This is a genomic window from Allorhodopirellula solitaria, from assembly GCF_007859855.1.
Lineage (GTDB): Bacteria > Planctomycetota > Planctomycetia > Pirellulales > Pirellulaceae > Rhodopirellula > Rhodopirellula solitaria.
The window spans coordinates 230686-288356 of record NZ_SJPK01000004.1 but is presented as its reverse complement, the minus strand read 5'-3'; the positions used below and the strand labels follow the sequence as shown (position 1 = coordinate 288356).

33 protein-coding genes and 1 tRNA gene (1 of these 34 running past the window's edge) are annotated in these 57671 nt (G+C 59.7%); 15 read left to right on the top strand and 19 right to left on the bottom strand.

Going from position 1 to position 57671, the window contains the following annotated elements; translation table 11 throughout:
- A protein-coding gene (locus CA85_RS09840) for a hypothetical protein (protein WP_146391168.1) crosses the window boundary here: on the top strand, positions 1 to 95 show its end. Its footprint begins 529 nt before the window's first position; the window shows 95 of its 624 coding nt (coding positions 530-624); the start codon falls outside the window, past its left edge; its stop codon occupies positions 93 to 95.
- Positions 96 to 179: 84 nt separating this feature from the next.
- Here the strand turns inward: CA85_RS09840 and CA85_RS09835 are convergent, their stop codons facing one another.
- The 6 genes from CA85_RS09835 to CA85_RS09810 form a co-directional block, all read right to left on the bottom strand.
- Complete coding sequence (locus CA85_RS09835) at positions 180 to 1025, bottom strand: Lpg1974 family pore-forming outer membrane protein (RefSeq protein ID WP_186774846.1); 846 nt, start codon at positions 1023 to 1025, stop codon at positions 180 to 182.
- A gap of 579 nt (positions 1026 to 1604) precedes the next feature.
- Positions 1605 to 2627, bottom strand: coding sequence for an AAA family ATPase (locus CA85_RS09830; protein WP_146391166.1), 1023 nt, complete (start codon positions 2625 to 2627; stop codon positions 1605 to 1607).
- 53 nt (positions 2628 to 2680) lie between these two features.
- Positions 2681 to 3490: an SDR family NAD(P)-dependent oxidoreductase gene (locus CA85_RS09825; RefSeq protein WP_146391165.1), complete on the bottom strand. Its 810-nt coding sequence runs from the start codon at positions 3488 to 3490 to the stop codon at positions 2681 to 2683.
- A gap of 407 nt (positions 3491 to 3897) precedes the next feature.
- Entirely contained in the window at positions 3898 to 4929 is a 1032-nt protein-coding gene (gene bioB, locus CA85_RS09820; protein ID WP_146391164.1) for a biotin synthase BioB, read from the bottom strand.
- Positions 4930 to 5547: 618 nt separating this feature from the next.
- Positions 5548 to 7584, bottom strand: a complete 2037-nt coding sequence (locus CA85_RS24830) for a protocadherin (RefSeq protein ID WP_186774845.1) — start codon at positions 7582 to 7584, stop codon at positions 5548 to 5550.
- A 62-nt stretch (positions 7585 to 7646) separates the two neighbouring features.
- Positions 7647 to 8633 (bottom strand): YybH family protein, encoded by a 987-nt coding sequence (locus CA85_RS09810; protein WP_146391163.1) that lies wholly within the window; start codon positions 8631 to 8633, stop codon positions 7647 to 7649.
- A gap of 251 nt (positions 8634 to 8884) precedes the next feature.
- On the opposite strand from CA85_RS09810, the gene CA85_RS09805 reads away from it, so the two are divergent.
- The gene (locus CA85_RS09805) at positions 8885 to 11143 is read left to right on the top strand and encodes a serine/threonine protein kinase (protein ID WP_146391440.1); all 2259 of its coding nucleotides are present in this window, start codon (positions 8885 to 8887) and stop codon (positions 11141 to 11143) included.
- A 72-nt stretch (positions 11144 to 11215) separates the two neighbouring features.
- On the opposite strand, the gene CA85_RS09800 is transcribed toward CA85_RS09805, so the two are convergent.
- Positions 11216 to 14041: an ATP-binding protein gene (locus CA85_RS09800; protein WP_146391162.1), complete on the bottom strand. Its 2826-nt coding sequence runs from the start codon at positions 14039 to 14041 to the stop codon at positions 11216 to 11218.
- 18 nt (positions 14042 to 14059) lie between these two features.
- Positions 14060 to 17188, bottom strand: a complete 3129-nt coding sequence (locus tag CA85_RS09795; protein ID WP_146391161.1) for a RecQ family ATP-dependent DNA helicase — start codon at positions 17186 to 17188, stop codon at positions 14060 to 14062.
- Between the two features lie 282 nt (positions 17189 to 17470).
- Here CA85_RS09795 and CA85_RS09790 point away from each other — a divergent pair, with 282 nt between their 5' ends.
- The 4 genes from CA85_RS09790 (at position 17471) to CA85_RS09775 (ending at position 24401) form a co-directional block, all read left to right on the top strand.
- The gene (locus CA85_RS09790; RefSeq protein WP_146391160.1) at positions 17471 to 19903 is read left to right on the top strand and encodes a DUF1592 domain-containing protein; all 2433 of its coding nucleotides are present in this window, start codon (positions 17471 to 17473) and stop codon (positions 19901 to 19903) included.
- Positions 19904 to 19908: 5 nt separating this feature from the next.
- The gene (locus CA85_RS09785) at positions 19909 to 21246 is read left to right on the top strand and encodes a DUF1552 domain-containing protein (RefSeq protein ID WP_146391159.1); all 1338 of its coding nucleotides are present in this window, start codon (positions 19909 to 19911) and stop codon (positions 21244 to 21246) included.
- A gap of 19 nt (positions 21247 to 21265) precedes the next feature.
- Positions 21266 to 22714 (top strand): ankyrin repeat domain-containing protein, encoded by a 1449-nt coding sequence (locus CA85_RS09780; protein WP_246112655.1) that lies wholly within the window; start codon positions 21266 to 21268, stop codon positions 22712 to 22714.
- 247 nt (positions 22715 to 22961) lie between these two features.
- Positions 22962 to 24401 (top strand): sulfatase, encoded by a 1440-nt coding sequence (locus CA85_RS09775; protein WP_146391157.1) that lies wholly within the window; start codon positions 22962 to 22964, stop codon positions 24399 to 24401.
- On the opposite strand, the gene CA85_RS09770 is transcribed toward CA85_RS09775, so the two are convergent.
- Entirely contained in the window at positions 24387 to 25907 is a 1521-nt protein-coding gene (locus CA85_RS09770) for a hypothetical protein (RefSeq protein WP_146391156.1), read from the bottom strand. The two genes, CA85_RS09775 and CA85_RS09770, sit on opposite strands and share 15 nt — an antisense overlap.
- Positions 25908 to 26148: 241 nt before the next feature.
- Here CA85_RS09770 and CA85_RS09765 point away from each other — a divergent pair, with 241 nt between their 5' ends.
- The 3 genes from CA85_RS09765 to CA85_RS09755 all read left to right on the top strand — a co-directional run bounded on the left by CA85_RS09765 (position 26149) and on the right by CA85_RS09755 (position 28815).
- Entirely contained in the window at positions 26149 to 27183 is a 1035-nt protein-coding gene (locus CA85_RS09765; protein WP_146391155.1) for a ferredoxin--NADP reductase, read from the top strand.
- 27 nt (positions 27184 to 27210) lie between these two features.
- Complete coding sequence (locus tag CA85_RS09760) at positions 27211 to 28494, top strand: glucose-1-phosphate adenylyltransferase (protein WP_146391154.1); 1284 nt, start codon at positions 27211 to 27213, stop codon at positions 28492 to 28494.
- A gap of 234 nt (positions 28495 to 28728) precedes the next feature.
- Positions 28729 to 28815 (top strand) — tRNA-Ser (locus CA85_RS09755).
- Positions 28816 to 29002: 187 nt separating this feature from the next.
- On the opposite strand, the gene CA85_RS09750 is transcribed toward CA85_RS09755, so the two are convergent.
- Entirely contained in the window at positions 29003 to 31723 is a 2721-nt protein-coding gene (locus CA85_RS09750; RefSeq protein ID WP_146391153.1) for a prolipoprotein diacylglyceryl transferase, read from the bottom strand.
- 358 nt (positions 31724 to 32081) lie between these two features.
- Between CA85_RS09750 and CA85_RS09745 the strand changes: the two genes are divergently transcribed.
- Positions 32082 to 33176: a glycoside hydrolase family protein gene (locus CA85_RS09745; RefSeq protein WP_146391152.1), complete on the top strand. Its 1095-nt coding sequence runs from the start codon at positions 32082 to 32084 to the stop codon at positions 33174 to 33176.
- Here CA85_RS09745 and CA85_RS24825 read toward each other — a convergent pair.
- The 8 genes from CA85_RS24825 to CA85_RS09710 form a co-directional block, all read right to left on the bottom strand.
- Positions 33150 to 33320 carry a hypothetical protein gene (locus CA85_RS24825; RefSeq protein WP_186774844.1) on the bottom strand — a complete coding sequence of 57 codons (171 nt, stop codon included), beginning with the start codon at positions 33318 to 33320 and terminating at the stop codon, positions 33150 to 33152. The two genes, CA85_RS09745 and CA85_RS24825, sit on opposite strands and share 27 nt — an antisense overlap.
- Before the next feature lie 1161 nt (positions 33321 to 34481).
- Positions 34482 to 36992, bottom strand: coding sequence for a YidC/Oxa1 family insertase periplasmic-domain containing protein (locus CA85_RS09740; protein WP_146391151.1), 2511 nt, complete (start codon positions 36990 to 36992; stop codon positions 34482 to 34484).
- Positions 36993 to 37030: 38 nt separating this feature from the next.
- Positions 37031 to 37387 (bottom strand): hypothetical protein, encoded by a 357-nt coding sequence (locus CA85_RS09735; RefSeq protein WP_146391150.1) that lies wholly within the window; start codon positions 37385 to 37387, stop codon positions 37031 to 37033.
- Between the two features lie 35 nt (positions 37388 to 37422).
- The gene (locus tag CA85_RS09730) at positions 37423 to 38685 is read right to left on the bottom strand and encodes a molybdopterin molybdotransferase MoeA (RefSeq protein ID WP_146391149.1); all 1263 of its coding nucleotides are present in this window, start codon (positions 38683 to 38685) and stop codon (positions 37423 to 37425) included.
- Positions 38682 to 39272, bottom strand: a complete 591-nt coding sequence (gene mobA, locus CA85_RS09725; protein WP_146391148.1) for a molybdenum cofactor guanylyltransferase — start codon at positions 39270 to 39272, stop codon at positions 38682 to 38684. The genes CA85_RS09730 and mobA overlap by 4 nt, the downstream gene beginning before the upstream one ends.
- A 433-nt stretch (positions 39273 to 39705) precedes the next feature.
- Positions 39706 to 42795, bottom strand: a complete 3090-nt coding sequence (locus CA85_RS09720; protein ID WP_146391147.1) for a valine--tRNA ligase — start codon at positions 42793 to 42795, stop codon at positions 39706 to 39708.
- 44 nt (positions 42796 to 42839) lie between these two features.
- Positions 42840 to 44462, bottom strand: a complete 1623-nt coding sequence (gene cimA, locus CA85_RS09715; RefSeq protein ID WP_146391146.1) for a citramalate synthase — start codon at positions 44460 to 44462, stop codon at positions 42840 to 42842.
- The gene (locus tag CA85_RS09710; RefSeq protein ID WP_146391145.1) at positions 44459 to 45007 is read right to left on the bottom strand and encodes a hypothetical protein; all 549 of its coding nucleotides are present in this window, start codon (positions 45005 to 45007) and stop codon (positions 44459 to 44461) included. Before CA85_RS09710 ends, cimA begins: the two co-directional genes overlap by 4 nt.
- 424 nt (positions 45008 to 45431) lie before the next feature.
- On the opposite strand from CA85_RS09710, the gene CA85_RS09705 reads away from it, so the two are divergent.
- Together CA85_RS09705 and CA85_RS09700 are read left to right on the top strand one after the other, a co-directional pair.
- Positions 45432 to 46883 carry a trypsin-like peptidase domain-containing protein gene (locus CA85_RS09705; protein WP_146391439.1) on the top strand — a complete coding sequence of 484 codons (1452 nt, stop codon included), beginning with the start codon at positions 45432 to 45434 and terminating at the stop codon, positions 46881 to 46883.
- Positions 46884 to 47678: 795 nt separating this feature from the next.
- Positions 47679 to 50072 (top strand): carboxypeptidase-like regulatory domain-containing protein, encoded by a 2394-nt coding sequence (locus tag CA85_RS09700; protein WP_146391144.1) that lies wholly within the window; start codon positions 47679 to 47681, stop codon positions 50070 to 50072.
- Here CA85_RS09700 and CA85_RS09695 read toward each other — a convergent pair.
- Complete coding sequence (locus tag CA85_RS09695; RefSeq protein WP_246112652.1) at positions 50069 to 51070, bottom strand: hypothetical protein; 1002 nt, start codon at positions 51068 to 51070, stop codon at positions 50069 to 50071. The two genes, CA85_RS09700 and CA85_RS09695, sit on opposite strands and share 4 nt — an antisense overlap.
- 322 nt (positions 51071 to 51392) lie before the next feature.
- On the opposite strand from CA85_RS09695, the gene CA85_RS09690 reads away from it, so the two are divergent.
- The 3 genes from CA85_RS09690 (at position 51393) to CA85_RS09680 (ending at position 57626) form a co-directional block, all read left to right on the top strand.
- Positions 51393 to 52586: a phosphoglycerate kinase gene (locus tag CA85_RS09690; protein WP_146391143.1), complete on the top strand. Its 1194-nt coding sequence runs from the start codon at positions 51393 to 51395 to the stop codon at positions 52584 to 52586.
- A 126-nt stretch (positions 52587 to 52712) separates the two neighbouring features.
- Positions 52713 to 56105, top strand: a complete 3393-nt coding sequence (locus tag CA85_RS09685; RefSeq protein WP_186774843.1) for a DUF1553 domain-containing protein — start codon at positions 52713 to 52715, stop codon at positions 56103 to 56105.
- A gap of 72 nt (positions 56106 to 56177) precedes the next feature.
- Positions 56178 to 57626 (top strand): DUF1501 domain-containing protein, encoded by a 1449-nt coding sequence (locus CA85_RS09680; protein ID WP_146391141.1) that lies wholly within the window; start codon positions 56178 to 56180, stop codon positions 57624 to 57626.
- Positions 57627 to 57671: the final 45 nt, after the last annotated feature.

Below are 57671 nucleotides of genomic sequence, written 5' to 3'. Positions count from 1 at the left end.
GTACCGCCCCCAACGAAGTCATCTACGGCCGCACCGCATTGATCCGCTGCAACGACCAGCCCGCTATCGAATTGGTCGAGATCGTCCGAGAGTAACCAAGTCTCGTCGTTGAATTAACCAAGGACGTTTCCGGTGGTATTCGCTTGCAATCAATCCACCGGGTGTTTTCCGTCAGGCGACTAGAATCGCATTTCAGCACGGGCATTGAAGCCGTCGAAGGTGATCGCTTGGCTCATGTCGGCGAAGTGATTGTTGTCGTCACGAACGCCGTCGATCCAGTCCGCGGTCGTGACGCTGTTGAACCAACCACTGACGGAGTATCCAGCTGAGAGGCGACAGTTCTCCGTCGCCTGCCAGCCAGCCCCAACCTCCAGATCGAGAATCGTTACTAAGCGTGCGGCATTGAAGTCCGAGGACGACACATAGGCACCGTCGCGAGTATTCAAGTAGCTCGCGTCAAACTCACCGGCGAGGAAGCTGGCGTTAGCTTTTCCGTAGCCGTACAGACCATGCCCGACGTGATGTTCAGCATCGAGTCCCAGGCGAAGGCCAGCCCCGTCGAAATCGATATCGGACGATACAGCGTCAACGATTCCAACGGGCTGATAGATCGCACCAATCTCTTGTTCCATGTGTGCGTAGCGGGCTCCAATGAGCATGTTGATGGCACTGCAATCACCGCCACGCAGTAGGAAGCGGTAATCGAGGTCGAAGACATGGAAATCCAGTGCCGTATTCCCCGATGCTGTCAGGGCGTCCGACGCCGCATTGAACGCGCCGGGGTGAATCAATAATTTGCTCAAGGCCGTCCCCGAGACCTGGTCATCGTTCTCACTGATGAATCCCGTGTAAGTCGCGACAATGCTGTGACAACTATCGAAGGCTTTTGTCAAACCGATACGGTAGCCAAAATCAAATTCGCTATGGAGCGTGCCGACGCTGCCGGCCGGTACCGTTCCATTGACGGGAGCTGCGTAGGCGGTATCGGTATTGCGAGCACGCCATAGCAGAACCTCGCCGAACACTCCCGACCGATGCACCCACGGCGGAGGGCAACAATTGGCGTCTGGTGTCGAACAGGATGTGCCCGCTCCTATGGTCACGTTATCCTGCGATGGAAACTGGTCACTCACCAACGCAACCCGGCCAGTCGATTTGTCCGATGGGAAGAAGGAGAATTGGGGAGGCGCGGCGGTGTTCGAACTAACAGTGGATCCAGGCTGAAGATCGGTAACCGGCCCCCGACTGGAAGCCGATGAAACAGGAGACGCAGTGAGGCTCTGGTTAGACGACGCGTTCGTTGGATCGTCGGCAAAGGCGGATGGACCGAAGATCAATAGAGCGCTGGCAGAGAGCCAGCGACGAAGGCAAAGAGACATCATTCCATCCTTACGATGTGGGCTGGGTAGACGATCCACCGTTGGACCCGTGCTACTTCATTTTCGACGCGTTTGGGGGGGACGCGCCAGCAAACCTTAAGGCATCAGAATGGCTATCAATACCCACAAGGTTTAACAGGCAGTTGATCGGCCCTCAGATCAACCGAGCAGTCTCAACACCAATGCCAAACGCGATGTCGTAGCGTCTTGGAGAGTCGCGGCGGTTCAGGAGCGAGGGACTTCGATACCACGCATCATGGCCCGTAGTTCTTCGTCGACTTCCTTGCCTTCGATCTCCGCTTCCGCCGTCAACTGAACGCGGTGACGGAGGACTGGCAGGGCGATGCGGGTAACGTCGTCGGGGACGGCGAAGTCGCGGGCTGAAAATGCCGCCAGCGTTCGGGCGGCTTGCATCAGCGAAATGCCCGCTCGCGGCGAGGCACCGATATGGAAACCGGGCCAGTCGCGGGTCGCTCGAACCAGTGTGCTGATGTAGGTCACCAGGCTATCTTCGATCCGCACCCGACCGCATGTTTGGATGGTTTGATTCACCATGTCCGGATCCGTGACACGGTTGACCTCTTCTTCCAACCGCTTGTTGAAATCCACTTGCTGCGAATGCAGTTTTAGGATTTCGGTCTCCTCCTCCGCGGTTGGATAGTCGACGTTCAATTTGAACATGAACCGATCCAACTGAGCTTCGGGCAAGTTATAGGTGCCTTCGCTCTCGAGCGGGTTCTGGGTGGCCAGGACCAGGAATGGGCGAGGGACGGCATGCGTCACACCATCGATCGTGACGCTGTATTCTTGCATGATCTCCAACAACGCCGCATGCGTCTTCGCTGGCGAACGGTTGATCTCATCGGCCAACAACAACTGCGTGAAGACGGGACCAGGGCGAAAGCGAAACTCGCTTTTTTGCATGTCAAAGACAGGTGCTCCTGTGATATCCGAGGGCATCAAGTCAGCCGTGAACTGAACGCGTCCGAACTCGCAGCCTAAAATTCGCCCGAGCGTGCGGACGAACAACGTTTTGCCGAGCCCCGGTACCGATTCGATCAAGACATGCCCGCCCGCGAAGAGGGCCGTTAATGTCCCGAGCACGAGTTCATCTTGGCCGACATAGAGTTTCGCGACCTCCGCTTGGATTCGCTCAAACAGTTCTCCAACGGCAGCGAATTCGGGGTCGACCACGGGGCCCTCGCCGGGTGCGGGCGGCAAGACGGGCGGCAGGGACGAATCACTCAACGGTACAACTCAGACAAGCGGAAAGTTCAACAGGCAGCAAAAATGATAACCGATCACCCCGTGTTGCGTCCGACTTGGAGATCATCGGGAGCGAAAATTTGCCGTCCGCCGTCGACGGGGAGGCAGACGCCGGTAATGAAGGTGCTCTGACAGAGAAACGCGACTGCCGTGGCGACATCGGCGGGCTCTCCAATTCTCCCCGCCAAGGTGCTGGCGACCAGTCGCTGGCGGGTTTCCTCATCGACGTCGTCCGCTAACATCACGGGCCCCGGCTGTACGCAGTTCACCCGCACACCGCCATGGCGACTGCCCAGCTCCACAGCGAGCGAACGGGTCATCGTCTCGATCGCCCCTTTGCTAGGGAAATACGCCGCGTGATCCGCATAGGGACGCTGCGTCGCCCAATCGCCCATATTGACAATCGAACCACCGCGTGGCTGCGTCAACATGATCCGCCCAGCAGCACGAGCGCACAGCAGCGAGGCGACTGAGTTGACTTGGAAGTATCGTCGGATCTCATCACCGGTGATCGCGTCGAGCGAAGTCGGTGCCCAGATCGCAGCGCTATTGACGAGAATATCTAAGCGGCCGAAGTGCTGCGCGGTTTCTTCCACAATGCGGTCACAGGTTTCGTCCTGCTCGAGTGAGCCGGCGACAACGATCGCATCCCTTTGGAATTGTCTCGGCCAGTGGCGAGCCGCCTCGGTTGCCTCGGCTGAACTGGAGTTTGCATGCAACGCGACATGGCATCCCAATCGCGACAACTCTTCGGCGATGGCCCGGCCGACACGCGGTGCACCGCTGCCGGTGACAAGTGCCACCGGGGCATCGCAATCGAACGTCAGCTGCAGAGGTGTCGTCATGATCTCTCCCAACATGGATCAAAGTAGCCAGACGGCTCCGCCCGTCAGAGCTCAAACCAACCTACTCTTCTCGCGACGGTCGGAGCCGTCGGTCGACAAAGTAGCCAGACGGCTCCGCCCGTCTGAGCTCAAGCCAACCTACCTTTCTCGCGACGGTCGGAGCCGTCGGTCGACAAAGTAGCCAGACGGCTCCGCCCGTCTGAGCTCGAACCAACCTACCCATCTCGCGACGGTCGGAGCCGTCGGTCGACAAAGTAGCCAGACGGCTCCGCCCGTCTGAGCTCAAACCAACCTACCCATCTCGCGACGGTCGGTGCCATCGGTCGACAAAGTAGCCAGACTGCTCCGCCCGTCTGAGCTCGAACCAACCTACCCATCTCGCGACGGTCGGAGCCGTCGGTCGACTATCATCCGCTGACTTCTTCACACGACCCGGTGATTTCAAATCCGAGGTCGGTGATCATGTCATAGTCGGCTTGGGGAGCCTGACCCTGGGTCGTCAAGTAATCGCCAACGAACAAGCTATTGGCGACGTACAATCCCATCGGCTGGAGCGAACGCAGGTGCAGTTCCCGCCCGCCGGCGATACGCAGTTCTTTGTCGGGCGCGACGAAGCGGAACATCGCCAGCGCCTTCAGAGCGTCTTGGGGTGACAGTGAGTCGGTGCCTTCGAGCGGTGTGCCATCGATCGCATTGAGAATATTGACGGGAATCGATTCCACTTCCAACTCAGCGAGGTCAAAGGCCATCGAGACGATATCCGCTCGCGATTCGCCCATACCGATGATCCCGCCGCTGCACATCTCCATCCCGGCGTCACGGACGTTGCGAAGCGTTTGAACGCGGTCAGCGTAGGTGTGCGTGGTGCAAATTTTCGCGTAATGCATCTCGCTCGAATTTAGGTTGTGGTTGACTCGGTCGACCCCGCAGGCCTTGAGTCGCTGGGCCTGATCAGCAGTCAACAACCCCAGGCACGCACAGATATCCAGGTCGTACTTTTGCTTGATCTCCGGCACGATCGTTTCGACCGCAACCATCTCACGCTCGTTAGGACCTCGTGCGCTGATGACGAGACAATAGGTCTTCGCCCCCCGCTCGGCAGCCACACCGGCGGCGGCCATCAGGTCATCCCGCTTGAGGATGTTGTACTTGGGCACAGGGGCCTCGGAGACCTTCGACTGACTGCAATAATGGCAATCCTCTGGGCACAATCCGCTCTTGGCGTTCATCAGAAAGTAGAGCTGGACCGAGTTGGCAAAGTAGTGGTGGCGGATGCGGTATCCAGCGGCCAGGATCGCAGGCAGATCGAGATCGGACGCCTCGACGATCGACAGCGCCTGTTCACGCGAGATCGGCCGCCCCTCGAGCACTTGGGATGCCATCGCGTCGAAGGTGCCTGCAGGCGAGAATGAAGTTGGAGCAGCAGTGGCGACACTCATCGGTTTTGCCCCTCAGGGAACACGCGAACGGAATAGCAAAATCTGGCAAAATCGAAGCGATCAAGCCAGCTCAAAACGGTCGCATATCGTGGCCTTTTGCGGCCCGATCGGCAAGAGGGGCCAACGCCGACCGACGGCTTGCTCCGTCACGTGACCGTTGGGGTCAATCGGAGTCCAGTTAAAACGGAGCACCAGTTTAAACAGAGCCAACCCGGAAGGGGCGTGATTCACAACGGGGCAAAGCCCCAAAGATTGTGCGAACGTTAAGTTGCTTACTGGCAAGCGTCCACAGGACTTCACCCGCCCCCAACAAAGGAGGCTGCTGAAATAGTCGGTGCCCCAGGTTTCTCTCCCGCCATACAAGCCCGAAACGCTAGCGAGCGGAGTCAGGTAAACCCTCGCTTGCGCGTCGGGGGTTGATTCAGCAGTCTCCGAAGTTCGGGGAGGGGGGATTACGCTGGTTTGGGAGATCCCGTTGCGTTTTCGGCCCCCCCGGAAGACTCGCGAAAGGCTCGTCTTCGGACCCTCCCAGCTTCGCCGGGCGGGTGAAGAAATCGCCGGGAGGGTGAAGGAGGTCATTCATTGGCAACTGCACGGCCTCTTCGATGAGACGAGCTTCTAGCTGACATCCGCATTGGACTCTTCGTCCGTCTCGGCGTCCTCATTGTGCAGACGCACCAGAAGCCACTGTTCGGTTTTATCGGGACCGATATGTACCAGCGCGGGGGCTTCGTCCTTGGTGAGGTTGTAGAGTCCCGTTTCGATCAGGTTGGTATCTTTATCGCCGACGGTGAACGCTACTCGCTGAGTGTCCTTGTCGACGGAACCTTGCACCACCATCGTCTTTTCGGTTTTCGTATCGGTATAGTTGCCACGAATGACTCCGGATTTGTTGACGGCGAGTTGGATGGTGACATCGGAGGTCGCGTCGTCCGCATTTTCGCTGTCGACTTTGGTTAAGGCGAAAACACCCAGGGGTAACCAATCGCCGTCATCGGGTGCATCGGCTTCCACACCAACCTGCGCGAGATCGCTCGCTTGCTGATAGTATTCCTGGCAGGTTCCTACGTTGTCACCGTCAACATAGACATCGCCCTCGTTGTAGACGACGTTGTTGCCGTAGTCGTAGTAGACCGGTGTGGTCCATGCGTAGGGCAGCCAGGCGCCGACGGAGAACCAGGTCGCCGACCGCCAGATCGCCCCGGCGGTCCACCCTGCAGCAAACCAGGCCCCGGGGTGGTTTGTGTACCAACCGCGGCCGTAGACATCCCAGTGGTTGTAGTGGTTGCGGACGGCAACGGCGCTGGTGTAACGTCCCGAGGGGGTCACTCTTGCGAATCCTGCGGCGGCACCACCGGGTCCGACAGCAATACCGCGAGCTGCTGCACCGCCGGCCGGTCCACGAGCGACCCCGCCGGCAGCTGCACGTCCACCGGGTCCGACAGCCGCCCCGCGAGCAGCGGCACCACCACCGGGGCCCCGTGCGGCGCCGCCTGCAGCGACTCCGCCATTGGGGCCAACGACGGCTCCGCGGGCGGCTTCGCCACCACCGGGGCCCCGTGCGGCGCCGCCTGCGGCGACTCCGCCATTGGGACCAACGACGGCTCCGCGGGCGGTTCCACTGCCGTCTCGATCGCGATTCATCGTGCCCGCCGCAGCGCCACCATTTCTACCCACTGCCGCTCCGCTGGCCGATCCACCTCCAGCAGGTCCGCGGGAAGCGGTGCCTGCGGCCGCGCCGCCGTCGGGGCCGACGGCCGCACCTCGAGCCGAAGCGCCTCCCGCAGGTCCGCGAGACGCAGTGCCTGCGGCCATGCCTCCATCGGGACCTTTGACGGATCCCGAAGCGGTTCCTGCGCCACGCGAGCCTTCGCTGCCGCGAACGCGGGCGACCGCGCCTTCGCCACCGACGCCTACCGCAGTTCCCTTGGTATTGCCGCGGGGGCCAGTGACAGAAATCCCAGCCGCTTTGCCGCCATTATCGCCACTGATCGAGCCGTGGTTGACGTCAAAATGATCACCACTGAGCCCACCTCGATTGCGGGAGCTGCCGCCGCCTCCGAGCCCTCCCATCCCAGCATCGGAGGGAAGCCCCAAGAAACCATCGAGTTGGCTGCGACTCGGAGTGGAAAAGCGGTTGTGTGCCGCTCCGCCACTCAGGCCGCCTCCGCGTCCGCTCAACCCGCCTCCGCCGAGGTTATGACCGCCGCCGCTGAGTCCACCACCGCCCAGGTTATGGCTTCCTCCGCTCAGCCCGCCGCCGAGGTTGTGGCTTCCCCCGCTGAGTCCGCTACGGCTGAGTCCACTACCACTGAACCCGCCGCTTCCGAAGTTGTGGTTGCCACCGGACAAACCACCACCGCTGAAACTGTGACTGCCGCCGCTGAATCCGCCGCCACCAAAGTTGTGGCTGCCACCGCCGCTGAATCCACCGCCGCTAAAACCGCCGCCGCCAAAGCTATGCCCGCCGCCACTGAAACCACCGCCACTGAAACCACCGCCACCCATGCTGCGGCCTCCGCCGCCGAAGCTGCGTCCGCCTCCGCCGCCAAAACTCCGGCCACCACCGCCGAAGCCGCGGCCCCAGCAATCACTCAAAGGCAAGAAAAGAACCAAGGTAATCGCGAGAACGCTTTGAAATTTTTTGACAGGCATGAGACTGGGCCTCTGATCGTGAGATTTTTTGGAAGAGAGTGGGTAGCGTGGCGGCGAATGAATCATTTTTCGGTGGGCTTGCGTTTGATCACCACTTCATCGGTGTCCGGCACCGCGACGCCACCAACGGTCCGTTGAATCGATTGCCAAACGTAGGCGTTCTCATCGAGGCGGCTAAGCCGATTCAGGGATGTCGTCGGTGTCCCGTCTCCGGTGGCACCTCGGGTCTCGGCAATCCAGCCCGTTGCTGTGATCGACCACACCCCCATGGCATGGCCGCCATCGGGACTAAACATCCACGATTGAATGCGGTTATCCACAGGGTTCCAACCGATCAATTGCAGCCCGGAGGACTGCGATCCATCGACCTGTGTGGTTGTGTAGGTGCGGGCAACGAAATGCCCGCCAGCGACCCATCGGCAGACCGAGTGCAACTGAATGCCGTGTTCTTCGGCAACCCAATCCCCGATCAGGAATTCCAGGTCATCTGTACTTTCTCGCGTGGCTGCTGCGTCAACCCAAACATCACGGACCGAAGCCATTCGCCACTGACCATCGTCCTGCGTGTGCACGGCTGTGTACTTACTGATCCCAGCGGCACCGCCGGGCGGGGGCGAGACCAAGGCGCGGCCATCTTCAATGACCAGCCCTTCACCGACCTGCCGCAGCGAATCGATCACAACCTGAATCTTTGTTTCCGGGTGATCTGCGAAAAACTGAGCATAGGCCTGCTCGATAGCTTCGCGGCCCTGAACGGCAGTGCCCAAATGACTGATGTACTCTGCGTTCTCGGTCCACAACGCCGCGACCGCCTCGGCGTCGTGTTGATTGAAGGCCGCCACGAAGGCTTGGGACTGGGCCTGAACAGCAGACAGCTCCGGCGCCAGCGCCGCGGGCTGCTGTGTCGCTGTCTCAGCCGTTTCTGCATCAGCTACTGTTTCTGAATCAGTTACTGGGGGCTGACCCGCTTGATCTTGCCCCCAGGCAGGCGGGGGGATCAAAAGCAGGAAACTGAGCAGGGTCAAACATCGCATAGGGTGTACACTCATCGTTGTCTACGTCTCGGCTTGAATGCTTCCGTGCAATGAAAATGGGCTGGCGTTTGGAAACCGGGCACTCCCAATCGCATCCTGTTAGGCGAGATTGATTTAGGAAGGCAGATCCGGTTTCTATGCCTATCATATGCTGGCAGCTTGCTGCTGTGAACTAAAAACCGGTTCAAAATGGGGGCGTGAACTCAGGCCAGCAATTATGCTGAGCATCGACTGGGCCGTTCTCTGATTCCTCCACCGTGGCACCTATGAATCCGCTGCATCTTTTTCGCCGCTCCGGGCGAGCCAAAGCACATCCGCAAGCGCATATGACCTGGGCTTCCCGGAGCATGTCGCAAACGGTTGCCCGCACGGGGCTGTTTCTCAAGCGACAGTTGTGGATTTGGCCGATCGTGGCAGTCGTTTTACTGGCGACGATCGGGTACTTCGTGCAGCGCGCGATCGAGTCAACCATTAAAGGCAACGTGCACGCTGGACTGCTGAGCTTCGTCAATATGGAAACGGAGATGCTTCAGAAGTGGTTCGCGGTCCAGGAATCGACGGCCCAGTCGCTCGCCAATGACGAAACCGTCCGCGAGTCAGTTGCCACGATCCTGGCTCATGAGAGTCGGGATCCTCCTGCAGACGATTCGCTTCTCGTCACGCCCGTGGAAGCCCGCCGCGACCTCACCGATGAACTCTCGCCTGCCTTGGCGGCCCACCGTTATCCAGGGTTCTTATTAATTGATAAGTCCCATCGTGTGATCGCATCGTCTCACACGGCCATCGTGGGAGAAAAGGAAATCCCCGAATACGAAACCATGACAGAACGGGTGATCCAAGGGGAAGCATTCGTGTCGCCTCCGTTTCCCAGCGTGGTGATGATGAAGGACTCCGATGGCCGCTCTCGCATGGGCGTGCCCACCATGTATGCCTGCGCTCCTGTCCGCAACGAGTCCTTTCAAGTGGTCGCCGCCCTCTGTCTGCAGATACGCCCCGAGCTCGAGTTCACTCAGATCCTGGAGCTAGGCCAAGTCGCCAACTCAGGAGAGACGTATGCCTTCAATGCCGATGGGTTGATGATCAGCAACAGCCGGTTTGACGAGGCATTGATCCTGCTCGGCTTGTTGCCCGATCAACCCGGTTCACGATCGATGCTGCAACTGACGGTTCGCGATCCAGGGGGCGACATGACCACGGGATACCGTCCGGGGGTTCGCCGCGCTCAATTGCCGCTGACCGTGATGGCGTCCGATGCGATTGAAGGGAATGCGAATATCAACGTGGATGGTTACCGCAACTATCGGGGTGTTTCCGTGATCGGGGCATGGCGGTGGATGCCGAAATACCATATCGGCGTGGCGACTGAAATCGATTCGGCCCATGCCTTTCGGCCGCTGGTGATTCTGAAACGGGCATTTTGGTTCATCTATGGATTATTGATTCTCAGTGCGATCGCGATCTTCGTTTTCACGCTGGTCGTCGCCCGTTTGCAACGCCTTTCGCGCGAGGCCGTTATCGAAGCCCAACAGCTCGGGCAATACACCCTCGACGATAAGATCGGCGAGGGCGGAATGGGAGTCGTCTACAAGGGCCATCATTCGATGCTTCGACGTCCAACAGCGATCAAGTTGCTGCACGCCGAGAAAGTCAACGAGTCCTCGATTGCTCGTTTTGAACAGGAGGTTCAGATCACGTGCCAGCTCAATCATGCCAATACGATTGCCATCTATGACTACGGGCGGACACCCGAAGGCGTTTTCTACTACGCGATGGAATATCTCGATGGCATCGACCTGCAAGATCTCGTCAGCGACTATGGGCCACAATCTGAAGAGCGGGTGATTCATATCCTATTGCAGGTTTGTGGCTCGCTCTACGAAGCTCACTCGCAAGGCCTGGTTCATCGCGATATCAAACCCGCCAACGTGATGCTGAATCGTCGTGGCTGCGAACCCGACGTGGTTAAGGTTCTTGATTTTGGCTTGGTCCGAGCAGTGGATTCGTCGAGCGATCCGCAACAAAAGAAAGATAGCTCGCTCGCCGGGACGCCGCTTTATATGTCGCCGGAATCGATTCAGGCACCGAATTCGGTCGATGCCCGCTCGGACATCTATGCGGTCGGTGCCATCGGTTATTTCCTGTTGACCGGGAGCCCCGTATTCGAGGCTGATAATCTCGCCCAGCTCTGTCACAAGCACATTGATGAACTACCGGTTGCTCCGTCCCAGCGTGGTGGCTCCCAGGTCTCGAGCCAATTGGAAGACGCCCTGATGTGTTGTTTAGAGAAATCGCGGGCAAAGCGGCCACAAACTGCTCGTGATCTTTCGCTCTTGCTCGCCGCCTGCCCCGCAGCCGGAAAATGGTCTATCGCACACGGTGACCGTTGGTGGGGTCGGCACGAACGTGGGTCGCAGCCGGAGGTCTCCGATCCGCCCCCGACTGCTACCGGGGCCCCCGCCAAAGCCAGCGTCAATCTAGAGCAAACGATTGACCGAAGTGCTTTCGACCAAACGATGGATGAATAATTCGAGCATCCCGGCGTTGGATCCGGCAAGACGATCCGGCACCACGATCCGGCACCACGATCCGGCGGCCGGCTAGGTTTTCTTTGCGAATGCACGTAGCTCTTCAGCGACGTGCTCGGCGGCGGGCTCCAGTTGGGAGAACTGCTCGCGGGCCCTGGGGAAGTCATCCTCCCGGGCAGCCTCTTCGATAACGGCCAGTGGGTCGATGACGGAGGTCGCGGCAAATAAGCTTGCTGCCCCCTTGAGCGCGTGCGCCGCCCGTCCCATCGCCTCCACATTCTGATTGGCGATCGCAGTACGAATTTCCTCTGTCCGTGTGCCGCATTCCGTCGCCAGCACGGTGGCGAGTTCGGCTAACACTGTATCGGCGCAGCCGCCCATCTGTTTTCGGGCGGCCTCGATATCAATCGCCGCGTCAATGCCATGACCAGTGGACGATTCTGCAGTGTCAGACTCGCCATTCTCAGCTGTGTCCTCACTCGTCGAAACAGCGTTCAGGCTGTTAGCATCGGTGTGTCGGGCGAGAGCGGCGGCCAGCGCCTCGGGGTCGATCGGTTTGCTGACGTAATCATCCATGCCCGCCTCCATGCACTTTTCGCGGTCTCCCTTCATGGCAGCCGCCGTCATGGCGATGATCGGGATCCGCTCGCCGCTGGTTTGCTCTTCGCGGCGAATCAACTGGGTTGCCTCGGTTCCATCCATCACAGGCATCTGCCAATCCATCATGATCACGTCAAAACTGGCACCGCGCCAGGCTTCGACGGCGAGCTGCCCATTCTCGGCGATCTGAACCCGATGCCCCAGCCGTTTGAGCAATCCCGAGGCGACGCGTTGATTGATGAGATTGTCTTCGACGAGGAGAACCTGAAGTGGTCGTTGGTGACGATTGACTCGATCGCTCGGTAAGGTAGGCGTCCCATCCCATTGGCTCGACGTTCCATGACGATTCGGAAGTGGTGCGTCGGTCTTACCAAGACGCACACGGAAGTGAAACGTCGTGCCGACTCCCACCTCGCTATCGACCCAGATTTTGCCGTCCATCAACTCAACGAGCTGGGTCGAGATCGCCAGCCCCAATCCCGTCCCCCCGTACTTGCGAGTGGTGGACGCATCGACTTGTGAAAAGGACTCGAACACTTTTGCCAACTTCTCTTCCGGAATCCCAATGCCAGTGTCGCGGACGGAGAAATGCAGCCCGACGTCCTCGTCGGTTTGATCGTCCAGCTCGACCGCAATGACGACTTCCCCCTCGTCGGTGAACTTCATCGCATTGCCACATAGGTTGATGATGATCTGCCGCAGTCGTCCGGGATCACCGAGCAACCGGTAAGGAACCGCAGGGGCGATCTGGCAGGACATTTCAAGGCCTTGGTCGGCGGCACGCACACGGAGGGAACTCGCGGTGGTTTCGACACACTCCCGTAAATCGAAGGGAATGATCTCGAGCTCCATCTTGCCAGCCTCGATTTTCGAAAAATCAAGAATGTCGTTGATCAATCGCAGCAGCGAGTCGGCCGAACCACGAACCATGCCCAGGTACTCGCGTTGCTCGGGGGCCAATGTCGTATCGGCGAGTAGTTCGCTCATGCCGATGATGCCGTTCATGGGCGTGCGGATCTCATGGCTCATGTTCGCCAAGAAGGCGCTCTTGGCAGCGTTGGCCTCGCGAGCCTCATCCCGTGCGGCAACGAGTTCCGCCTGCGATTGCTGCAGCTGTTCACTCATCAGGTTGAAGTGCGTGGCGAGTGTGGTGATCTCATCGTGGCCCCGATCCACGACGCGTGTATCGAGGTCCCCGTCTGCCAGTGCCACCGTCGCCCGGGTCAGCGAGCTGATACGGTGCGAGAAAGACCACGCGATCAAGCCACCGGTAACGGCAGCCATCAATGTGGCGATCAAGGAAATCCAACGCAGCCGTGATCGCAATTCAGTGACCGCGGCAAACGCGAGTGACTCCTGAGTTTCATTGACGAGCAGCCAACCGAGCCCTCCAAAATCCCCGTAGCCTTGGCTCTTGGCAATCGCAACGAGATAGGTCTCCTGGGAGTCAGGATTGGTAAAGTAAATCGTAGCGTAGGGTGATGCGGCATGGAGCTGTTGCTCGTTGAGATAATGCACGTTGCCGCTCTCGGGGGTTATCGCATGGTTGCTGACATGGATGACACCGCCTTCCTGGTCGAGCAACAACAATCGCTCGCCCACCCCCGACCGATCGGCACGCCGGTCGATCACGCTGAATACCTCTCGGATGTTCAAGACCGATTTGACGACACCGAGCACATCGCCGGCGCTATCATCGACCCGCAAAGCGATGTCGATCGAATAGATGCCAGCACTCTCATCGAACATCACATCACTGATCGCAACACCATGTTGCATCGCATCGTTCCACCACGATTCGTCGTTTTGCCGGTAGTCCGATGTACGTCCCGTCTGTGCTGCGTTGGCGCCATATCGATTGGTGAAAAATACTTCACCGAAGACTTCGTAGGTACTGCTTTCGTTCAGTTTTCCAACGAGCGATCTCAGGTCTCGAGATAAGTGATTGTTGGTTAATGAATCCATCAAATCGTTGGATTGGTCAGCGGGCGTCTGTTGCCACAAACGATCTCGTTCGTCGATCGTCGACTGCACATCGTCGATCTCTGCAAATTCTCGATTGGACTCCGCCAGCGTTTGGTGGACCAGCTTGCTTCGATTGTAGGCGGCGCACTGCGTGGCGCGGGTTTGGACAATCCGATCGATTTCGTCCATCACCGCTTCGGCGCGGATCAAGGAGGTCTTCTCAATGGCCGCCCGTAGGCTTTCCTGTCCCACACTCGCGGCATAGTTCCCCACGCTCCAAATCAATACCGCTGGCAGGAGAGTTGCCAGTAGTAGTTTGTAGATAATTCGCACGATGGAGACCTTCGTTGTTTACCCTAGCGCCCGGCGCAGTTTCTCAATGCGTTGGGGTGACCCACCCCAATCCGCGTCCACGCTGTGACCTGCTCGCGCCGCAGCGACGAGATGGGCTAGTAATCCCTCGACACTGACCCCTCGAATCTCGCTGATCTGATCAATCGTGTAGCCGTCGCGACACAATCGCCACGTCCAATAGTCGGTTCGCCAAGAATCTTGATCGGCGGGGATCGCTTCGTCGACACGCAAAACCTGGTCGTCTACCGCGGGTTCGGGCGTCGGTGCGACTTGGTCGGCCGAATCGCTGCTGCGAGACGATTCGTGTTGCGATAGCGTCGTCGCAATCAGGTCCAACAGATCATGCCCATACGTGTCGATAAACTCGTTGCCAATCCCAGGCACCTGTTCCAGTTCCGTGGCGTTGGCGGGATGGCTCTCGGCGAGTCGTTGGATCGTGGAACCGGTGAGGATTTGGTGGGGTGCCAAGCCCAGTGCCGCAGCCCGTTTGCGGCGAAACCGCTTGATCCGGTCGGTGAGCTCTCGGGTCAAACCTTGATCGTCCTCTGCGCTCGGAGCCGTGCTGCTTGTCTTCTCATCCGACGAGCGGAGTCGTCGGTCGACTGTTTTTTCATCCGACGAGCGGAGTGGTCGGTCGACTATTTTTTCATCCGACGAGCGGAGTCGTCGGTCGACTATTTTTTCATCCGACGAACGGAGTCGTCGGTCGACATTTGTTTCGTCTGACGAGTGGGGGCGTTGGTCGGCACTTGTTTCATCCGACGAGCGGGGGCGGTGGTCGGTTGTTTTCTCATCTGACGAGTGGCTGCGTTGGTCGACTGTGTTCGGTGTCTCGTCGCCTTCGACATCTCCGGACTCGATCTTCGCGGACACCTTTGCGACCTTTTTGGCCACCCGGTGCTTTAACTGAAAAGCTGCTGGCAAGGGATCGGTACAGTTCATGATTCGCCGCCCCATGTCGGTCATGTGAACGGTGGGGCGTCGTTCGCTAATCTCCTTCTGCTCGAGCAGGCCTGCCCCAAGCAGTGAGTCCATTACGTCGGCGACATCGGTTTGGGTCAAACCTCGGAGCATTCCGTAGGTGCTCAACCGATCCAACCGCAGCTGCGTGACACGTTTGTTTTTAGACCCCACCAGCATCTGAGCGATCAAGTTCTTGCCGAGTCGACCATGCGTCCGCACGACACCCGACAGGACGACTCGGATGCCCGTGAGCAGGGAACGCTCATCGATATCGGGATGAGCGATTGCGGCCGGGACTGCGCCGCCCGCTGCGATGGCGTCGGCTGTCGTCAGACTGCCGTTCCAATCACCACTGCGAATCAGCTTGCCGCCGACTGGGTCGCATCGATCGCACCGGGTGCAATCGGCCGCGTTGGGGTCACCGAAGTAATCGAGGATCACGCGTTGACGACAGGACGCAGCTCGAGCAAACCCGATCACGGCTTCGAGCTTCTCGTATTCAGCCGCCTTTCGCCGATCGAGTTCGTCGAAATCAATGTTCAGTTCAGCAAACGGCAGATCGCGACGAGTGATGTGCACGGCGCGACCACGAAAGGGGGGGACGTAGTCAAACGCTCTCAGTTTTGTCAGCTCACGCAGCTGCGTGGCGAGTTTCGTACGGTCCATGTCGGCGAGTTTCGCCAGCGTATCGGGGCGAACATAGACGTCTTCTCCCCGCCGCCGCCCGATGACTTTCTCCACGGCCGTCATCACACGGCGTTTGATTTTCGCTTCGCGGGGTAGGAAATCGAGCATTGTCGCGGCATCGCTGTCGATTCGCACCACGGCTTGGTTGGAACCCGCGTCGAGTCGTTTGAGCACGCCCGCACGTGCCAGCAGTGTTTCGGCAGTGCTCACCGCCTCGGTCCCATCGCGGACATCGATCGCCGTACGAACTTGGTCGAGAGTCAATTCGATCGGGTCTTCATCGCAGGAGAGCAGGTACTCGTAAACTTTCTTGACCGTCGCGCGGGAAGGGTAACGGTTCTCGATAAAAAACTCTTGAATCTGCCGATCGAAATAGGCGAACAGCAAAAGACAATCACTCATCTCGCCGTCGCGGCCGGCCCGCCCTGCTTCCTGGTAGTAGGCTTCGAGCGACCCGGGCATATTGAAATGCACGACAAAGCGAATGTCAGACTTATCGATCCCCATCCCGAAGGCATTGGTGGCGACGATCGCTGAGAGATCGCCTTTCATGAACGCCTCCTGCACGCGGCGACGTTCGTCGGGGTGCAGACCCGCGTGGTAGACACCGACCTTGCGACCTGTTTTCTCAGGCAGCCATTCGGCAATCTCTTCGCAGCGTTTGCGTGTCGCGGCATAAATGATTCCCGTCCCATCGCGGCCCCGGAGGTATTTCTCGAGTGTCGCCCGTTTGGCTGCGTCGTTATTGCAAGACTCGACAGCGAAGCGGAGGTTGGTTCGAGCGAATCCGGTGACAAAAACCCGTGGCTCCTTCAGCTTCAACAGCTCGCTGATGTCATCACGCACCGTCGGCGTGGCAGTCGCGGTGAGTGCAATCGTCTGCACACCGCCGAGATAGCGATCGCGGAAACCGCCCAGACGCGAGTAATCAGGACGAAAGTCGTGCCCCCACTCGCTCACGCAGTGTGCCTCGTCTACCGCGAGCAAGGTGATGTCCGCCTTCGCGACCGCATCGAGGAAACGCCCGTTACGCAGACGCTCGGGCGCCACGTAGATCATGTCGAGTTCGCCCCGAGCCATGGCCTCCATGACCGATTCCTGCTGCCCTTGGGACAGTGAACTGTTGATCAGTTTCGCGTGGATGCCTCGCCTCACCAACGTATCGACCTGGTCTTTCATCAATGCAATCAGGGGCGAAACCACGATCGTGGTCCCCTCACGGGCGAGCGCAGGCAGTTGATAACAGAGGCTTTTCCCACCACCGGTCGGCATCACGCACAAGCAATCCTCTCCCGCCGCCAAGGCGTCGACAACGCCGCGTTGTCCAGGTCGAAACGACTGCAGACCAAAATTCGGCAATAGCGATTCAGGATCGTTTGTTTGGAGGCGTACCTTCCTCGATCGGGCTGTCGATGACACCGAATCGGCAGCCACCGGTGACGTGGAGGAGAGCGAGGAACTCGCGGGCGGTGTCATCCGGATACGCCTGAATGCGAAAAGAATAGAAACAAAAGGAGTCATCGGCGGTTTCGAACCCGCCGGGTGAGTGAGCCAATCCAGCAGCCTAGGAAATTATAGCAAATCAATGCACCCCAGCGCGAAGAAACACCGCATCTGCTCACCAAATCGTGGTATGCTGGGTGGTCTCGCCCAGTGCCTTTGCGGCGTTTCAAGACACCTTCCAGGCCTTCCATGTGCCATTCAAGACCGCTCTCTGCTTGCTCGATCGGAGCGACTTGGCTCCTGATCACGCTCGCGATGACCGCCGCAGTCGTAGCGGAACCGCCAATTCACAACAGCGCAGCGGAACACCGGAACGGCGCAGTGGAACGCATCGAGGCCTTCGTCGATCGCTACTGCATGGACTGCCATAACGCGGCCGATACGGTGTCCGATCTCGACCTGGAGACGACGCTGCTCGCGGAAGTCCGATGGGCGGAGGCTACCAAGACGCCCACTACCGACCCGCGGGCAACCTGGGAAACCGTCCTGCGGCGGATCGCCTCGCGGCAGATGCCGCCGTTGGACGCCGAGCGTCCGGATGAGTCGGAGTACCGTGCTGTGGTCCAACAGCTCGGTCACACCCTCGATCACGTCGCCAGGCAAAACCCCGTGATCCCACCAACCGATTCGCTTCGCCGTTTGACCCGAACCGAATATCAAAACAGTGTCCGCGATCTATTGGGGCTGGAACTGGATATCACGACCTGGTTACCCAAGGACGAATCGAGCGGAGGATTCGACAATATTACGGTCGGTGACCTTTCTGCTTCGCTGATGAATCGTTACTTGAGCGCGGCCGAAAAAATCAGTCGCATCGCGGTGGGCCGCTTCACCCACACCCCAATGGGGCTGAACGTGCGACTGCCAGCCGACCTGACCCAGGAAAAACATGTTGCCGGGCTGCCCCTGGGCACTCGGGGCGGCACCAATATCCATCACACCTTTGCCGAAACAGGCGAATATGAGATCGCGGTTCGATTGACCCGTGACCGCGATGAGATGATCGAAGGATTGTCGCGTCCCCATGACCTCGACGTTCTTGTTGATCGCCAAAAACAACATCGCTGGACGATCGAACCTCCCAAACGAGGCCGCGACGATACCCTGATCGATGCCAATCTGAAGGTGCGAATTCCCATCACGGCTGGCCCACACGACATCGCCGTGACCTTTGTCAGCCAGGGCGAATCGTTGCTCGAGATCAAACGGCAACCTTTCCTAGCGGCATACAATCGCCATCGCCATCCGCGACAGCAACCGGCATTGCTCGAGGTCTCGATAGTTGGCCCGTTTGCCGATGCCGATCCTGCTGCAACCGAAACCTCGACCCCTACGATCGAAACACCTAGCCGCCAACGCATCTTTACCGCCTGGCCGGAATCCTCGTCGCTGCCGGACCAACAGGTTGCGGCTCAACAGATCCTCGGCGAGATCGCCCGCGTTGCCTTCCGCCGCGACGTCACACCCGCAGATCTTGCCACGCCACTCGCGTTCGTTGACGAGGTTCTCCGTGGTGAATCTACCGACAGCTGGGAGTCGCGTTTTGAACTGGGCATTGAACGAGGGCTGGCGGCTATCCTGGTGAATCCCAATTTCTTGTTCCATGTCGAACAGCCTGTTCAATCGGATGCCAGTGAACCGGTCATCCGCATCAGCGATTGGGAACTCGCTTCGCGACTCGCTGCGTTCTTATGGAGCAGTCTGCCCGACGATGAGCTCCTCGACCTGGCGGCGGCTGATCAGCTCAGCGATCCCGCTGTCCTGCGCGGCCAGGTCACTCGGATGCTCTCGGATGAACGCTCGCAGAGTCTCGTCGATCACTTCGCCGCCCAGTGGCTTTACCTGCGAAATCTCGATGGAATCACGCCTAACCTGCGGCAATTCCCCGATTTCGACGAGAACTTGCGGATGGCCATGCGTCGTGAGACCGAGCTGCTCTTTACGCATGTGCTCCAACACGATGCGAGCGTGATGGGGCTGATCGATAGTGACTTCACCTATCTCAATGAGCGTTTGGCACGACACTACCGCATCCCCGGTGTGCTCGGTGACGAGTTTCGCCAGGTGACGCTGTCGCCGGATTGGCATCGGGGCGGTTTGCTTCGCCATGGCAGCATTTTGAGCGTTACCTCGTACTCCACACGCACCTCACCCACCGTCCGCGGGAACTGGGTGCTCGAGAACATTATCGGCAATGCGCCTCCCCCGCCGCCGCCCGACATCCCGGCACTCCAAGAAAAGTCGACATTGACGGCGACCTCACTACGAGAACGCTTGGCGATGCACCGCGAGAATGAATCCTGTGCATCCTGTCATGACTTGATCGACCCCATCGGCTTCGCGCTCGATCACTATGATGCACTGGGGCAGTATCGCGAGTATGACGGCGAGAACCCCATCGATGCCTCCGGTGTGCTGCCTGATGGGACCGAGGTCGGTGGCGTCTCGGATCTCGAGGCGAGCTTGCTCGCCCACCCCGAAATGTTCGTCGGTTGCTTAAGCGAAAAAATGATGACCTTCGCTTTGGGCCGGCTCGTGGACTACCGCGACGCACCCGCGATCCGCGAAATCGTCCGGAAAGCCAAGATCGATGACTACCGGATCTCATCGATCATCCAGGGGATCGTCGCGAGCGAACCTTTTCAGTATCGCAGTACGCAATCGTCTGCCCTTCTCACGGAGCATTAAAGGCTATGTTTATTACCAAGAAATCTTTGCCGCGCCGGACCATGCTTCGCGGTCTCGGCACTGCCATTTCATTGCCGCTACTCGATGCGATGATCCCGTCTCTGACTGCGGCTGAGGCGACGCCTGCGGCCGATGCGAATCTGCGCCGGATCGGATACATCTACACACCGATGGGATTCAATCCCGCCGAATGGACGCCGCGTGGTGATCGACTCGACAACCTGCCCTCGAGCCTCTCGCCGCTGCAATCGATGCAGGATCAACTCTGTGTGCTCTCCGGAATGGATCTACAGAATGCCTACCCTGGTTCTCACGCGACCTCCAACGCTGCCTTTCTGAGCGCCGCGCAGGCCAAGTTGACCGAGAGCAGCGACTACTACCTTGGCACGACCGCCGACCAAATCGCGGCGAAACATTTCGGGCACGAAACGCAGTTGCCATCGCTCGAGCTGGCGATGGATTTGTTGTCTACCGTGGGACAGTGTGACAATGGTTACGCGTGTGTCTACCAGAACAATCTCTCGTGGTCTTCGCCGACCACGCCGTTGCCGTCCGAGGCTCACCCACGCATCGTCTTTGAACAGCTCTTTGGTGAGGGCGGTACACCGGCACAGCGGGTCGCAGCCCTCCGCAGGCGTTCGAGTTTGCTCGACAGTGTCACTTTGGAGATCAAACGACTCCAACAGCGACTCGGCAGTAGCGATCGCAACAAGATTGATCAATATGTCGAAAGCATCCGCGAGGTCGAGCGGAGAATCGAACATGCTGTGCAGACCACGGCTGACAATCCGCTGCCCGACCTCGATCGCCCGGTCGGCGTCCCGGCAGCCTACGCCGATCACGCCCGGCTCATGTTTGACCTGCAGCTACTCGCTTTCCAAGGTGACATCACTCGGATCGTCACCTTTCAATTGGCTCGCGAGGCGAGCACACGAACCTATCCTGAGATCGGTGTCCCCGAGCCTCACCATCCCGTGACGCACCACGGCGGCAACCCTGAAAAGCTCGCCAAGATCGCCAAGATCAACCAGTTCCACGTCTCACTATTCGCCGAGTTCCTGGAGAAAATGGACTCGATCTCCGAGGGCAACGGAACGCTGCTCGATCACTCGCTGTATCTCTACGGCAGCGGCATGGGTGATTCCGATGCGCACGACCATAAAGACTTGCCGATCCTCGTCGCTGGGGGCGCGGCCGGTAACATGCGCGGCGGTCGCCACATCCGTTACGAGACGCCCGAACCGCTATCCAATTTGCACCTGACGCTGCTCAACAAAGTCGGCGTGCCGTTGGAGAAGTTTGCCGACAGCACCGGCCATGTGAACGCTCTGTTTGATGTTTAAACAACGCACGATCAATTTAATGAATCGGATTCTTTTTTTCATTGCTGTGTTCAGCGTCTCCGCGGCGACCAGCTCGATTTCCGTAGCCGCGACACCGCTGCGATTCGTCGACGCGGTCGAGAAGGCAGATTGGGATCGTGCGAGTGAGATGTTCTCGCACGCCGACAGCGAGAGACCGCCGGCAACCCAGACCCAGCCCGACGGGATGTCACCGTTGCACTGGGCTGTGTTTCACCAGAACACGGATTGGACCGAGCGTCTTTTGCAGGGCGGCGCCGATCCCAATGCCACCACACTCTACGGCGTCACGCCGCTCGCGATTGCTTGCCGAAAGGGATCGCCCGAATGTGCGGCGCAGTTGCTCGACCACGGCGCCGATGCCAACGGCCGCCTCGCGGGCAAGGTCACGCCCCTGATGCTGGCCGCGCGAGTGGGAAACCCCGAGCTTTGCCGACTGCTCCTTGAGCACGATGCCGCCGTCGAGGCGGCACAGCGCAGCGGACAGACTGCGCTGATGTTTGCTGCCGCCGAAGGAAACGTCGAGGCGATCAACACGCTGTTGGATGCCGGGGCGGATTTGCATCGATCGCTGGCCTCCGGGTTCACACCGCTGTGTTTCGCCGCCCGCCAAGGTCATATCGACGCTGTCGTTACACTGCTCGATCACGGTGCGTCGCTCAACGAAACCATGGATCCCAAGCGAACTTCCGGGCGCAACCCACGCGCCGGCATGAGCCCGCTGATGCTGGCTGTGGAGAGTGCGCACTACAAGCTCGCGATGGAACTGGTGAGACGCGGCGCTGACCCGAACGAGCAAACCAGCGGATTCACGCCGCTGCACGCGCTGAGTTGGGTCCGCCGCCCGTCCAAGGGCGATAATCCTGCAGGCGATCCGCCACCGCGACGAAGCGGTGACATGACCGCGCTGCAGTTTGTTGTCGAAATCGTCGATGCCGGGGCCGACGTGAATCTCGAGTTGCGACGCGGACGGGCAGGCAAAGGATTGATCAATCCACGCGGAGCGACGCCGTTCTTACTGGCCAGCCAAACGGTCGATCTCCCCTACATGAAACTGCTCTTGGAGCTCGGCGCTGATCCCGCCATCGCCAATGCCGATGGTTGCACGGCTCTGATGGCAGCTGCCGGTGTGGGCAACAACTTCGTCGGTGAGCACGAAGGAACCCCGGCAGAAGTCGACGAGGCCGTGCGAATGCTCGTCGAGCGGGGGCTCGATATCAACGCCGTCGCCAACAGCAAAGAAACGGCCATGCACGGGGCCGCCTATCGGTGCTTTCCCGAAACGGTCCGCTTGCTCGCCCTACTCGGTGCGAAAGCCGAACACTTCAACCACGAGAACAAATACGGTTGGACACCGCTAGACATCGCCCACGGCCACCGCCCCGGTTCGTTCAAGCCCGACCCGGCCACCATCAAGGCCATCGAAGAGCTGCTCCCCAAAAAACCATAGCCCCGCCATAGTCGACCGACGGCTCCGCCCGTCGCGAGCTCCCCACCACCAGCCACCCCCTATTAGCCACCCCACCACCAGCAACCCCCTTACCAGTCCCCATCCCCACCAGCCACACCCATCACGGGCCCTTCACCGAGCGTTCCTCCCGAATCGTCGACTCTCGTCGACTCGGACGAACCCAGCCACCGAACTACACTGTCTCTCGACAGCTCCCCCTCACCTTCTCTCCAGACATTCCCTCACCATGCACAAACTTTGCTCACTGGTTTTTCTTCTCTTGATCCAGGCGACCGCCGCGAGCGCTGAGCCCCCCAACGTGCTACTGCTTTGTGTGGACGATTTGCGGCCGGAACTGAATTGTTTTGGTAAATCCTACATCGAGTCGCCGAACATTGACCGGCTCGCCAAGAGCGGCGTCACGTTCGAGCAGCACTACGTTCAGGCGCCGACATGCGGCGCGTCACGCTACGCCATGCTGACGGGCACGTACGGTCCAGCGGGCAACCATGCCTTGTTTCAGCGGGCTGAGCGGGTAGCGAAGGATCCCGCCACGGTGCCGCCGAGCATGCCAGCTTGGTTTCGCGAGCGTGGCTACACGACGGTATCGGTGGGCAAAGTCTCCCATCATCCCGGTGGCCGTGGAGGCCGCAACTGGGACGACGAATCCATTCCCGAGATGCCCAACTCATGGGACCGACACCTAATGCCGTCTGGGCCTTGGCAGCATCCCCGGGGCATCATGCATGGTTTGGCCAATGGAGAAATTCGTGGCGATGCGAAAGCGATGGACGTCTACCAGTCGACTGCCGGTGGCGACGACATCTATCCCGATGGGCAGACGACCGAGGAAGCCTTGCGTCAGCTCGATGCGTTGGCGGCGGACGAGGAATCTCCGTTCTTTCTAGCTGTTGGCATCATCCGTCCGCACCTGCCCTTCGGCGCGCCGGCGAAGTACATGGCTCCCTATGCCGACGTGACACTGCCACCGATTGAGCATCCCGAGAAACCAAGTGGAAAAACCACCTGGCATCGTTCGGGTGAATTCATGAAGTACAACCGTGGGGGGAAAGACCCCAACACCGACAGCGAGTTTGCCACGGCCGTACGAAAGCACTACGCGGCGTGTGTTAGTTATGCAGATGCTCAGGTGGGACAGGTTCTCGACCGATTGGAACAGTCCGGGCAGGCCGACAACACCATCGTCGTGCTCTGGGGAGATCACGGTTGGCATCTCGGCGAGCACGCGATTTGGGGCAAGCATGCCTTGTTTGACGAGTCGCTCCGGTCGCCGCTCGTCATCCGATACCCTGAGATGGACGAGGCGGGAACCTCGACTGACGCCATCGTCGAGAGCATCGATATCTTCCCCACGCTCTGTCGTCTGGCCGGTCTACCGACACCAGAATTTCTCGATGGTGGGGCACTCGTTCCGGTAGGCAGCGACACCGACCGCGAAGATCACGGAGCGATCAGTTACAAATCGGATGCGAATACCATTCGCACCTCCTCATTTCGATTGATTCGCCACAAGAACGGTTTTCTCGAACTCTACGATCATCGCAGCAACCCGGATGAGACCAATAACGTCGCTGCCACTCAACAGGAGGTTGCCGAGCGATTGGTGCAAACCATGCAGTCCCGTCTCGCCAGTCCGCAGGCTGAACAAGGTTCAGGGGATCAGTGATACCAGTCCTTCGATCGAACCGACCAGTTGATCAACAGCAGCATGGAAACTCGCCTCGTCCTCTGCCGCTTCGAGGGGACGAAACATGGATCCGTAGTCACCGACCGATTGCAAGATACTGCCAACCATTGCCGGCGTGATCGCAATCGGTTCGAGCTCTTTCGCGGGAGCGCCACCGTAACGTTCCGAAGTGCCATACGATTCCGTCGAGCCATAGGAGGACATTTCAGGGGAATCGGGCGGTCCGTAGGAGGACGACGTGCTAGGGTATCCTGCCGATTCGTAGGATTCGGAGGAACTCGGTGAGCCGTATTGATCATCATACCCTTCTGAACCGGGGTAGTCTGAACCGGGGTAGTCTGAACCGGGGTAGTCTGAGCGAGTCTCGGCAGCGGGCGCGCGGGTCACGGTCGGCACCGAGACGAACTGGCCGCCCAGCCAATCAGTTAGCGTCATGCTGGCGTCATCGTATTTCTCCAGTGCAGCAGTTTGCTCTTGAACCCAACCTTCAAATCCTTCGGCCACGCCAGCAGGCAGCCAATAGCCGTCGACCTTTTGAAAGGCCACCGTTGGAATGGATGAGGCGTTGTTTTGGCCGGGATACGACGACCCGTAGGGGTCACCTGCACCCGTCGTGGATGCTCCTGCGGCCCCGGGTTCCTGTAGCAACGCGGTCTCTTCGTCGCTCTCGACAACCGCCCACTGCGATCCAGGCGAGCTGAATCCCTCCAGGAGCACGGCGGCAAAGGGCGATACGATTTCATCATTCTGGTGCAGCCAATTGCCAAATCCCATCTCTTGAATTTCGATCAAACCTGCCTGGTCGGTAACCAGTGCGGCGCGGACCAATCCAGCAGCCGGCAGCAAAAATTGCTCGACCAACTCGCCGGTCGCGTTGAGGTCAGCGTTGGCGTCGGCATCTCGGTGTAGACGCGGCTGCGAGAGGATCCAGTTCTGCCGAGTCACGATCAGATCGGCCAACCCATGGAGCTGTTCGAGAGGCGCGATGAGGGTGTTCGGGTCCAATTTCGTGAGTGTCAGTCCGACGAGATCATCGAGCTGTTTACGGTATTTTGGTGGCAGTGCATCGTAGATCACCACCAGGTGCCCATTCTGGAACTGTTCACGAACCGATTCCAGAACCTGATCAGGCGACATCCCGGGGGCGGGGGCCTGGTAGGCTGGTGCTGCAGGCGGGACGGGCAATGGATCCGGGGCCGCTGCGGCCGCTTGTGCCGCGGCCGCTTTGATCTCGTCGGTCAGCCGGGTGCGGTCTTCCTTCAGTTGTTCAGCAATTTTTCCCGCCTGGATTCGACTGGCCGCGATCAGCTTATCCATCGGCACATTGACGCTGCGACCATCGGCGAGCTGCAGGACGACCTGATTGTTCCACATACCAATCATCTTCGCTTGGATCGATCGATCCCCGCCGAGGTTGGTCCACGTCTCGGCGCAGCTTTCCTTCGTATCGGCCGAGAGCAAGAGCACCACGATCAAGCAAGCCATGGTACGGATCGAGGGAATCGAACCTCCGAAGCGTTCGCTTCGATGGCAGCATACTCGCAGGCAAGAGAGGGTAAACATGGGCAAACCGTTGGGAAAAAAATGATTGCAGCGGTGAAGTCGGAGCGATCGGCAGGTTTCGCTAAGGAAGCGGAAATCGTCGCTGGCGACACACCATGGGGGAGTCATAGTTCATTATAGTAACTCTATCGAGACTCTGTCCGCGGCAAGCATCGCAAAAGGAATGATCTTCGTGAGCGCCTCCATCCCTTCCAAGAAAAGCCCTGCGTCGCCCCAGTCAGAATCGCCCTCAGGCCAGGCCGCGCTGCTATCGCCGCCCGGAGCCGAGGAACAGCAGCAACTCCGCGACCAGTACTACAATGCGACCATTGTCGAGCGAATCGACCTGACGGAGGATTTAGCGAAGTTTCGCATCCGGCCCGATGAGCCACTGCCACCCTTCGAACCGGGCCAATATCTCGCCATCGGGTTGGGAAACTGGGAAAAACGTCTCAGCGGCACGCAGGAAGAAGAACTTCCGATTAAGAAAGCGAGAAAGATTGTCCGCCGCGCCTATTCGATCTCGTGTCCACTGCTGCACGCCGATGGGACGCTCGCCACCCAGGACAGTGTCGACTATCTCGAGTTCTACATCACCCTGGTTCGTCACGGAGAGAACGCCGCCAGCAAAGCGCCGGCACTCACGCCTCGATTGTTTGGCAAGAACGCGGGCGATCGAGTGGTGATGGAAAGAAAGGTCACCGGAAAGTACCTGCTCGGTAGCTACGATCCCGACGACACCATGTTGTTCCTGGGTACCGGCACCGGCGAGGCACCTCACAACGCGATGGCTGCGAAGCTACTGGCTACCGGTCATCGAGGACGCATCATCATAGCGACCAGTGTGCGGTATCGACGTGATTGTGCCTATCGCAATGAACACGAAGTACTGATGCAGCAGTACGATAATTATGTGTACCTCGCGTTAACAACGCGTGAGGAAGAGAACATCCGTACCGATCATCCAAACTTTGTGGGCAAACAGTACCTGCAGGCACTGTTCACCAGTGGAAGACTCGCTGAACTCGCCGGCGATCCGCTGGCACCGATGAACACGCATGTTTTCCTGTGTGGCAATCCAGCGATGATTGGATATGTTCCACCGGGCGCCGACGCACCTGAGAATCCTGGTATGCTACCCTTGTTACGAGCTGCTGGTTTTCACGATGATGTGCAGGAGCATCACGCGGGAACGGTCCGCTTTGAAAAGTACTGGTGAGCATCCTTTTGATTGAGGCGAAACAACATGGACCTGAGTAATACAATTGCGTTGATCCTCGGTGGCGGACGCGGCACGCGACTGTTTCCTCTGACGAAGATCCGTGCCAAACCAGCTGTGCCATTGGCGGCGAAGTACCGCTTGATCGATATCCCGATCAGCAACTGCATCAATAGCGGTTTGAATCGCGCTTATGTGTTGACCCAGTTTCTCTCTGAAAGCCTGCACCGTCACCTGCGGCAAACCTACACCTTTGACCATTTCAACGGCGGGTTCGTCGAACTCCTCGCCGCCCAGCAGACGGTGGATTCGGAGACCGATTGGTACCAAGGTACCGCCGACGCTGTACGCAAAAATCTCGTGCACCTGCGGGAGAGTTGGATCAAACACGTTTTGATTCTCTCGGGCGATCAACTCTACCGGATGGATTTTCGCGAGATGATGAAAACCCACATCGAATCGGGAGCCGCTGCTACGATCGCGGGCATCCCCGTCACACGCAAGGATGCCTCCTCGCTCGGGATCATGCAGGTTGATGAGAGCGGTCAAGTCCGTGGCTTCGTCGAGAAACCGCAGACCGAGGAAGAAATCGCCAAGGTCAGGATGGAACCGAGCTGGATCGATGAACGTGGCATTCCCAGCCACGGACGCGATCTGCTCGCCAGCATGGGCTTGTATATCTTCGATAAGGACCTGATGGTTGACCTGCTCGAAAGCAGTCTGCACAGCGATTTTGGTAAAGAGGTCTTTCCCGAAGCGATCAAGACCCACAAAGTGCAGCTGCACCTCTTCGATGGGTACTGGGAAGATATCGGTACGATTCGGTCGTTCTACGAAGCCAACCTGTCCTTGGCGGGCCAGAACCCTCCCTTCGATATTCGTAACCGACACGCGCCGATCTACAGCCGCCCCCGTTTCCTGCCGCCAACGATCATGGGGAAATCCAATATCAGCGGCAGTCTGATTGCCGACGGGTGCCGGATTGGCGAGAACGTCACGATCGAGAACAGCGTCATCGGCCTGCGCACCGTTATCGGTGATAACGTCACCATCAAAGACAGTGTGGTGATGGGAGCGGATTTCATCGAAATGAAAGACAAGGCTCGCGAAGGAAAACTGCCCCTGGGAATCGGCAGCGGCAGCTACATCTCAGGAGCTATTCTCGACAAGAATTGTCGTATTGGGACTAACGTGCGCATCCGCAACGCCGCGGGCGTGGACCACCAAGGCGAAGAGGAACCCCTGCAGATCCGCGAAGGGATCAGTATCGTCATCAAAGAAGGCCAAATCGAGAGCGGTCACCAGAGTTAACCAGCATGTTGCCGAACATGCTGGCAAGGGACTTTGCGCTATTGCGTCTTCGACGTAGACTGAGCAGCGCGTTGCCCGGCCAATCATCACGCCGGAGCAACGCGGTTGAGAGTTTTGCGAAATCCCTCGCATCTCCGGCTCTGCTACTGCAGGGTATCAAAAGGGGTAGAACATATTGCGATAGCAAGGATTGCGGAGCAATCCAGCCGTTTTCCTTATAGGAAAAACGGCGACGGATGGGTGGCCGAGTGGACGAAGGCTCTAGTCTTGAAAACTAGCGTAGGGGTGACTCTACCGTGGGTTCGAATCCCACCCCATCCGCTGAAGCGGTGGCTTTCGCGTCGCTGCGGGCGGCACCTGTGAGCGGACAACGCTCTCACTACAGTCAGACGCACCCAGTCCAGGCAGGGCAAGCCCAGTTCAGACGAGGCGAGTCCAGTCCAGACGAGGCGAGCCCAGTCCAGTTCAGACGAGCGGAGTCGTCTGGCTACTATTCCAGAAGCGGGCCTTACTGCTCGTAGCGAATATCGCCACGGCGGAGGCGGGTTTCCCACTTCTTGATATCGCTCTTGCGGGCGTTGGCATTCTCTTGATCGGCTCGATACGCGAGGGTGTCGCCGACGATTTCGCGTAAGTTTTCGATCGTGAGCACCCGTACTGCCATCGAGGGTGAGTCCAGCAGTTGGACGAGTTCGGCATCGGCGCCCGCCGCCAATTCATCGGGCGTGAATCCCACGAGCAACTTGAAGAGCCGCTGGCTGTCGGCGAGTTCGGCGCGTTCGATTGCGACCCGCACCGCTTCGGCCGCCTGGGAATCGGAATCGATATGTTGCCGCAGCATATCGACATGCTCTTCCCAGTAAAGTCGTTGGCGAGGCCGGTGGAGAATCCCATCGGCGCCAAAGTACACATCTGCGCGACCGAGCAGGAGCAGCGTTTCCGCTGCCAACGCGGCGACCTCCACCCGGCGAAACGTCATTCCCTCTCGTAGTGACTTCTCGATCGGTTCGTCCCCCGTTGTGAATTCCATCAATCCATCTCGGGCCGAGTCAGCGAGCACGTCCCTCTTGGCGGCCGCATCGATCCACGCGGGAAGCCGATCAATGGGAGCAATCGTGGCAGGTTGGACCCCCTCGCCCTGGTACTGTTCGTTCGGTCCAAGCGTCAGCGTCTCGTTCACGGCTGGATTGGGATCGTCGGGCAACCCCACCGCTTGAATCTTGACAGTGCCTTGCACCGAGATTACTCGGTAGGTCGCCAATCGATTCCCGGGCACCAGCGGATTGGCCCCAAGCGGTCGGAAGTGATTCATCTCAATCGCCAATACGGTTTGAGATTCAGGCATCGCGATCTTGAGTTGACGCTGGCCGAGCATCACCAGGGTCGTCACGTCCGGTTGTGTCGACGCCAGGAGTAGACGCCCCTCGACCACCTGGGTGACCGCACCGAACGCGTCATTGCGGCCGATCCTCATTCGTGTTGGTCCCGCCAGCGTCCATTCGATCCCGCTCGGATTCACCAGGGTCGGTCGAAACAAAGCGGGGGCTACAATGGTCTGGCCTGCATGGACGCTCGCAACGGTCATGTTGGGCTCGGCGGTTGCAGGTGGCTGTGGGGGGGTTGGTTGGTCGGCCGGTTGCTCAGCGGTGGCGGCGTCCGAATCCGGTTCCGGCTCGGGAACCACCAGCCGCTTCCAGACATCGCCAGAGCGCACAATGACCAAATTCCCCGGTTGAGTCATTTCGGCAACGACCGGAGTCGGACCCGATGAGTTGGCATCGGCGGGTGTCGCGTCATCTGGCGCCGGAGCATCGGCATCCATTGCGTCGTCCTCTGTCGCTGGCTCTTGATTGCCCTCGTCGGAGTCGACGTTGTCAGCCGCGGGAGCCGGTTCTCCGTCCGCCTCGCCCGGGGCCATCTCATCGACTGGCGAGTCTCCCGTGGACTCGGATGCGGGATCGGTCGGCGAGTCGCTTGTTGATTCCGGGACAACTCCTTGGGGATCCTCCGCCTCGCCAGGTTCTCCGGGCGAATCCCCTCCCGCGGTAGGCATCGCGCCTGCGCCGGCGGGTACCGGTTCCGTTGGCACGGATTCGTCCACCGCGAGCTCATCGTCCGCTGCTGCTGAGTCGACTGCCGCTGCGCTGTCACCTGCTGTGTTGTCGGCAGCATCCGTGTCGTTCATATCGGGTTGCGCCGCCGGACTGGCATCACTACCAACATCCGTCGCGGGTATGTTGGTTTCGTCGAGATCGTCGGCAACCGCGGCGGCGGAATCCGCTGCGCCTGACTCAGTAGCCGGGTCGGCAACCGGTATCGCTGTACCGTCGCTGTCGCGCTGGGCGACGGAGACATCACCTTCGGCGTCCTGTTCGGTCAGCGGCGAGAAGACTTGAGCAAGTGCATAGAAGAGCACACCGGCTAACGCCAAGGCGACCAACCAGGGTGTGATTCGCGAAGGCCGAATGCTACCGCCATAGCCGTCCGTTCGTCCCATCATCGCGCGGGTTGCACCCGCCACGATTTCCGCCTCGCTGCGTCCGGGACCGTCACCGGAACGAGCCGATTTCCGCATCCGCTCCGAAGCGTTGGCGACACCGGAGTCCTTCGGGCCAACGGGACGAATCACCGTCGCTGCATCTCGTTCAAAATCATCCGCCCCTCGATCGAGATCGGCTGCTGAGGCGTTGGCGAGTGCATAGTTGCTTCGCGGGGGCGGATCCGCATCGGCAGCATTCTGCGGAATCTCGACGCCGGAGTAAGTTGCCGGCTCAGGCAAATTGGGCTTGGCCGAGTGCGTGTCGGCGGCCGGCGGAGATTGCTGCTCCATCGCCTTCAACTCGTCACTGTTGGGCAGGGCGTAGATCCGCTTACGCAGTCGGTCGCTGACCTGAGCGGGTTGGCCGAGCACCACCGTCAAGATCTGGTGACAGGCGGCTGCTTCGGACAACGAAGCATCCGATTCCAAGCACAGTCGCTCGATCTCCGCAATCTGTTCCGGCGATAGGGTGCTGTCGAGATACTCGCCCATCACGTTGGCGTTCTCAAGCGGACCGATGGCATCCGGAGAAATCGCGCCAATCTCTCGCTTGTCTACCGAATTCTGAATCCGAGAAATCAGCGCCGTGGCGATCCCGCTCTCGTCGATTTTTGCCTTCAAAGCATTGGCATCGTCGTCTTCGAGAATGTCGTCGAGGTAGGCTAACAGAGTGCGAAGGGTCAGACGCATGCGATTTTCTCGTGAGTTTTCCAGGTCGGAAGTGATCAGGTCAGTACAATAGTGACGCCCGAGCACCGATTTCGTGCACCCAATCGCGAATTTTTCAGTTTTTCTGCCAATAACACGTTCGGCCGAAGCGTCGCGGAAGTGAAATGGGAGTCTCGTCCTGTCCGATCCGCCGGAGCATCGATTGGCCCCCCATGTCGCAATCGATTTTATTAGACTTGGAGCCAACAGATTGACAGCCTCTCAGGATGAGCATCAACCCTGTGGCTCGTAGACAGCCAAGGACGAATCGGACGAGCGATACCGGGCACCGTTCCGTGATCGGTTCGCGGAAGCAACCTTTGAACAACAAGATGCCGCAATGAAAAAAACAACAACTGTTCTGACGAATTGCATCCTCATCGCCGCGCTGCTCGTCGCGGTCGAGGCCACCCCGGTGTCTGGGCAAGATCGCAAGGATCGTTCATGGGCCGATCGCTTGGACTACGTGGGCGTGGCGGTGGAGGAGCCCGGCTATCATGTCTGGGGATCGAGTCCAGTGGTGGGACCGGCCGGGAAAACGCACCTCTTCGTAGCACGCTGGCCACTGGAGCACGAATTCAAGGCTTGGTTAACCCATTCTGAGATTGCCCGTTACGTGAGTGACAATCCAGCAGGCCCTTTTACGTTTCAAGAAGTGGTGGTGCGGGGAAGCGGCAAAGAAGGAACGTGGGATTTTCAGGCGCCGCACAATCCCAACATCCAGAAGGTAGGCGACCGGTACGTGCTCACCTACATCGCCAATGCAGGCGGGGTGAAGAATGAACAAGTCGCTTCGCAGCGGATCGGGATGATGATTGCCGATCGTCCCGAAGGCCCCTGGAAGACGGTTGGCGACGATGGGCTTGTCCTGGCGCCTCCGGCAGACCCTTCGATTTGGAGCTATCGATCGACCGTGGGAGTCAACAACCCTGCACTCTTGGAACATCCCGACGGTCGGTTCTTTCTTTACTACAAGGCGATGAAAAAGGGAGGCATCCGTCGTATGGGAGTAGCGATTGCAGATCGGGTCGAGGGACCTTATGCATTCGTCGCCGATCCGTTGACGAGCAACTCGACGACGATCGAAGATGGCTATGCATTCGTCGAAAACGGCAAGGTCTACCTGTTGACCACGCACAACAACCAAGGAACGGGATACCTTTGGGAGTCGGATAACGGGATTGATTTCTCCGATCCAGTGATGGGTTACGACAAGATGCACCGCTACCTTGATCAACAGGTCGTTGCCAACGCCAAGGTGATGCGTGGTAGGAAGTTTGAACGCCCGCAGGTGCTGGTGCAAGACGGCAAACCGACTTACCTCTATGTCGCATCCGGAGCGAATCTAACCGGTGGAAATGGCAGTCACTCCTGCGTGTTCAGAATCAAAGCCCCGAAGCGATCCCGTTCAGATGCCAAGGCCAACGGCAATTAGCGACTGCAAGTAGACGGTCAGCGAACCAGCGGGGAAGATGAGTGTGCGGTTGTGCTTGCTACCATCGAGAGTCTGGCTCTTGGCATCGCCGGCTCTCATCCCCTCGGCAATCGCTTGCCGTTGCTCCAGCGAAAAACTGTTCATGTCGAAGGTTTTCCTGCGTCCGACACCCATCATGGCTAACCCGTTGCAGACGTGCTTGTCTTTGTCCGACTCTGGAATGTAATCAAGCGGTGAGCTAAGCCATGGAACTTGGAGATACAGCTCTTTGTTTTGTATGGTGGTTCTCCTTTGTGGAGGATCCTACCGAATCCACGATAATTTTGGATGGACGTACCGACAATGGTCAGGGCGCCGAACAGGTAAATGAATCCAAATCGCCCAAGTGTCATGGCTGCTGCCAGACGAGACCAGAGTTTTCGCTACCGGTGTACTGGATGGTTGTCAAACGAAAGATCGCTGTTCCGCTCAATCGTCTGTCTTGGTTTTGCAAGCTTTACCATCGTGGTGGATAGTTAGAGTTTTCGATTGGCTTTGGGCATGGGATCACCACCGGTTCCTACCGGCCACGTGCGTCGGTTACGCGGCGACTTGGGTGGGCGTCGCACCGAGGTGCTTGAACGTTCTTCGTCGGGATCGCCCCCGTAGCGGATGGCCGGTGGGAACCGGCCCTACGTGCATTGGCAGAACACACCGGGCTGAAACGCGGAACGTTCGTGAAGTAAGTAGGGCCGGTTCCTACCGGCCACGTGCGCCGGTTACCCGGTGACTTGGGTGGGCGTCGCACCGAGGTGCTTGAACGTTCTTCGGCGGGATCGCCCTGGCAGCGGATGGCCGGTGGGAACCGGCCCTACGTGTGTTGGCAGAACACACCGGGCTGAAACGCGGAACGTTCGTGAAGTAAGTAGGGCCGGTTCCTACCGGCCACGTGCGCCGGTTACCCGGTGACTTGGGCGAGCGTCGCACCGAGGTGCTTGAACGTTCTTCGGCGGGATCGCTCCGGCAGCGGATGGCCGGTGGGAACCGGCCCTACGTGCATTGGCAGAACACACCGGGCTGAAACGCGGAACGTTCGTGAAGTAAGTAGGGCCGGTTCCTACCGGCCACGTGCGTCGGTTACGCGGCGACTTGGGCGAGCGTCGCACCGAGCGAGCTGAACGTTCTTCGGCGGGATCGCCCTGGCAGTGGATGGCCGGTGGGAACCGGCCCTACGTGTGTTGGCAGAACACACCGGGCTGAAACGCGGAACATCGGCAAAGGCAACTTCGGATGGAGTGAAGAATCATCCGCAACCGCCGATTGGCCTCAGCGTTTCTTATTCGTTTTGGGGCGTTTGCGGTCACGCGGCAAGGGCGCGGCGGGTTCTTCGGGGTTCATTCGTTGCCGCAGCTTCTCCGCCCAGCTCGGTTCAGCAGACGCTCCGCCGGACGGTCCGCCCGCAGGCTTGGGACTGGCCAAGCGATTGCCCTGGGGACCACCATCGCCTCGATGATTGACTTTGCCTTCGAGTACGGCTTTATCGAAGTGCGGTGATGTCGGCAGCGTTTTCTTCACGAGAATTCGCTCTCCGATCCCCCAGAGACTGCTGGTGATGAAATAGATGCACAATCCGGCGGGCACGCGGAAGAAGAACAGGCCCATGATCAGTGTCATGTAGCTCATCATCTTTTGAGTCATCGCAGTTTGTTCGTCGGTGGCCGGCGGCATGAACATCTTTTGTTGGGCCAGGAAAAGCACCATCACGATCACGGGTAGGATGTTGAAGTAGGGCCCAAGCCAGCCCGTACCGCGACCTGACATGTAGTCCCACATCCAGTCACCCCAGTAGTACAGCATGTCGGGAGCGGCGAGGTTGGACGACCACGTGGTCCAGGAGGCAAAGGCGGCTTGTCGCAGCTCGATATCGACCGACAGCGAGCGATAGAGCCCCATGAAAATGGGCAGCTGTAGGAACATCGGCAAACAGCCTGAGAGTGGATTGAATCCCACGCGTTGCTGCAATTCACGCTGGGCTCTGACGCGGCCCTCCATGTCGTCTTTGTACTGCTCAGTGATTTTCTTCAATTCGGGAGCGAGCTCCTGCATCCGCTGCGCGTTGACGGCCGCCTTGCGCGACAGCGGGAACATGGCTCCCCGAACAATGATCGTCAGCAGGAAAATGGCCAAGGCATAGTTTCCGACACCCGAGAGGACGTGCAACAGATTGCCGAGGATCTTGGCTGGCCAAGAGAACCAGCCGTAGTAGATGCAGTCCTGCAGACCGTACTGCTCGAAGAGCTCCGGTTGTTTCGGGCCAGCGAAAAGACGCAGGCTTTGTTTCAAACTCGAACCCGCTGGCACGTCCGCCACCACGCTATCGAGATAGAAGGTCGTGTTGACCGCGCGCTCTTGATTATCGGGGATTTCCGCGGGGTCGGCTGCGAGGGTTCCCGTGGCGCGCCGGAAGGTGGTCAGATTTTCATCGCCTTCGGGAGGCAGGTAGGCGACGGTGAAGTACTGGGCATCGACGCCGATATAACTCATCTGACGCGTGGCCGCTTCGGAATTGGGCGAGAACAGTGTCTGGTCATCGGGGACGGCATCCTTTCGAGCTCGTTTGAGCAAGCCATAACCGGAGACAAGTTCGTGTCCTTCGGCAGTGGTTTTGTAGACGAGATCCCGGGCCGCCGAGCCACCCCAGTTCGGGCTGATCTTGTTACTGTACCACCAACCCTCGAGTGTCACGCCATTGACGCCTTCGAGTCGATAGGCGAGTTCCTGTGACGCGTCCGATCGGTTGTCGATTTGAACGTCCATGTCGAGCACGAAGCTGCCCGGTCGCAGCGTATAGGAACGCTGCAGACCGACCGCGTGACCGCCTGCTGCTTGCATTTCCTGTTCGCTGAATTGCAGTGCAAACGACACGGTTTGCACGTCGGAATCGGGCTGCCCAGCGTCGTCCGCGGGATCCGCGTCGCCGGTGATGTTCCAAATCAAAGCGCTCGGATCTGGAAGCGAGGCGAGAGTTCGTTTGCCGGGTTCAATCTCACGGCGACCGACCTTACTCACCGTCAGCAGCGAGGACAGGCGGGTGAGGTTGCCGCGGACTTGGTCCTCACCGGCGGTATCGGCCAAACGCACGAGGTCGAGTGGATGTTCGGTTAGTTTGGCTTGGAATTGGATCGTTCGATCGGTGGCGCGAATCACATCGAGCACCACCTCATCGCCTGGCTCGGTGCCGTTGAGCCAGTCACCGAGCATGTCTGCATTGCTGATTGCGTCACCATTGATGGCCACGATCCGGTCACCAACCTGCAGCCCGTTGGGGACACCTGCGGTGGTGGCCGTTGCCATCGCCGCCGGGGTACCAGGGCCGACGACGTTGACGGCGACACCGTCGATCGTCGCGATCGGGTCGGCGGCGAAGTAGCCGAGGTACCCGCTGCGAACATCGACACGGCGGTATTTCAGACGCCCATTCTCTTTGCGCTGGGTGAGCTCGATTCGCTCGATCCCGCCGCCGTGGCTATTGAGGGTGACGAGCATGACATGCCCGCTGGCAGGATCCATCGATCCGAGCGTCCGCCACTGTGCCGTTTCAGGACGCTCGATCGTCTCAACCTCTGCGTCGGGATTATCCGCATCCGCGGTGGGGGTGGACGCATCCGGAGCGGTTGGTTCGAGGTCGGCGACTCGTTCCTCTTCGGCGACCTCAGCGGTCGTGTCGTCCTGGGCAACGGGATCGACCGGAGGCGGGACGAATATCGTCCGCAGCGACATGTAGACGAGGAAAAAGGCGGTCGAGGCGAGTAGGAAGGATGAAAAGCGGCGATCCACGAAATTATTAGCCGATCGAGATAGGCGGGAGCAAGCGTTCAGCGACCCAGATCGGCCGCTGGCGAAACCGGCATTCTTGCCGCTACGGCGATTTTTGAAAAGCCAAACCACGCCAAGAACGCCAGAATGCCCCCAATCAGGCCGCCAATCGGCCCCAAATGAGCGCATTTTCTACGAACTTTTGCCCAATCTATTGACGAGTTGTCACCGTTGCCCCGTTTTTTAGACCTGAGAGAGGCCAGCGCTACTCCTATGACTGGTTTGATGCCGATGATGGTGTCGGCTCCGGTCCGTTCGAAAACGGGACCGAGCGGTGCCAGTTCGTCGCTTCGATCAGCGTCTTCTATTTCATTTGAGAGGCTATTGGCGAGCGGCAGAATCGAATTCACCGTCATGGACGAGGCGGGGAAGGTTTTGTCTGCCGCTCGACTTACCAAGCGAAGAAGGGCCAGGGACCGGGGTGGTTCGCTCCCGGCGGCATTTCGATAAACCCGTCGCTGGCGGCCAGCGACACCAGGTCGCCCGAGCCCTTGCCGATCACCAACTCAGCCTGACCGGACTGCGTCAAGCGGACCGCGCGGAGCCAGACGAGCGGGAGCGTCTTTGGGCCGACCTGGTCCAGCACAACGTGGGTGGGGTGGTACTGCCAACGCGATAGCCCGGCGAGCTTATCGATCAGAGGCAAGCCGAATCGCACGGCGCCCATCGTGGCGCTGACCGGATTGCCCGGCAGACCGATGATCGGTGTTGATTTGGAAGTGGCTCGATCGGTGTGAACGGCACCAAGAATCGGCTTGCCAGGTCGCAGAGGCAGCTTATGAAAGACGGTTTCTGCCCCGATCTGATCGACGACCTGCGGCACGTAGTCGTGATCGCCCATCGAGACGCCGCCGGTCAACAACACGATGTCGTGCGCGTCGATTGCCGCGGTAAGCGTTTGTTGTAGACGCTCGGGATCGTCATCGGCGTGCAGCAGCGTGGGCGCATCGACAAAGCGGCGGCTAGTCAGTAGGCCACCAATGGCAGGGGCGTTGCTGTTGCGGATCTTCCAGGCCGGCAAGGCTTGCCCCGGTGCAGTGACATCGCCACTGAGTTCGTCTCCCGTGGTGATGATGGCCACGCGCACCTGTCGATGCACCGAAGTCGATGCGACGCCGAAGCTCGCCATCGCAGCTATTTGAGGTGCCCCGATCACGACCCCTGCCGGCAAGGCTTCCGCACCGGCCGCCAAGTTCTCGCCCTGGCGGCGGATGTTGGCGCCCGCTGGGTTGCCCGATGCGGCGGCGCGCCAGCGAATGGTGCCGAGCGGATGCGCGGTTGAGGCTGCGTTTTCGATCGAATGCTCACGCTGGATCACTCGGTCACAACCTGCCGGAACGATACCACCGGTGAAGATGCGGATGACCCCAGTCGCCGAAAAGGCGGGTGGCGGCGATCCCGGGATGCTCTCCGCCGTGACAGTGACTTCCTCTTCCCGATCGAGCTCACTGGTACGGTCTCGGTCCGGCAACGCCACCGCGTAGCCGTCCATGGCGGAGACGTCTGCGGCAGGATGGTCACGATCCGAACGAATCGGTTCTGCCAGTACGCGACCAAGGTAATCGCGGCAGTCGGGCTCGATCTCGACGGCGGTGAGTGGACGGGCGAGCGCGGCGATGGCGTCGTCGAGCCGATCGAATGCATGTTCAGTCATGGGAGCAAATCGTGCGGAGAATTGACGTTGTGCAGTACAGCGGTTGGGAGTTCGACTGTGAGGCAGTCCACCCCCGAGAGGAATCGATACAGGCTGCGGTGCGTCGAGTGGGCGAGTGAGTTTAGCTCACCCTGTAGCGACACGGGGTAGATCGCCACGAGCGGTTGTAAACGCTTAGTAGCCGCCGCGTCGTCGGAAATCGCTGCGATGACTTGATCGTGCGAACGCTCCGCAGCGATGATCAACCGTTGTAGATGCTCGGAGGTGAGGGCGGGCAAGTCAACCGGAGTGATTAGCACCCCGGTGCAGCGAAGTGACTTCGCCAAGCCGACCGCTTGGCAGACGCCCTGGGCAGGCCCACGGTCGGCTGCGGCATCGACAATGGTGTGAACGCCATTTGGTAAAGGTGCCGCCGCTGGATCAGCGGCGAGCGAGCAAGCAACGTGATCACAGCAAGCGGAGAGTTGAGCAATCGCATGGTCGAGAAAACTGCCGCCCGAAGCGTGCGGCAAGTCAGCTTTGCATCGTCCCATCCGCGTTGAGCGTCCGCCCGCGAGCACGGTGCCGAGAAGAGGAGTGCGAGACATGGTTTTCAACAATGGATCCGAGCGATAATGGGCGCTACTGAATGACCACGCGACGCTTTACAACCGCGAATCAATAATCCGCGCTGAATGTAGTGGACGAGGCGACGAGTCCCGAAAGACAGAACTCGTCGCCTGCTGTTGATTACCCATTAAACCAGATCCCCTGTCAGCTTGTCTGACAGGAATCTCCGTTTTGTGATTAGATAAAGATGGAGCATTCACCCCGATCCCGTGCGGGCTTGCCCCGCATGAGAGCAAAGTTTGTCGGCTTGGTGTCCTGTCAGACAAGCTGACAGGGGAACGCGTGTTGATGCCGCGGTTTTCTAATTTCAAAACGTCGCTTCCCGTGTGACAAGCACACGGGGGAGCAAAATTGTGGGTAACTGGCAGCTCGTCGCCTCATCCACTGCGCGTTCTGTTGTTTCGCTGGTGCTTAGCGTTTCTTGGCCTTCAAACGGCTGATGTCGTTCTGGACACTGGCGTATTGTTCGCGGAGGCCGGTCAGCGATTCTCGCTCTTTGGCGACAATCGGTGCTGGGGCGCGGCTGACGAAACTCTCATTGTTGAGCTTGTTCTCCTTGCCGGAAATTTGCCCCGTGATCTGGCTGAGTAGTTTCTCCAAGCGGCCGAGTTCCGCGTCGACATCGATGAACTTTTCCAAGTCCACATGCACATCGACATCCACTTCGGGCAAGCCCAGGTGTGCGTCGGTTTCAAACGGTTTGGCATCGCTGCCGATGGCGACGATGTCGGCCGATGCCAGGCTCGCGAAGTACGCTTTCATCGGTTCGAGCAATTCACGCGATGACTCATCGCAGCGGATCGCCACCGGCACGGTTTCACTCGGCTTGATGTTCTGCGACGCTCGGATTTGACGGATCGCTCCAATGATCTTTTGGAACTCACTGAATTGGCGTTCGATCTTCACGTCGTGATGATCGGCATGGGCGGTAGGCCACTCGCTCGTCATCACGAATGCCCCAGCGTTGACAGGCTCGGGGACCCCGCGGCGCGGCGCCAATCCACCGAGGTAGCTCCACACCGATTCCGTGACGAACGGCATGATCGGGTGCAGGAGCCGCAGGAGTTGGTCGAGACCGTGAGCGATCACGTTCTGCGTCATCGCTTTCTGCTCGGGATCGCTCAGTCGTGGTTTGGCGATCTCGACGTAGAAGCTGCAGAATTCATCCCAGGCAAAATCGTACAGAATCCGAGCGACTTCGCTGTATTGATAGCGATCGATGCCCTCGCTCACCTGCTCCGTCACACTGGAAAGTCGACTGAGCAGCCAGCGGTCTTCGATCGGCAGGGATGCGACATCGATGCTCTGCGGCTGGAAGCCTTCGAGGTTCATCAGTGTGAAACGGGAAGCGTTCCACAATTTGTTGACAAAATTTCTTGCTGTTTCAAATCGCTCACTGACGACGGCTCCCTTGGGCAGGGCCTTGTCCTCTTCCGTTTCCGCCCACTGGGTGGAGAACGGCTTGCCGCAGGCAGGGCAATCGAGCCGCGGTAGTTTCTGCGTCTTGCGAGTCTGGTCGATCAGTTTTTCACAGGACGGGCACTCGAACTGCACGGGCATGCGAACGTCTTGGGTATCCCCCGCGATCCTGGCCAACCCGAACCGCAACGCGTCCGGCCCAAATTTGTCGGTGACATCATTGGGGTCGATCCCGTTGCCCGCGGTCTTGGACATCGTCTTCCCAAAACTGTCGAGGATTTTGGGGTGAATGAAGACTTCGCTGAAGGGGACTTCGCCGAGATTGTTCAGCCCCATCAACACCATCCGCGCCACCCACAGAGTGATGATGTCGCGTGAAGTAATCAGGGTGGATGTCGGATAGAACTTGGCCAGTTCGGCCGTCTCGGCAGGCCAACCCAGCGTACTGTGCGGCCACAGTGCGGAGGAGAACCAGGTATCGAGTACATCGGGGTCCTGGGCCAAACCGAGCGACTGCACATCGGCCTCGACGGTCTCGTCTTCGTCGCGCACACAGACGAATACTGCCACGGTGTCGTCGCTGTCGGCATCGATCCGGTGTGAGATTTGACCGGGATGTTGTTGCGCTACCTTCTCGAGCTGATCACTGAGTTCGTTCGCCTCCGACTGAGACAGCCCACCGGTCGACCAGATTGGGATCCGGTGCCCCCACCACAATTGGCGGCTGACCGGCCAGTCGCGTTTCTCGCTGAGCCAGTCGAGGTAGCCACGGCGATAGCGTTCGGGAAAAATCTGCACACGTTCGTCCGCTACCGCATCCATGGCCGTTTGAGCGAGTTCGTTCATGGCGACGAACCATTGATCGGCCAGGTAGGGTTCAATCGGTGTTTTGCTGCGGTCGCTGATCGGCAGCTCGATCTCGCGATCTTCGACGTCACCGAGCAATCCCAGTGCATCGAGATCGGCCACGACCGCCTTCCGGGCCGCAGGGATGGTCAACCCTTCGTACTTGCCCCCCTCGGCATTGATCGTGCCATCGGGTTGGAGCACGTTGAGCATGGGCAACTGACAACGCAGGCCGACTTCGTAGTCATTGGGATCGTGAGCGGGGGTGATCTTCACGCAGCCCGTGCCGAGTTCGGGTTTGGCCCATTCGTCAGCGACGATGGGGATCTCGCGGTCGAGCAGCGGCAAGCGGAGTTTTCGCCCGTCGGCCGCCATGTCACGAAGCAGCAGGAGCTGCGGCAACATCTCGTCGCGGCGTTTCTCCAGTGCAGTGATCTGTTGCTCAACAGCGGGTTTTTCCTTCTCGCTCGCTTCGGCGAGTTTTTCTTGAAGTCCCGCTGCGACTTGATCGAATGCCGACGCCGGGTCGGGATGGACAGCCACGGCCGTGTCACCGAGCATCGTTTCGGGGCGTGTCGTGGCGATTTCAAGCGATTCCGGCTCACCGGATTGTGGATCGATCACCGGATATCGCAGGTGATAGAAATGGCCTTTCTTGGTCTCGTTGAAGACCTCGTCGTCGGAGACCGCCGTCTGCAGGAAGGTATCCCAGTTGACGAGCCGTTTGCCACGGTAGATCCGCTGTTTCTGAAAGAGGTCAAAGAACGTCGCCCGCACAGCGGCGGCGCAGACCGGATCGAGCGTGAATCGCAGCCGCTCCCAATCGCAGCTGCATCCCATCCGCTTGAGCTGGTTGAGGATCCGGGTTTCGTATTGGTCCTTCCACTGCCAGATTCGATCGACCAAGGCTTCGCGCCCGAGGTCGTGGCGAGTTTGGTTCTCGTTTTCCTTGAGCCGACGTTCGACGACCGCTTGGGTTGCAATCCCGGCATGATCGGTACCGGGCATCCACAGCGTCTCATACCCTTGCATCCGTTTACGGCGGACGACGATGTCTTGGAGGGTATTGTTGAGTCCGTGGCCGAGGTGCAGCGCACCGGTCACGTTGGGCGGCGGGATCACGATGGAAAACGGTGGTTTGTCGCTGCTCGCGTCGGCGTGGGAGCACCCCGCCGCCTCCCACTGCTGCAGGATCCCAGCGGCGGCATCAGCGTGATCGAATCGAATCGGAATCATAGGTCAAAGGAAGGGTTCAGAGGGATGGGTTCTTGGATTGTCATCTATTCTTGGTGCAGTTTGTATTCGACGCTATCGACGAGCGCCTGCCAGCTCGCTTCAATGATATTGTCGCTGACGCCGATGGTGCCCCACGTTTCTTTTCCATCGGTACTTTCGATGTTCACTCGAATCGATGCCGCAGTCCCGGCTGCGGAATCAACCACGCGGACTTTGTAATCGATCAGGCTGATCTCGCTGAGTTGTGGGTAGGCACCGGTGAGAGCTTTGCGAAGTCCCGCGTCGAGCGCGTTGACGGGGCCGTGCCCTTCGGCGGCGTCGAACCACAGCGTGTCGCCCACTTTCAGTTTGATGATGGCTTCGGCGAAGGAACCATCGTGAGTGACGTCTCGGTTACCGGCGACGACGCGATACTTGATGGTTTCAAAATGGGGCTCAAACTTGCCGCTGACGCGTTTGATGAGCAGATCGAAGGAAGCGGTTGCCGATTCAAACTGGAATCCTTGATTCTCAAGCCGCACGACCTCGGCCAAGATCTGGTTCATCAGTTCCTTGTCGTCACCAAGGTTGTGCTTGCCCGCGATCGCTTCGATGTTGCTACGGCCGGATAGTTCGCTGACGAGAATCCGACGTTCGTTGCCGACGAGCACGGGGTCGATGTGTTCGTAGGTCTTGGCCGCTTTATTGATGGCGTGAACATGCATGCCGCCCTTATGAGCAAAGGCGCTTTGACCGACGAAAGGTTGCCCACCCCGCCACTGCAGGTTTGCCGTCTCGTAGACAAACCGGCTCAGTTCGGTGAGCGAGGTCAGTGGCCGGTCGCCGAGCACCTCATAGTTCTTCTTTTTGAGACCGAGGTTGGCGATCACCGCGATCAGGTCAACGTTCCCGCAGCGTTCTCCGATGCCGTTGATCGTGCCCTGCACCTGCAAGGCGCCGGCGTCGACGGCCGCCAGCGAATTGGCGACGGCGAGTTCGCAGTCGTTGTGGCAATGAATTCCGAACTCGACGTTGAAATCAGCGAGCCCTTCACGAGCGGCGGCTGAGATCGCCGTGATCTCTTCGGGCAGGGTGCCCCCGTTGGTATCGCACATCACCAACCACTGCGCCCCGGCGGCAGCGGCCGCACGCAGGGTCTCGATCGCATACGCCGGGTTGGCTTTGTATCCGTCAAAGAAGTGTTCGGCGTCGTAGAGCACTTGCCGGTGCCGGGCCAAGTATTCGACGCTCTCGCCGATCATCGCGAGGTTTTCATCGAGGGTTGCGCCGAGCACTTCGGTGGCGTGATAGTCCCACGTTTTGCCGACCATCGTGCAGCAGGGGGTCTCGGCGGCAACGAGTGCCTGCATGCCGGGGTCGTCTTCGGCTTTCATACGCCGCCGCCGCGTCATGCCGAAGGCGCAGAGCTGGGTATTGCCCAGATCGAGGTTTCGCGCCTGCTGGAAAAACGCCACGTCCTTTTCGTTGGACAGGGGGTACCCGCCCTCGACAAAATCGATGCCGATCTCAGCCAAACGCTCGGCAATGTTCAGTTTGTCCTGCAGGGAAAAGCTCACACCTTCGCCTTGGGAACCGTCCCGCAGCGTCGTGTCATAGATGGCAATCGGCGTACGAGAGGCGTCCGAGGAAGTAGGCGCCGGCACGTTGGGAGAGGCAGAGGAGGTCATTTCGTAGGATCGTCGATCGTGGGAGTGGGCGTTCGGGAGGTCTCGTTCAACATTGCGGGCGTCTGATACGGGTTTTCGCTGTCACTCGGTGCAGGAGTGACGGGATCGACGATCGCTGGGTTCACCGCCAAGGGGCTGCTGGGCTGCGCCGCGGCTTGCCGCCGTGCCTTCTCGACACGCACTTTCTCAGCTTTTCGGCGGCGCCGCCAACGCTCGGCAATGATCACGAAAAGACAACAGACAGCCGTCATCCCTGCGACCAGTTCCAGTGACAGCTCGTTGACCTCGCCGCCCGTTAGCCAGGGCACTGCGAGTACGATCGTACGCACCAAACCGATTGCCATGCCCACACCCGCCAGGATCATGGCAGCGAACACGGCGTCTCCCCGCCGGTGGGGATTCAACGACACCACCCCGCAAAATAGCAGTGGGATACCGAACATCATCGGTACAAACTGCGTGTAGCTCTTTTGGGTGGTCACGCTAAGGCCGACGATGGTCAACCCAAATAGCACCAGCCCGAAAACGATTCCGATTCTCGCCATCACGTTGAACTGGGGTACTCAGAACGATTGCTAATTGCGGGGCATTGTGCGAAGTGAGTCCGCCCATGCTCCCGGTGAGGAATCGCATGTTGTAACCGCTCAGAGGCGTTTCCTGTAGGGCAGAGTCTGTGGGGCGGGCCAGCGTCCGGGCAATCCGGTCGACGCAACCGGCATTGTTTGCCTCCGCGTCCCATTGCCCCCAGGCTGGCCACCGCGTGGGGCGTGGTAAACCTTGCGGGGTGGATGATGCGTGATCAAGCGATCTGAGCCGTTTGTCCGATGCTAACCCTTGTGCCGGTCACTCCGGCTAGTACACGGCTTCGGGTGGTTACGGTCGGCTCGGTTTGGACGCGGGGATTGCATGAATTTCTATCGACTCAATACCCTTTCCCGCCGGGCTGTCTCGGCCGCTGGCGTTTTTCGCATGGGATCGCCAACGCGTTCCCCGCGGGCCGCCGCTACGGTCGGTTTGGCGGCCATCGGCATCGCCCTGGGGGCCGCTCTCAGTACCGGATCGGTCGCGGCAGCGGATGTGCGGTCGGCCTCGGCCCGGTACCAAGACACCGTCGCGAGCAGCTCGGCTGCGAGCAGCCGTCGCTCCAATCGTGAAACGCCGACGGTGGCCGCGATCCGCCGGGCCTCGCCCTCGGTAGTGAATCTGCACGGTCATAAAACCGTCCGCCAAGCGGTTTCGTCGATCGGGGGAGCGGCACCGGATGTCGCCCGCCAAGTCAACGGGATGGGCACGGGGGTCGTGATCGATCCCCGCGGATACGTTGTCACGAACTATCACGTCGTCGAAGACGTTTTCGAAATCAACGTGACCCTGCAGGACGGATCGACGACGACGGCGGACCTCGTTGTCTCGGATCCCGCCAGCGACTTGGCGCTCGTGAAACTGCGCGGATCGGGGCCGTTTCCAACGATCCCGCGGGGGCATAGCAACGACCTGATGGTTGGCGAGCCAGTCATCGCGATCGGCAATGCGTTCGGCTATGTGCATACGAGTACCGTGGGAATTGTCAGCGCTTTGCACCGTGATATCCCGGTCAATGAGACCCAGAGTTATCGCGACTTGATTCAAACCAGTGCCGGGATCAACCCGGGCAACTCGGGCGGACCGCTGTTGAACATTGATGGCGAAATGATCGGCTTGAATGTGGCGGTGCGGGTGGGTGCCCAGCAGATAGCGTTTGCCATTCCCATCGATCAAGTCCTCGATACGGTCACCGAGATGGTCAGCCGTCACAACGACCGCCGCTTCGTCATCGGCATGAACGGGACGAGCGAACAGGATGGTGGATTACGGATCGTGGGGCTGAGCAAGGGCGGCTCGGCTCAGCTCGGTGGTCTCCAAACAGGCGACCGGATCATGAAGATCAATGAAGACAATATCGACACCGAGCTGCAGTACGCCCTCGCAGTCCTGGACGCCGAACCGGGCCAGAAACTTCGGATGGAGTTCCAGCGAGATGAGGAAACGTACGAGACCTTCGTCGCCACGTTGCCGGCAACAGCGGCCTCCGCGGATCCCATCGCCAGCTTAGCGTGGCAGGTCATCGGCGTCGCGGTGCGACCCGCCGGGGATGCATTCACCCGGCGGATGAATAGCCAGTTGAAGACCAGTTACCGTGGTGGTCTGTTGATCACCGACGTGCGGCCGGGTTCGGCTGCCGACCAACAGAGTCTCCGTAGCGGAGACGTGCTGTTGGGCATCCACTCATGGCAAACGTCCAGTCTCGGGGATCTCGCCGAGATCTTGCAGCACCCTGAGATCCGCCAAGGCCCCAACGCGAAATTCTACATCGTTCGCCGAGACCAGACGCTCTTTGGACATATGCAGTTGGCCGCCCAACCAACGACGACGCGCCGCTAGCTATCTGGCCGCCTGCGTTCTTCTTCCATCGGTGATGGCCCCCTCCTGGGACGGATGTTCTGACTCACACGCACACCCGCATGTGCATCGAGAGCCAGAGCATTCGTCGACCCAGCCGGGACGGGTCCATCGCCGTTTTTTCATCCGTTCGGATTGATCGTGTCCACTGCCGACACGACTCACGGGGGCTCTCTCGCGCCACCCGACCCACCGGTGGCTCGCGCCATCGTCAAAGGGCTACCGTCCCTTTGGGACTCACTCACGCCCCCCCCAAGTCCCGATAGGGACGGAAGCACTCTGCCGGGGACGCAAGTCCCCGGAATACAGGAGAACAACGAGCCAAAGTCCCGAAGGGACGACAGCCAAACCGAAATGGGCGTGCTATCTTGCCGCTGCTGTCGCCCCTACCGGGGCTGAGTCGGAAACTGCAGGCTGGACCGGGGACTGACGTCCCCGGCAGAGTGCTGCCGTCCCTATCGGGACTATACACAATGGCTGGCAAGCCCATGCCGACATGCAATGGACACGTCCGGTAGAAAAGCGTCAGTAATTAAATCGACGTCCCTTTGGGACTCACTCATGTCCCCCCAGTCCCGATAGGGACGACAGCCCACTGCCGGTGGTGCAACGGCGTGTTAACTGAGTGAGCGGTAGAACGCCGACTCAATCAACACGCCGGCAAACCACCGGACCTACGACCTCCGCTGCCGCCCACGGTGGTCCTCGGCTGGACTAGGATAGAGCTGCTCGCATGGGAGCATTTCTCCAGCGTCCCCTTTTCCGCAGGTCAGGTAGATGTGCCGACAATCCGATCGTCACCAGCGTGAGTGGGAGTGCCCGGCGGCGGCGCCATACTTCAACTCGTTGGTCATCAGCGTGTTGAGCGTTGTCTTGTTCGCAGCACCGCTGTTCTCGCAAGAACCACCGCATTCGGCCGAGTACGCTGACCTGCTCGAGCGGGCGTCGGTGGCGGAACGGGCCGAGGACGCCGGCCGGGCTGACAACATCCGTCTGAGTGTACGTGGGCGGATTCTCGATGACAGCGGCCAGCCGATCGCGGGTGCTGTCGTGGTGCTGCTGGGACAGTCAGAACCGCTCGCCCGCACCCACAGCGACGATTTTGGCGAGTACGAATTCGAGAACATTTCGCGTGAGCGGCCCGTTCCGGCCACTGATTACCGCGACGGGGTGACGACGCTTGCCATCCTGATGGCAGCTGGCCAGCAAGGCGGCGCGAACTGGACACCGATCCAATACGGCTACCAGCCACCCCGAGGGAGCCTCGATCGGTATGAGTTTCTCCGTGATGAGCCGCTGCCTCGATCGATCCAAATGCGACAGGACGTTGTTCTCGGTCCACCCCTGGCGCTCGAGGGCGTGATTCTGGATCGGGACGATCGCCCGCTGCCGAGTGTGGAAGTGGAGCTGATCGCCCTCTATCCAACCAGCGGCGAGTCCGTCGATACCGATCGCCACGCTCCCACGGTGGGCCAGTTACGATCGACGACAGACGCCGACGGCCGCTTTCGGTTTCCCCATGTGCCTGAAGGGATGATCGCCGTGTTGATGCTCAGGCACCCCGATTATTATGGCACCATGGCCGTGATGGCCACGACTCCCGCTGTGACGGAGTTGGCTTCTCGGTTTGCCCGCGGTGGCCCAGTTCATTCGAGTCCCGCTCGGCTGCACTTGGATGAAGCGATCACGCTGCGGGGTAAAGTCGTCAATCGGAAGGGAGAACCGGTTCCGGGTGCCGTCATCAAGCAGCGTTTTTCGCGTGGGGAGCCAACTCAGAGCGATGCTGAGGGAAATTTTTCGGTCGCCATCGCTGCCAAGCGTGTGAGCGACGAGAACGCGGGAGTGAATGTTTCGCCGCTCACGTTGGAGTGGCCTGCTGATGCGTCCTATGCGAGCAGCGCTCCGGCTATCTCGCGACAGGACATTCTCGACCAGCAGCGGCTGACTCTCGTTGCTGAGGACGCAATCGAGATTCATGGCCAGGTGATCGCCTCGGACGATCAGCAACTCGTCGCTGACTTGCCAGTGACGGTCCGGTCATGGCCGAGAAATGATTCGTCACCGCCCGCGGTGCGCACCGATGCCGAGGGGCGTTTTCGTGTCAAAGCGCAAGCCGGACGGTGGCTGGTGACCTGCGGGCCGAAAGCCGGGTTCGATTTGCTCACCGCCCATGCCAATCCAAGTGGCGGCAAAGGTTTCGATCCACAGTCGCAGCGGATCGTTGATCTGATCGATCCGGGCCAGCCGGTGCAGTTAGGAATCATCCTCGATCGCCTGCCCGCCGTCTCTGTCCATGTCGTCGATGCCGACGGGCAAGACGTCGCCGGAGCCCGCATCTGTATCACTCGGGCTCCCGACCGGCAGCCACTCCGATTCACCCGCCGCCCCGATGCCCTGCCGGACGTCGAGGATGGCACGACCGACGATGAGGGAAGGTGCTCGTTCCACCTGCCCACGCTCTTGGATGGCGATTGGACGGTGACGGCGGAGTATCCCGCGGAATCACCGCGTCAGTTTGCTGTTAAAACGCTGCGTTCCAACCGATGGAGAAAAGTAGACTTAACGCTCGTTCCTGGTGTGCCGATCCAGGGCCGCGTCATGATCGACAAGGTGCCGGTGGCGAATGCTCGGGTTGCCTTGACCGACGACCGATCTTGGATCGACGACGATCCCGAGCGATGGATTTCATCGGCAGCGACCAATGACCTCGGCGAGTACGAGCTGGTTGCACCGCTAATGGATGAGAGAAATCAGCCATTTCGAACCGGCCGTTACTCCGTCCGATTGGTGGATTTGCCGGAATTCACGCAGTGCCGGAAAACCATTCGAAGCGTTTCGAGAACGCGTGAGCGGAACCTGGAGGGAGATGCCCTGCTGCTGAAAGACTTTGACGTGGCGATTGCCAACGGAGAAGCCTCCGGCCGCGTTGTTGATGAATCGGGCGAGCCGATTGCGGGTGCCGTTGTCCGCATCAATCCCGACTCAACGCTGCTGGGCGATCCCACGCTGCAGGGTTATGCCACGACGGACGAGTGGGGTGAGTTCCGCTGGACCGGCATCGGGCCTGGCGGCTTCGAGCCTCTCGTCGTGATCCATGGCAAGCCCTTCGCCGCGCCGATCCCAATCGAAGCGGGACGGCGTGGCATCAAAATCGTCGTGCCACGAGATTAGCGAGTCAATCCGTCCGGCGGGCTCGATGGCGTTCGTTCGGCTGTCTTGGGTTGCTCGCTATCGTCGACCACCATGCGGCCGCGACGGGCGACGGTCACGATCGTCTCGGCGAATGCTTTCCGCACGGGCGGGTCGACTTGCGGCAACCGGTTGGCGACATCGAGCATCGCGGCCGGGTTCTGGCTGCTCGCTTGGCTGACCTGGGAGATGAATCTCGCCGTTTGCACGAAATTGGTATCGGCCGAACGGCCAATGATCGGGCTGAAGGTCCGTGCGATCAGATCCACACCGAGACTCTCCAACTGCACAAAGCAATCGAGCGTCCCGGAGATCGTGGTGTCCCCGTCGGCATTCTGAGCGTAGGCCGAATGCAGTACAAAGACGCCCTTCCCGCGAATCGGTGTGGGCACCATTTTGCCATCGTAGGAGCCTTCGACCACAAAGATATGTTGTTTGGCGTCACCGTAAACCAAGTCCACGTGACAGGTGGTCCCCGCCCGATCGCTCGCTTGGATTTGATAGGGGCCGATGCGTTCGCACTCGACCTTGGTGATGTCCATCAAATCCCATAGGCCGACGAGCACATCGGGATTGCGGGTCAGGAACAGAAACATGTCTTGGTCGCACCGCACCGCTTGGCTGGGCAGCTGCCGATAGAGCGTTGGGTTCTCAGCGATTTCGAGAATCTCGGCGCGTGCCTCGGGAGTCAATCGATCCAGCGGCAAGGCGTTGATGATCGATGCGCGATGAGCGGGGGAGCCGATCCGTTGAGATTCATCGCCGGACTGCCCCCAGCCGAAGAGGTTGGGGAAGCTCCGTGTGTTGGAGTTCGGCGCAGGTGAGGCTTGTCGAGCCGCCTGGCTTCGCTGCAGCGACGGCGGTGGCGATTGGGCTCGCGCCGCAGGGGCATACTGCACCTCCAGCATCGCGAACGCCATCGAGCACCCGATCACCAACCGGAGTGACCGCTTGGTCCAATGCGCGCAAAAAATGTCCATCGTGGTTCTGGAAATCACCAGCACCGCCCCCGTATTGCGTTGATTTCGCTCGTAAATAACGAACGTCGCCGCGACAAGTTCCACCATCGTCGCGACAGACCGGCTCCGCCTGCAGCTCAAAAAATCGAGCCGCAGCCGTGCCTACTGTGGTTTCGGTTATGACGGTGGTAGGACGTGAGGAAACCGGGAGAGGAGTGCCGAAAAACAATCGGCCCCTTCGCGAGTGCCGGATTCTGGCCGATACTGGTTGACCGACTGAAACAAACCTCAATCCAAAGTTGCACTTTTCAGCTTTTTTTCTAGAAACCGGAGCAGATTCTCGATGGCCAAAAAGACGATCGATCAAACCGAAGTCCAAGACAAGACCGTCCTCATGCGGGTCGACTTCAACGTCCCTTTGAACGAGCAGAATGAAATCACCGACGATCGCCGCATTCGGATGGCCCTGCCGAGCATTCGTAGCGTGATCGATCGGGGCGGCGTCGTGATCCTGATGAGCCACCTCGGTCGCCCCACCGGCGGCGCTGGCGATGAGAAATTCTCACTCGCACCCGCCGCAACCCGACTCGGCGAACTGCTCGACAGCCCCGTGCATTTCGCCAAAGACACGGTGGGCGAGGACGCTCAAGCCAAAGCGGCTGGGCTGAAGGCAGGCGAAGTCCTCGTCCTGGAAAACCTTCGCTTCAACGCCGGCGAGAAAAAAGGCGATGCCGAATTCGCTGGGAAACTCGCCGCACTGGCCGACGTGTACTGCAACGATGCCTTCGGTACCTGTCACCGCGAAGACGCTTCGATGGTGGCAGTCCCCCAAGCGATGGACGGCAAACCTCGCGTCGTCGGCCACCTCGTCGCCAAGGAAATCCAATACCTCTCCGACGCGATCAGTAACCCCAAACGCCCCTTCGTTGCCATCCTCGGCGGTGCCAAGGTCAGCGACAAGATCAACGTGATCAACAATCTGTTGGGCATCTGCGACGCCATTCTTATCGGCGGTGCCATGGCATACACGTTCTCGTTGGCCCAGGGCGGACAGGTCGGTGGTAGCCTGGTCGAGAAGGACAAAGTCGATTTGGCCAAGGAGCTGCTGGCCAAGAGCAACGGCAAGTTGCACCTGCCCGTCGACACCCACTGCGGCGACGATTTCGGAAACATCGCGGGCTGCAACAAGAAAGTTGTCGCTGCAGGCGAGATCCCAGAAGGCATGGAAGGACTGGACATCGGTCCGGAAACCGCCAAGCAGTATGCGGAGATCATCAAGGGTGCCAAGACAGTCGTTTGGAATGGTCCGATGGGCGTGTTCGAGAAACCACCGATGGACGCGGGTACCCGGGCCGTCGCCGAAGCTGTCGCCGACAGCGACGCGGTCAGCATCATCGGCGGTGGTGACAGCGCCGCGGCTGTCGAGCAACTCGGATTTGCTGACCGCGTCAGCCACGTCAGCACCGGTGGTGGCGCATCGCTGGCGATGCTCGAAGGCAAAGCGTTCGCCGCAGTCGACCTGCTCGACGAAGCCTAGTCGATTTGCTCGACGGAGCATCGCGGTGCGGGTAACATGGTGAGCGGTTGGGACGCGTTCAAACAACGCGCTCCAACCAGCTTTCGCTCCCACCCCCCAATCGACGCCTCTCTCCCTCCTGAGTCGATGTTGCCCCACCCCATTCGATCCCTGCGGCTGGCCGCGACGATCACTCTTGTGATCGCGTTGCCGAGCCAGCTCCGTGCCAACGACGCCGTCGATTTCAACCGGGACATTCGCCCGCTTCTATCGGGCAATTGTCTCGTCTGTCACGGCCCCGATGAAGAGAGCCGTGCGGCGGCGCTGCGGTTCGATACCGAGGCGGGATCGCGAGCTGACCTGGGTGGCTATGCCGCGATCGTGCCAGGCGACGCAGACGCCAGCGAAATCATGGAGCGTTTGACGACCGATGATGTCGATATGCGGATGCCACCGGAGGGCAAAGGCCGCGTTTTCACACCCGATGACGTCGAGCTAGTCCGTCGCTGGATCGACCAAGGGGCTGACTACGCGAGGCATTGGTCCTACGTCAAACCGGAACGACCGTCGCTTCCGCAGGTGACCGATACGGCCTGGCCGATCAACGCTGTGGACCGGTTTATCCTTGCCAAGCTAGAAGCCGAAGGCTTGCGGCCGTCTGCCGAGGCCGATCGTTTGACGTTGGCCCGACGCCTGGCCCTGGACGTGACCGGATTGCCACCAACCTGGCAGGAGGCATCGGATTTTGCCAACGACCAACGTAGCGATGCGTACGAAATTTATGTGGACCGGATGCTGGCCAAGCCGGCCTTTGGCGAACGCTGGGCAAGTGTTTGGTTGGACCTCGCTCGTTATGCCGATTCGGCGGGCTATGCCGACGATCCGATGCGGACGATCTGGGCCTATCGCGACTACGTGATCCGCTCGCTCAATAAGAACAAGCCCTTCGATCAGTTCACCATCGAACAGATCGCCGGCGACTTGGTCGACCACCCCAGCGACTCGCAACAGATCGCCACGGCGTTTCATCGCAACACGATGACCAATAATGAGGGCGGCACCAACGACGAAGAGTTCCGCAACGTCGCCGTCGTCGACCGAGTCAATACGACGATCGCGGTGTGGATGGGGACGACGATGGCCTGCGCCCAGTGCCACACTCATAAATATGACCCGATCACGCAGGCAGAGTATTTTCAGCTCTTCGATTTCTTTAACCAGACCCAGGATTCGGACAAACGCGACGAACGTCCTGTGCTATCGATCTGGACCGACGAGCAGCGCCAGCGACGCGAGGAGTTGCGAGGGCAGATCACGAGCTTGCAAAAGACACTCAGCCACTCCACTCCCGATGTCAAAGCGGCGCAAGCCAAGTGGCTGGGCAGACTCAATAAGCCGGCAACCTGGCAGCCCCTGCAGCCGACATCGGCGACTGGCAACGTATCGGCGACTGAAAAAGCAGCGGAGAATGAGACCGATGTTTCGCTGGCAGTTGACGACGAGGGGTGGATCACGATCGCGTCGGACCTCGCTCCCGCCGACGCGCCCTCGTATGAGCAAGTAACCGTCGCTTACGAAATCGAGACGACCTTGGTAGGCCTGAAACTGGAGACGCCAGCAGGCCGACCGGATCGATCGGCGAGCGATCTACAGGTCATCTGGACGCCTGCGCAGCCATCGAGCGTGGACGCTCGCTACGTGCGAATTGACCTGCCGGGTGAGCGGAAGATGATCCATCTCGCCGAGGTGCAGGTCTTTTCCGATGGCCTCAACATCGCTGAGAAAGCGACCGCGACGCAAAGTTCGACAGGATTTGGAGGCAAGGCTCAGTATGCGATCGATGGGAATACCGATGGTCAGTTCTCATCGAAATCCGTCACGCATACCACCGTCGAGAACGATCCGTGGTTGGAGCTCGACCTCGGCTCTGTGCAGCCAATCGAGTCGCTGGCGCTTTGGAACCGGACCGACGGCGGCGAACCCTTCCTACAGCGACTCGCTGGATTTGAGATCTCATTACTCGATGAGAACCGCGATGTCGTCTGGCGGCAGACCCCGCCGGCAGTGCCTTCGCCTCATGCACAGTACGACCTTGCCGGCGCGATATCGCTCCAACTCACCGGCCACGACCGAGGGAGGATGTTCGTTCCAGATGCTATGGAAGAGCGTTCAGAAGGTGTCCTGACGATTCAGATGACGTGGCCCGATGCGAAGCCGCCGCGGCTGCGATGGTCGATGACGCCGGATGCCCAGGTGGCGCAGTGGGCTGGCATCCCGGCCGACATCGAGCGGGTGATCCGAAAACCAGCCCACGACCGGACCCAGAGTGAACAGGCGGAGATCGCCGAGTACTACCGCAGCATCACGCCGTTGCTCGCGGATGCTCGATCGGAGCTGGCCGAATGCCAGTCCGACCTCGACGCAATCCAGCCGAACACCAGTGTGCCGGTGATGCGCGAATTGCCTGCGGCGAAGCACCGGGTGACCCATGTGCAGCTGCGGGGCAGCTATCTCAGCACCGGCGATGAAGTCAGTGCTGGTGTGCCCGCTGCGCTGCATGACTTGGAGATCGCCGACGGCTCGCAACCGGACCGCATGACGCTCGCCCGTTGGCTCGTCGACGATGACAATCCGCTGACCCCTCGTGTGATCGCTAACCGGCACTGGGAGCAGATCTTTGGCAAGGGGTTGGTGGAGACGAGCGAGGACTTTGGTTCGCAGGGAGAGCTACCTTCCCATCCCAAACTGCTCGACTATCTCGCCGTCGAACTTCGCGAGGGAGGTTGGGATCTGAAACAGCTGCTGCGCCTGCTGGTGACATCGGCAACCTATCGTCAAAGTTCACAGACGACTCCGGAGCTCGTCGAACTCGATCCGGATAATCGGCTGCTCGCCCGCGGGCCACGGTTCCGCGCCTCGGCGGAAGTCGTGCGTGACCAAGCATTGTTCGTCAGCGGGCTGCTCAGTGGGAAGATGTACGGACCTCCGGTGCAACCCGCGCAGCCTGACTTGGGGCTGCGGGCCGCTTTCGGTTCCGGCACGGACTGGAAGACGAGCAGCGGAGAGGATCGCTACCGTCGCGGTCTATATACGCTGTGGCGCCGGTCGAGTCCCTATCCCTCCATGGCACAATTTGATTCGCCCAATCGCGAGGTCTGTACGGTTCGCCGCACCCGCACCAATACGCCCCTGCAGGCACTCGTGACGCTCAACGATCCGGTCTACATCGAAGCCGCTCAAGCACTGGCGAGGCGCGCCGTCGAGGCGGCAGAGGATCCTCGGTCGCGGATCATCTTCAGCTTTCAACGCGTTTTGTTGCGGTCCCCGAGTGACGCCGAGATCGACCGGCTGAGCGAGTTCGTCGACGAAACGATTGCGTATTATCAAGATCACGCTGAGGACGCTGTGGCGATGGCGACCGAGCCGCTGGGGCCGCTCAGCGACGGCTTGGCTCAGAAATCCTCGCCTGCTGAACTCGCCGCCTGGACCGTGCTGAGTAACGTGATCTTGAATCTGGACGAAACGCTGATGAAACCATGAAGCCGATCGACCGACAGAATGCTGGGCCAGAAGCAACGGCCACACGAATCGACCTCTATTAGGAATGCGATCATGGACCCACGACTCGAACAACTTCACTTGCGCACCCGTCGCCATTTCCTACAACAATCCACGGCGGGGTTGGGTGGCATCGCGCTGACGAGCTTGCTCTCCGGCGAGACCTCCGCAAGTCGCCCCGCTGACAATCCACTTGCGGTCGCACCAACGCATTTCCCACCGAAGGCGAAGCGGGTGATCTACCTCCACATGACTGGTTCTCCGCCGAACCTGGACCTGTTCGACCGCAAGCCCGAATTGGTCGCCCGCGATGGACAGGATGTACCCGATGCGTTTCTTGCCGGCCGCGAGTTCGCCTTCACCTCCGGTGTCCCGAAATTGATGGGCTCGCCGCGAAAATGGTCACGGGCGGGCGAGTCGGGCATGTGGATGTCCGATGCCATTCCACATTTTCACGATGTGGCCGACGAGATGTGTGTGGTCCACTCGATGTATACCGACCAGTTCAATCATGCGCCCGCCGAGTTGTTTGTGCTGACGGGATCTCCTCGCTCGGGCCGTCCTTCGATTGGTTCCTGGGTGACGTATGGGCTCGGCAGCGAGAACGAGAATCTGCCGGGTTTTGTGGCTTTGATCTCCAGCGGTGTGCAGCCTAACGGAGGCAGCAACTCATTCGGCAGTGGCTTCCTGCCCTCGGTATACCAGGGCGTGCAGTGTCGCTCCCAGGGCGACCCGGTGCTGTATTCCTCGGACCCGCCAGGCATCCATCGTGACCTTCGCCGCAAAAGTCTCGACGCGCTGCGGGATCTCAATGAGATGCAGGCTGCTGCGATGGGGCATCCCGAGACGATGACCCGCATCGCCCAGTACGAACTGGCTTTTCGGATGCAGGCGGCCGTTCCCGAGGTGATGGATATCTCGCAGGAGTCGCAGCGGACACTCGACGACTACGGGGCCACGCCCGGCGGATCGAGTCTAGCCAATAACTGCTTGCTCGCCCGCCGCTTGGTGGAATCTGGGGTGCGGTTCGTGCAGTTGTTCGATTGGGGCTGGGACTTCCACGGCACCAACCCGAATGAGGGGATTACCGATGGGTTGACCCGCAAGTGCGCGACGATGGACAAACCGGTCGCTGCATTGATCCGTGATTTGAAGCAGCGAGGGTTACTCGAGGAGACGTTGATCGTGTGGGCAGGTGAATTCGGTCGCACACCGTTCCGGGAAGGCCGCACCTCGGGCAGCAACGTGCTCGGCCGCGACCACTATCCGGATGCTTTTACGATCTGGATGGCCGGCGGAGGCGTCAAGGCAGGGTATGAGTACGGTGCGTCGGACGAACTCGGGTTCTCCGTTGCTGAAAAACCGATGCATGTTCACGACCTGCAAGCAACCATCTTGCACCAACTCGGACTGGACCATGAACGTTTGACCTACCGTTTCCAAGGCCGAGACTTTCGCTTGACCGACGTTCATGGCGAAGTCGTGAAGGATTTACTGGCGTAGCTTAGCCGTCCCTCTACATCGAACGGCGAATTCGCCGGGCGGGGA

Coding starts and splice junctions, on each gene's coding strand:
- CA85_RS09695 (WP_246112652.1), bottom strand. CDS start 51,070: ATGGACATTTTTTGCGCGCATTGGACCAAGCGGTCACTCCGGTTGGTG.
- CA85_RS09790 (WP_146391160.1), top strand. CDS start 17,471: ATGACCGCCGCAGTCGTAGCGGAACCGCCAATTCACAACAGCGCAGCG.
- CA85_RS09825 (WP_146391165.1), bottom strand. CDS start 3,490: ATGACGACACCTCTGCAGCTGACGTTCGATTGCGATGCCCCGGTGGCA.
- cimA (WP_146391146.1), bottom strand. CDS start 44,462: ATGACCTCCTCTGCCTCTCCCAACGTGCCGGCGCCTACTTCCTCGGAC.
- CA85_RS09720 (WP_146391147.1), bottom strand. CDS start 42,795: ATGATTCCGATTCGATTCGATCACGCTGATGCCGCCGCTGGGATCCTG.
- CA85_RS09810 (WP_146391163.1), bottom strand. CDS start 8,633: ATGAGTGTACACCCTATGCGATGTTTGACCCTGCTCAGTTTCCTGCTT.
- CA85_RS24825 (WP_186774844.1), bottom strand. CDS start 33,320: ATGAACAGTTTTTCGCTGGAGCAACGGCAAGCGATTGCCGAGGGGATG.
- CA85_RS09735 (WP_146391150.1), bottom strand. CDS start 37,387: ATGACGGTGAATTCGATTCTGCCGCTCGCCAATAGCCTCTCAAATGAA.
- CA85_RS09795 (WP_146391161.1), bottom strand. CDS start 17,188: ATGACACCGCCCGCGAGTTCCTCGCTCTCCTCCACGTCACCGGTGGCT.
- CA85_RS09690 (WP_146391143.1), top strand. CDS start 51,393: ATGGCCAAAAAGACGATCGATCAAACCGAAGTCCAAGACAAGACCGTC.
- CA85_RS09805 (WP_146391440.1), top strand. CDS start 8,885: ATGAATCCGCTGCATCTTTTTCGCCGCTCCGGGCGAGCCAAAGCACAT.
- CA85_RS09750 (WP_146391153.1), bottom strand. CDS start 31,723: ATGCGTCTGACCCTTCGCACTCTGTTAGCCTACCTCGACGACATTCTC.
- CA85_RS09680 (WP_146391141.1), top strand. CDS start 56,178: ATGGACCCACGACTCGAACAACTTCACTTGCGCACCCGTCGCCATTTC.
- CA85_RS24830 (WP_186774845.1), bottom strand. CDS start 7,584: ATGCCTGTCAAAAAATTTCAAAGCGTTCTCGCGATTACCTTGGTTCTT.
- CA85_RS09760 (WP_146391154.1), top strand. CDS start 27,211: ATGGACCTGAGTAATACAATTGCGTTGATCCTCGGTGGCGGACGCGGC.
- CA85_RS09705 (WP_146391439.1), top strand. CDS start 45,432: ATGGGATCGCCAACGCGTTCCCCGCGGGCCGCCGCTACGGTCGGTTTG.
- CA85_RS09700 (WP_146391144.1), top strand. CDS start 47,679: ATGTGCCGACAATCCGATCGTCACCAGCGTGAGTGGGAGTGCCCGGCG.
- CA85_RS09775 (WP_146391157.1), top strand. CDS start 22,962: ATGCACAAACTTTGCTCACTGGTTTTTCTTCTCTTGATCCAGGCGACC.
- CA85_RS09780 (WP_246112655.1), top strand. CDS start 21,266: ATGAATCGGATTCTTTTTTTCATTGCTGTGTTCAGCGTCTCCGCGGCG.
- CA85_RS09710 (WP_146391145.1), bottom strand. CDS start 45,007: ATGGCGAGAATCGGAATCGTTTTCGGGCTGGTGCTATTTGGGTTGACC.
- bioB (WP_146391164.1), bottom strand. CDS start 4,929: ATGAGTGTCGCCACTGCTGCTCCAACTTCATTCTCGCCTGCAGGCACC.
- CA85_RS09765 (WP_146391155.1), top strand. CDS start 26,149: ATGATCTTCGTGAGCGCCTCCATCCCTTCCAAGAAAAGCCCTGCGTCG.
- CA85_RS09685 (WP_186774843.1), top strand. CDS start 52,713: ATGTTGCCCCACCCCATTCGATCCCTGCGGCTGGCCGCGACGATCACT.
- CA85_RS09730 (WP_146391149.1), bottom strand. CDS start 38,685: ATGACTGAACATGCATTCGATCGGCTCGACGACGCCATCGCCGCGCTC.
- mobA (WP_146391148.1), bottom strand. CDS start 39,272: ATGTCTCGCACTCCTCTTCTCGGCACCGTGCTCGCGGGCGGACGCTCA.
- CA85_RS09745 (WP_146391152.1), top strand. CDS start 32,082: ATGAAAAAAACAACAACTGTTCTGACGAATTGCATCCTCATCGCCGCG.
- CA85_RS09785 (WP_146391159.1), top strand. CDS start 19,909: ATGTTTATTACCAAGAAATCTTTGCCGCGCCGGACCATGCTTCGCGGT.
- CA85_RS09770 (WP_146391156.1), bottom strand. CDS start 25,907: ATGGCTTGCTTGATCGTGGTGCTCTTGCTCTCGGCCGATACGAAGGAA.